Source organism: Aliidiomarina sanyensis (assembly GCF_003987175.1).
Taxonomy (GTDB): domain Bacteria; phylum Pseudomonadota; class Gammaproteobacteria; order Enterobacterales; family Alteromonadaceae; genus Aliidiomarina; species Aliidiomarina sanyensis.
Genome location: NZ_PIPM01000003.1, coordinates 1 through 57,671 on the forward strand (window position 1 = coordinate 1; position 57,671 = coordinate 57,671).

Genomic DNA, 57,671 nt, shown 5'->3' on the forward strand with positions numbered 1-57,671 from the left:
CTAATTTCAGGGCTTCTGCTTTAAATTCTTGTGTGTGGACTTTGCGTGTTTTATTTGCTTTCATGATTCACCTCGTTAAGTGATTTTACTCACTTAGCTCGGTGTCCAAAAGTACTGGTACGGATCAGGGAGCCATTTTTCAGGAATGCCGCGGCTGACTTTTTTCAAGACGGCTGCGAACAAGCCAGAATGCTCCGCGACACCGACCCCTAGCATCACGATCAAAATAACCCCAAGAACACCGCCACCAAAGCCAAGCCAATTCGCAAGCAGCGCGTTATCAAATAGCCAAACTACATTTTCACTGGCGAGCATGTTGCGTATTTCATGCTGAACTGGCTCTCCAGCAGCACCAAACGTCTCAAAGGAGAGCCCACCAATCAGGGCAGTTAGAATCAGAGTACCCGCTAAAAACCAAATAAAAAGAATAACCGGGTCAGGAATGCGTCGACCGACGCGTTCGACAAATGCAATAAAGCCAGTTTGGGATTCAGATGGAGTGGATGACACGATGTTTCCTTGCTTTCGAGGTAAAAAGACCTGTCTTACGGGACGCCATGAGGCATCCTAAAACAGGTCTTAGGAAATGTCATCCCTCGATGACCATTACGGATTTCAGGTGCCGAGAACCGAAAGGATAATGGTGACAAACAACATGCACGCAAGAACAACGCTGTAGATAAAGCTGGTGAGAAAGAACTTAAATAGGGTCAGCCCCCATGATTGACGATAAAACCGTTTTTGCGTTAGAAGCAACATGATCGGAATCCACCACCATGCCACGATGACAAGCCACTCCAGAGGCCAAATGAAAAGCTGCGGAATCGACCAGGTTAATATTTGATTTATCGCGAGAATAAACAGGAGGGAGAGTAAGATGAATCCATGCGTATGTAGCGCTAATACCATATGCTCAACGTAATATCGGCCAGAGAGAATGTAGAGCCCTTTGAGCAATAGCGCAAAAATTGGGAGCATCACGAGCATGAACTGGGGTGCAAGTGAAAAAAATCGTTCGATAAAGATTTTCGGGTGTTGCTGTAAAAACTGAAGCTTCGCATTGATTTCGGCATTCTGAGCTTCGTCAAGGAACCCGATTTGTATCTCTCCCGTCCCCGAGCTGTATCGGGGCAATGAATCATCCCATTGCTCCTCAAATATTTGCTGAACGGCGGGATCATTCGTACCTAAAAATTGCAGCCCAGAACCCAGGTTAGAGAAAACAATGAAGGCAATCAACGAAACAAAAATATAGAGCCGCAACGGCGGAACATAAGGCGCTCGTTTCCCTGCCACATATTGGTTCGAAAGAAAGGCTGGGCGTACCATCAGGGGGATCAAGGTTCGCCACAACCGGCCATCCCAATTCCCCATTTCGCCAAATAACTCAGTGATTAAACGAAAGACATTGCGAATATAATTTTTATCTTCCTGTCCGCAAACATGACAAAATGCGCCGAGTAAAGGCGTATGACAATTTGCGCAACACGATGTTTTTGGGCTCACCTCATCGACTGATTCGCTTTGAGGCTCCGAACGCGCGGGATCGTCCGGAGTAGTGGGTGTAATTAGGGCCATAAATGCGAAACCAGCTCCGAACAATGCGTCTCAAACTTGGCTTAACTCTATACCTTAATTTCAGTCCCGCAAATAAAATTTATGAATCGAGGTCATCTTGCCGCTTTTGTTCTTCTTTTCGAAACCACCAGATTAAATAGCCGGCAATCAATGCAATCACAGCAACCGGTATAAATACCAGCATTAAAATAGGACCGAATCCCATAATATCCCCCTTTATTATTTATTTTAGCTTGCCACAAACAAGGGGGAATGAAAACGATTGCCGAAGGTTCACGTTAGGACGCTTTACGTTTAAGCCATGTCTGTCTAAATACATCCGCAGGTAATGGCTTCCCGTACATAAAGCCCTGCACATACTGACAACCGAGTTCCTTGAGCATATCTGCTTGAGCTTGCGTTTCAACGCCTTCCGCTACAGCGGTGAGTTTTAAGTTCTTCGCCATCGCTAAGATGGTGCTGACCAGACTGGTATTATGTGCATCATCCGGGAGCTTGCTAACAAAGGAGCGGTCGATCTTCAACGTATTTACAGGAAAGCGGCTCAAGTAACTGAGTGATGAGTACCCAGTTCCAAAGTCGTCAATGGCAATGGATATCCCGCGATCTTGAAGCTTCTGAAGTAACCTCATGGCGCGCTCTGGCGAGCGCATCATGACGCTTTCCGTCACTTCTATGCCCAAATGGTGGCTCGGAATATCTTGGGTTGATTTGATAAAGTAATCGACAAGATAAGGACTATCAAGCTGCTGCGCGGACACATTAATCGCCAATACACCAGGAAATTCAAAACCTGCATCCAACCATTCTCTGAGTTGCTGCGTCGCCGTGCGTACAACCCAGTCTCCTAACTCACGAATAAGGCCGCGTTCTTCTGCAAGCGCAATAAACTCAACCGGACTGACAGCTCCCCATCGCTCGTCGGTCCAACGGCAAAGTGCTTCAGCCCCTTTCAACTCACCGGTTCGAATATCAAACTGAGGTTGGTAATAAAGACTCAATTTATCGCTTCGAATCGCTTGTGCGAGGCGCTCAATTTTTGATTGCTGTTGCTGCAGATGCTCTCCCATGGAGGCATCATAAATTCGACTTTTCGTTTCAACTCGTTTTGCGTGTTCGAGTGCGATGCTTGCATGTTGGAATAACGAGCCCGACGCTTTTGTATCCATAGGATATTGCGCCGCCCCAACATTCACCTCAACAAATCGTTCCAGCTTGCTATCAATTTTCACAGGATCATGAAACGCCGATTTTATCCGTTCAATCGCCAGTGCAAGATCAGCGCCACTCACGCGGGGCATAATAATGGCAAACTCATCACTTCCGAATCGGGCAAGGAACTCATGTTTTTCGCAGTATCTTTGGATACGGCGAGCCACCAAGCTAAGTAAAATATCACCCACATCATGCCCGTGCGTATCATTGATTTCCTTAAAGCGCCGGATATCTAACACCACCAGACTCACAGGCCATTGTTCCCGCATCGCTTCATAAAGCTCTCGTTCGAGGCGCTCCGTAAAGGCAGCTCGGTTCGGAAGGCCGGTTATCGTATCCGTGTAGGCAAGTTCTCGAATGCGTGCCATGGTGGCCTGTCGCTCGAGTTCCACGCCAATTTGAGCTCCTGAGATCCTCAGAACCTGGCGCGAAACGTCCTCAAAATCAAGAGGCTGACTATGCATCACGCCGATTAAGCCAAGCTTCTCGCCCGCTCGATTGAGTAGCGGGAATCCCATATACGCTTGAATCCCAAGATCTGCCAACATAGTATCTTCAGGAAAAAGTTCAGCGACACCATCCGCGTAGTAGCAAGTATCCAGCGCTCCGACGGTTTCACAAGGCGTGCCGTGCAATGGGTATTCGCTAATTTTCTTGTGCCCTTGGGGCGTGTAGAAGCTAACCGGCGTGGCAACGTGGCGATGAGGATGCATACGGGCGATCAGCACGTAATCGGCATTCAATAGATGTGAAAGACGTTGTGTAATCAGGTCAAAAAAAACGTCCTCGCCAACATGTGTAAAGCTGTCGGCAAGCTGTCTGAAAATATCTCCTGCATGCTTTGATAACGCATGATCGGCAAGACCAGAACTCATAGCAGGCTATTTTTCCTTATGTGACATACATCGAACACTATATCGTTCTATTAAAGTAGCAGTAATATACTATTTGGTAGATGAGGGTTTCCCCTCAATTTTGCTCTAAACAACCGAATTTCATCGGAAAATCATAACAACCAATCAATAGGAAGCCAGGAAAGCGTGCGGACTGCTGCTCGTTTAAAGCGCGTGGTATGCGGATCGACGTCGTGGCGTATAATTTCCCCTGCGTTTCTCTCAAGCCAATACAAGCGCCCTTGTGGGGATAATCTAAGCTCATATGCAAGGAGCGGCATGCGTTCAACAAAGGTTTGATCGATACGACGCGCGAGCTCTGGGCTCTCGATCACAAAGCCAAGTTCTGTGTTAAGGGCGACTGAGCGCGGATCAAAGTTAAATGAGCCGACAAAGATTCTTTCGCCATCCACCGCAAAGGTTTTTGCATGCAAACTCGCAGCACCACTGCCAAAGCGCGGCGGTGGTTCCTCCTCCGAGCCTCCATTATGCGAAATACGACGCATTTCAAAAATACGGATACCTGCCTCTAACAGCGGCTTCCGCCATTTCGCGTAGCCCGCGTGCACAATGGCAACATCAGTCGCTGCAAGTGAGTTGGTTAGGATGGTGATTTGTACCCCCTGCTCCGCCAGTGCAATGAGCGCATCGGTGCCCGCCCGCGTCGGCACAAAGTAGGGAGAAACAAGTTCAAAATAGCGCTCTGGATTACCAATCGCACGCTGCAATTGGTAGGAAATCAGCTGTGCGCCTTCCGCATCACCGAGCCCCTTGGAGGGGTCATCACTCACCATAATGGCATTGGCCCAAATAAATGGGAGTTCACCCGCCATCAATGCGCGCACGCGCGGCGTATTGGATACGGTTTGAAGGTACGCTGATACAGCTTCTTCCGCAGCCATCATTTCCGCGATGGGTTCTGGCGCATAGCGAGAGCTTTTCCGTGTGACATCCGCCACAAAGTCGAGCGGGAAAGCCGACCGGCTTGCCCAAAAATGGTCAAAATCTAAGGATACCTCTTGCACAACCGGCCCAATTGCCAAAACATCAAGGTCAGCAAAGAGTAAGTTCTCATCCGTACCAAAGTAGCCGTCGCCAATATTGCGCCCACCGACGATTGTTGCTTGATTATCCGCGGTGAACGATTTGTTGTGCATCCGCCGATTGGCGCGGTTGAAGTCTGTCACAAACCCCCAGACACGCGAATTCCGATGTACAAATGGGTTAAACAAGCGAACTTCAATATTCTCATGGGCGTGAAGATGATACAGCACCCCTTCAAGTGAGCGGGTATTCAAATCATCGAGCAACAGACGGACTCGCACGCCACGTTCTGCAGCTTCGTAGAGTGCAGATAGAAGTAAGCGCCCTGTTTTATCGTTCCGCCAAATATAATATTGAACATCCAGTGTTTGCTCGGCGTTCTGAGCAAGCACAAGGCGCGCAGCGAAAGCATCGAGCGCATCATCCAATGGGTAGATACCAGATTTGCCGGGATGGAGGTCCACTTTCGGAGCAAACGATTGACCGAGTTGCGTTTGGCGCGATTCAGCTAGCCCCAACGCCGACGATTGCGTGCGACCGTCAAGCTCAGGGAGCGAAGCGCAGCCAATTAAAACAAGGATGCTTAGGATTGCAACAAGTGCGAGGCGCCAAAATCTTCCCATCTTTATCTGATTCCCCTTCACCCTAAAAACTAGAGAGTTTCCGTACGTTATTCCGAGCGATGGCGAATTCTATCAGAGTTTATTACGCAATGCTGCTGAACTCTTGCTCCAGCACCGAGAGTAATTTCGGTCGACAAAGGTAAAATCCTTGTGCAAACCCACAGCGGTGCTCCCTCAAAAAGGTTAGATGCTCTTGCGTTTCCACCCCTTCTCCGACCGCATCGACCCCCAACTCATGCGCAAGTGCTAGCATCGCGCGGGCGATCGGCTCGTAAGGGTGACTCGGGCCACTCGCGTGCACAAAGGTCCGATCGATCTTAATAATATCGATTGGCAGGGTTTGTAAATAACGCAAACTCGAATAACCCGTTCCAAAATCATCGAGGGCAATCTTGAAACCTGCATCATGGAGCTCCTCAAGGGTCTGAACCGCATTGGAGAGCTCACTGACCAGAACATTCTCCGTCAGCTCAATCACAATACATTCGGGCAACACCTTGTATTGACGTGTCATCTCAAGCAATTCTTCAAAAAAGCCTTGGCGATTTAATTGGATAGGCGAAAGATTCAAGCCCACCCGCTCCATGCCCAGCGCTTTGAGTCGTGGGATGTCTCGGCATACCTGCTCCAAGACCCATCGGCCAACCGCGATGATCTGCCCGGTCGTTTCTGCCAAGGTAATAAATTCACCAGGCGGAATAATGCCACGGGTTGGATGACGCCACCGAATCAAAACCTCAGCCCCAACGACCTGACCATTTGTTCGGTATATGGGCTGATATTCCAAGAAAAACTCGTCGTTAGTTACGGCGGTATGGAGTTCATGGCGCATCATAACGTGGTGCTCTAACTTCTCATTGATTGCATCACTAAACCATTCGTAATTGTTATTCCCACGGCGCTTTGCTTTATACATAGCCATATCGGCTTGTTGAATAAGCACAGAGGGATTTTCTGTATCAGGCTGACTCAAACTTAGGCCGATACTTGCGGTCAGGGTTAAACGCCGCTCACCCACCGTAAAGGGCTCACTCACAGCCACGAGCAACCGCTCTGCAATTCGGTTCGCGTCGGCCTCGTTAACTGGACTCGCTAAGACAACAACAAACTCATCACCACCAAAGCGGGCCAGCGTATCGCCATCGCGAATCAATCTAACCAAACGAACGGCCACCTGCTGCAATAAGCTGTCACCTACATCATGCCCTAAGCTATCGTTGATCGGTTTGAAGCCATCTAAATCAAGAAACATGACCGCAAGACTCTCGTTGTGGCGTTGCGCCGATCGCCATGCCTGCGCCAGCCGATCTTCAAGCAACATCCGGTTCGGCAATCGGGTCAATACATCGTGGGTCGCATGCCAAGCCAACTCGTCTTCTTGCTGCTTGCGTTCCGTTACATCGTTCTGAATTCCAACAAAATGAGTCAGCTCGCCCGCGCTGTCCCGTACCGGTGCAATATACAAGTCATTCCAAAATAGGGTGCCATCTTTTCGATAGTTTTTGAGTGTTGTCTGAACATCTTTTTGCTTTATCAAGCGGTTTCGGATCTGTTCGATTGCGCGAGGATCCGTGTCGGCTCCTTGCAACATCGAACAATTCCTTCCCAACATCTCATCCTTCGCATAGCCCGTCATTTTCTCAAAGGCTGGATTCACATAGACAAGCGGCCAACCCGGGCGCTTGGCGTCCGCAATGACCACGCCATTCACACTTGCTTCAACACCGCGTTTGAGGGTACTCAGCTCGGTTTGTTCTCGCTCACGCGTAAGAATAAGCACCGTCAGCTCCCTCGCTTGCTCCAACAAACGAAGGTGATCAGAACGAGGCTTCGAGACGCGCTTAAAATACAACGCAAAGGTTCCAAGAATATCACCTTGCAGATCCATACATGGCTGCGACCAGCACGCCACAAGCCCGTACTGGTCTGCAAGCCCGAGGTATGACTGAAAACGCGCGTCCTGACGGAGGTCCGGCACAAAGACAGGTTGTTTATGAAAAGCGGCATCACCGCATGCCCCGTTTTTATCGGCAATCGGGAAGCCATGCAAATGCGCGAGAAAATCCTGCGGCAGGCCAATTGAAACAAAAGGGCTTAGCGTCTGCTTGTCCTGATCCGCAAGCATCACAGAACACATAGCGCCTGGAATTTGTGCCTCGATCAAGCGACAAATTTCGCGCAACTTAAGGGACACATCCACATTACTTAAGACGAGCCGCAATGCAGCTTGCTCGGCGAGAAGCAACTGTTGATAGCGTTTCACTTGCCGTATATAAAACCCAACGACGCCCAAAAGAACCAAGGCAACGAAGATTAGAATAATCTGCACGAGAATCCCTCAGTTTAAAACCGTCATCCATTTATCGGGTATCTCACAGGTATACGTCATAAACGGTATTTCTGCCCAACTTGATGCGGAATTAACCGTGAGCCTGAGCATCGTTGATTTTTCGGCTTTGCAACCATGTGCGAAGGAATTTCTCAACCTCGAGAATCACGAAGACCAGAACCCCAACTCCGATACACAACAGTCCGTGTTCAAAGCGCAGACCCTCGGTTGCAAACCATTGCTGCATAAATGGCGCGTAAGTGAAGATAAGCTGCAATACAAATACCAAGCTAACCGCATAAAAGATTGGACGCGTGCCTTTTATTCCTTCGCGCGAAAATGACTTCCGACGCAAGTAGCGGACACTAAATAAATACCAGACTTCCATCGCCACCAAGGTATTCACTGCCATGGTTCTCGCATAGCCGTCACTAAACCCTTGCTGGCTAGCCCACTGAAAGATTCCGAAAATTCCAATCGTGAAAAGCGCAGAAACCAAAGTAATCCGCCATAATAAGGCGCCCGAGAGGAGTGCTTCACGAGCGGGTCGAGGTGGCCGTTGCATGATATCGCGCTCCCCTCGCTCAAACGCGAGCGCGAGGGCAAGCACAATCGAACTCACCATGTTCACCCACAAGATCTGCAACGGAAGGATCGGAAGCGTCAAAGCAAAAATAAGCGCTAGCATAATCGCAAGCGACTCGCCGCCATTGACCGGAAGCAAGAAACTGATGGCTTTTTTTAAGTTGTCGTAGACCGTACGCCCTTCGCGAACTGCATGGACAATTGATGCAAAGTTATCATCCGTGAGTACCATTTCACTGGCTTCGCGCGCCGCGTCGGTCCCACTCTTGCCCATTGCGATGCCGATATTGGCCTGCTTCAAGGCCGGTGAATCATTTACGCCATCGCCCGTCATGGCAACAATATCGCCATGGGCTTGCAGCGCTTGCACGAGTCTCAGCTTGTGCTCAGGTGTGGTCCGCGCAAACACAGCTGTATCATGAACGCGCTCTATCAATTCGTCATCCGACATGCGTTCAAGATCAGCACCAGTCAGCACGTGATCTGCATGTGTGATTCCAAGTTGTGCAGCAATCGCAGAGGCAGTGAGTGCGTGATCTCCGGTAATCATCCGCACCGCAATTCCCGCTTCTTGACACTCTCGAACCGCCTGGATCGCCTCTGCACGTGGAGGGTCAATGAGACCCGTAATCCCTAAAAAGCGAAGTCCGCTTGCAAGCGTTTCGTGAGATAGAACGGTATCTTCGTTCACCTCACACATAGCAAAGCCCAGTACACGACGTCCCTCCTGTGCCTGTTTTGCAATTTGGTTATGCCAATAATCGGTGTCCGTTTCACAACGCTTCAAAAGCTGTTCAGGCGCCCCTTTCACGAACACATAAAAATGCTCCACGCCTTGTTCGTCTTGATACCCATGAAGCGTCGCCATGTATTTGTGGGAAGAATCAAATGGAAGCGTCTTTAGACGTGGCCATTCAGGCGTTAGCCGACGATTTGATCGTCCTGCGCGCTCCGCAAAAACAAGTAATGCCGCTTCCATCGGATCGCCGAGAACGATGCGGACACCATCGCGCTCTTTGAATGTTGAATCATTACAGAGCGCCGAAATACGGGTCATCCAAAGCAGTGCATCGTCATCGTTATGCCAATTTTCAATTGTTCCCTCGGATGCATATCCCTCGCCAGTCACCTCGTATGCTTGGTGTTCAGTTAAGGCACTGACCACCATCATTTCATTGCGCGTTAACGTGCCGGTTTTATCCGAGCAAATGGTCGATACCGCCCCGAGCGTCTCGACCGCTGGCAAGCGCCGAATGATAGCGTGTCGAGAAGCCATTGTGGTAACACCCAGCGCAAGTGCAACCGTAAGTATGGTGGGTAATCCCTCTGGAATCGCAGCAACAACCAGACTCACCACAGCCATAAATAAATAGGCGAGCTCATAACCACGAACCCACCCCAAGAAAAACAGCAGTGCGGCACATCCGAGAATTACATACGTCAGATATCGAGCGAAAATATTCATCTGCTTTATCAATGGCGTTTCCAGGGAGTCCACTCGCCCAAGCATTTGGTTAATTAAACCAAGTTCGGTGTGCCGCCCCGTCGCCGTGACAACCCCCACCCCCTGCCCATAGGTAATCAGGGTCCCGGCAAACGCCATAGTCCGTCGATCCGCAAGCGGAGCCTCTACGTCAACTGCATCCGTCTGCTTGCTAATTGGGACCGACTCGCCGGTAAGCGCCGCCTCCTGGCATTGCAACGATGAGGATTCAATAATTCGAACATCCGCGGGCACTTTCTGCCCCGCTTCAAGAATTAAGATATCGCCGGGGACGAGTTCTTGTGCATCAATCACCGTATGGTCACCGCCACGAACCACTCGCGCTTCAGAACTCAACATCGATTGAATTGCACTCAGCGCGCGCTCAGCTTTTCCTTCCTGAATAAAGCCGATGAGTACATTGACCAGAACAACAGCCAGAATGACTGCCATATCGAGCCATTCAGCCAGCATACCCGCCAAGATCGCCGCCACTAATAGCACGTAAATCAGGAGATTATGGAACTGACGAAGCAACCGCTTCCACCACGGGTTCGGCGCTGCCACTGGAAGCGTATTCAGTCCATACTGAATCCGTTGACGGGTAATCTGTTCCTCACTCAACCCATCGTGAGGTTTCACCGAATACTGTTGAAGTATCGCTTCGACTGGCTGACTGTGGGCCACATTCTGGTCGTGAAGATCCGGTTTCATCGCAACCTCAACTTCTTATAAATGCAAAATACTCATGTAATCTGGAATGTCGACATCGAAAGAAGTGTGTTCGCTGAGGAAATCTCGGAACGTTTCCAATGCCTCGGGTTCTCCATGAACAAGCTGAATGCGCGTGCCGTGCGCGAGATTCGACTCACCGAGCCATTGATGCAACTCAATGTAGTCCGCATGACCCGAGAGACCCTCAAGGTTCTTGATCTTCGCGCGAATCGGGATCCATTCTCCATGGAGCTTTATATGCTCGACACCCTGCAACATTTTTGCGCCGCGCGTTCCGCCGGCTTGATATCCAGCAAACAACACCGTCGATCGGTGGTCACTCAATCCGTGCTTAAAGTGATGGAGAATCCGTCCCCCGGTGGCCATACCACTCCCTGCAATAATAATGTGGGGGCCATTGATATTGGCGATTGCCTTTGACTCATCAACAGAGTGGGTATATTCCACCACCTGTTCAATCCGACGACATTCAGCTTCAGTCAATTTGTGGTATTCATGATGGGCCCGATAGATATCAGAGACCGAAATTGCCATCGGACTATCCAGAAATACAGGAATCCGCGGCACGGTTCCTGCATCCATCAGTTTTACAATCAGATGCTGCATGAGTTGTGCCCGACCGACAGCAAAACTGGGAATCATGAGCATTCCGCCGCTTTTCGCAGTTTCTTGAATAACTTCCGCCAGCTCCGCCTCGATATCCGACGCTTCATGTCGTCGGTCGCCATAGGTTGATTCAAGCAACAACACATCCACCGGAGCGATTGGCTTTGGCGCTTTCATCAGTGGGTCATCATATCGCCCTACATCACCGGAGAAGCCGATCCGCTTCCCCTCCGCTTCAAGAAAAACACAGGCGGCACCGAGAATATGCCCAACAGGTGACAACGTGATCTGAATATCGCCAATCTGAAACCTTTGCCCAAACTCAACACCACGAAACAACTTGCACGCCTTGGTCGCGATTTCAGCCGTGTAAAGCGGCTCGGGCTTCTCGTGTTTACTCAGCTTATGGCGTTCAAGATACTTGGCATCTTCTTCTTGAATCTTGCCACTGTCGGGCCAAAGAATTCTGCACAGGTCCGCAGTTGCATGATGAGCAAAGACAGGATTTCGGTAGCCATGCTTGTAGAGAACAGGAAGAAATCCTGAGTGATCAAGATGGGCATGGGTCAACACGACACCGTCGACATCTTGAATACCGAGCGGGAGTGGATGCCAATTTCGTTTGCGCAGCCATTTGTAGCCTTGAAACAAACCACAATCAACGAGAATTCGCGTGGTTTGCGTTTCGACTAAATACTTGGAGCCGGTGACGGTCTCCGTGCCACCTAAGAAAACAATTTTCATAGCCTCAATAATTCCTTTTCAATTGCCGCGTTATTAGCAATAAACCTAGCGTGCAAGTGCTCGGTCTGCCACTTGAACGCGGAGGAATCGGCAACTCAATGTCACGCCCACCTCGACATCAGCGTATCAAGTTATTTATCGGACAAGTTTGATGTGGAACAATCCAGCTTTGAAAGGGTGGCGCCGTGTAAGCGATACGCATCGGTGACCCTCGGCAGCATGGCGAGATCATGGGCCACCATCAATGAGGTACGGGAAGCGAGCCAATCAGAGAGCTTCCCTTTCAGTTTGTCGCGCAATACGGGATCAAGACCCGTAAAGGGCTCATCCAAGAAAACGACTGGGGAATCTTGTAAGAATAAACGGGCAAACTGAAGTCTTCTTGCCTCCCCCCCTGAGATATTTGCACCTTGGCTTTGTATCCTCGTGTGCAACCCACCTGCTCGATTTCGTGCCCATTCCGCGAGCTCAGCGAATTCAAGCGCCTCCCAGAGTTCATCATCACTCGCCTGAGGACGTGCGATTCGCAAGTTTTCAGCAAGCGTCCCCTGGAGAACCGTCGACTGCTGCTCGATGTAAGCGAGCCCCTGACGCCAGTCGTTAACCATGAATTTCGAGTCATCGAGCGCATGAAAGCGGCGTTGCACCTGACCTGATGTAACGTCCGAAAGGGCTGTTGCCATGCTGAGCAAACGACTTTTCCCGACGCCTGAGGTGCCAAGCACAGCAACCTGTTGGAATGGAAAAACACTGAAATTAAGGTCCGTCAAAATAAGCTTATTACGCTCTTTTAATGTCACCTGCTTGAAAGCAAGGACGGGGTCTGAAGGATTGGATTCACCGGTTGACACCGTTTGTTCGGAACCCTCCTCAGAGTCCTTACGGATCTCGTTCAGCCGCGTTGCAGATTGCAGAACATGACCAAAATGTTGCTGTTGCTCTGGGAGAGCTTGAAGCACTTCACTTAAGGCATAAATTGAGAAAAACAGCAGTGCGCCGATTGGCATTGAGAGCGTTTCTGCTCTGACCGCAAGGATAATATAAGCCAATCCGAGCCATACCCCACCTTGTGCAAAAAAGCTTGTACAGGCCTGCCAACGACGCAATGTGGCCAACCTTTTGTGATGCAGCACGATCAACCTATGTTGCACTGCAAGCATTTGATGACATGCATCGCTTTGGCTATGCGCGGCACAACGCTCGAGCATCCCCTCCACATAATCGAGCGCTTGCGCTCTAAAATACCGTTGAGCCGCTGCTTCTGCGGCACTCACGTTCATCGCACTCCGGCGCACTCCCCAAGTGGCGGCTAATAAGCTCAACAAAAGCATACCGATAATGAGCACAAGCCATAGTGTGCTATCCACTACAACCGCAACAACGCATGCGACAACAAAGGTGCTTAACCATGCAGAACGCCGTGGCGCACGCAGCCGCAAATACAGTGAATCCAGCTGACTCAAATCTGCGGTAAGTCGCTGGATCAGGTCGGCACTACGCAATTGCGTAAGATAACGATGAGGATGACTTACAATGCCTCGAAATAATGCCACCCGCCAATGCGTTTGCATGGCAAGTACTGCATTATGATGAACAACCCGTTCACCGTAGCGCCCAAGTGTTCGTGTCAGCGCCAGAGACCGAATAGCCGCCCCCGGCGTAAACACGTCAAACGCCACGATGACTCCAGCGCTTAGCAAGACGCCAGCCAAACCGGAGGCGAGAATAAACCATCCGGAAACAGCCAGAAGTCCAATGCCCGCAATAAGTGTGAGTGACAGCAGAAAAAAGCCCAGCAGAAACTGCGCCTGCTCTTGTTTGAGATCGCGCTGCCAAGGACCTAATATCGCATGCGCTGATTGCTCCTTAGACGGCGTTGTGCCCATGCGCATCCTCCGTGAAATGCATCTCCACTTCATGACCGCTGGGGCCACTTCCCGCGAAGGTGATCCGCTCAGTTGCGAGGCCATGTAAGTCTGCAATCCCAGTTTTGTGCGCAGCAATGACAAATGTTTGCCCCTTGCTCATGCGCTGTTGAATAAGTTGAAGCACTCGCTCGGCCGACTGTGTGTCTAGGGCCGCAAAAGGCTCATCAAGCACAATGGTGTAAGACATTGGTGCGAGTAAGCAACGTGCAATCGCGATACGCTTGGCTTCACCGCCGGATATATTTCTTCCCTGCTCGGACACCTCAATGTGTGCGAACCCATCAAGTCCAACGTTCTGGAGCATGGTGTCAATCTCATGCTCGCTTGCCGAAGGTTGATATAAGCGAAGATTATCCGCCACCGTGCCAGAAACGATCCAGGGCGTCTGGCGTTGCAGCGCGATGGGCACTTGAGAATTCAACGCAAATTGATGAAGCCACGTCGTTTTCCCACTTCCCGACGGTCCCTCCAGCAGAACAAACGAGCCGCTTGGCGGCGTTATGTCGCGCGAACTGCTGCCTGCGGCATCGTCTCGTTGACTTGAGGCGCTCTGTGCTGGCGCGTGCTCTTCTGCGAGCAACAGGGACGCACCGCCGAGCGCTGCCGCGCGATCATGATAAGCATGGGCAAATTGTCGCAAGGGCTGAAAAAACTCGGGAGCTAACATTAAAATCAAGATCCCCGAAAAAAGACTCAAGTCCGGCGCAGGTCCCCACGTAAGATAACCGAGTAAAGCAAAACCAATGTATATCGCAAGCGCAGCGATCGCGACAGCGGCAAAGAACTCGAGCACAGCAGAAGACAGAAATGCGACTCGGAGGGTCTTCATTTGCGTCTGCCGAAATGCATCAGACGCTTGGGCGATCTGACGGGTCGCTGCCTGTTCCTTGCGCAGGAGAAAAATCAAACTCAGGTTTCTCAATCGGTCGATAAATAGCGCTGAGAGATGCTGTAAACGCTCCATGTAGCGAGTGTTCAATCGTTCCGCACCCATCCCAACAAGCGCCATAAAAATGGGAATGAGCGGTGCGGCAAGCGCCAGAAAAATTGCAGCAACCCAGTCATGCAGGAGTACAATGACAAAAATCACGAAAGGCACGACGAACATTGCGGTGCGCAGAGGGAGATAGCGGGTGAAATAGTTGAGTAAAGCATCGACGGGCTCAAGAGCGACCTGCGCCGACTTAGCCGACAGGGCACGGGCTGAGCGCTCGCAACGCACTTGCCACGCATTAAACAGTCGCTCACGTGCTTTTTGAATCGTTTTCAGACTCGCCGATGTGTGGACTGCATCCGAGCGTTCTTGCGCAAGTAAACGGATCAGGAGCGCACAGCCGCCGACCACAAACACGGTCCAGCCCGACAGAATCTCCTCGCCGGGAACCGGGCTTTGTGCTAACCAACCGAGCAGCCAGGCAGCACTGACCAACTGGGCGATAAGCGCAAAACTGCCCAGTAATTGCCAAGCATTCCCTTGCCAACGAAGATGCCGTGCCGCGTGACCGATCGCCGCCAAATAGTGTTGCTCAGCGGCGTATCCGTTACGCTTCGCTTGATGTACAGGGCGTCGACTCATAGATTTACTCGTCTAATGATAGCCCGCCCCTGCTTTTACCTTGCCGCGAAAGACCCAGTATGTCCATGCGGTATACACCAACACGATGGGGATGACGAACAACAGACCAAGCAAGAGGAACAGCTGCGATTCATGTGCCGACGCTGCATCCCACAAGGTATAATTCGGCGGGACGACATAGGGAAACTTGCTCGCAATAAGCCCCAGATACGTGAAGATAAACATCCCCATGGTTGCCACAAACGGTGAACCATCGCGTCGCTGATGGAGTGACCGAACTAACCAGAGTGCACAGAGCAACGCAAGCAATGGGAATAGCCAAATATAACTGATACCCGCAAACCAGCGCTCCGCGACTGATGCCTGCACAAAAGGAGTCCATACGCTCACCAGTGCAAATACGACAAGGACAGCGATCAAGAGCCATGGCGTGATGCGGTACGCCCAAGCCTGAATATCACCCTCCGATTTCATAATCAGCCAGGTTGAACCGAGTAATGCATATCCAGCGATTAGTCCAAACCCAGTCATTACGGTAAAGGGGGTAAGCCAATCGAGAGCGCCCCCCACATACGAAAAGTCCTCAACTGCGAACCCCTGAATGTACGCACCTACCACAGCGCCCTGGGCAAAGGCCGCGACGGTCGAGCCTATTGCGAAAGACCAATTCCACAAATATTTGGAAGTTTTGGCTTTAAACCGAAATTCGAACGCCACGCCCCGAAAAATAAGTCCCGCGAGCATTAAGAACACACCAATGTATAGTGCTGGTAAAAATACGGCATACACCAAGGGAAATGCCGCAAGCAAACCAGCTCCACCAAGGATCAGCCAGGTCTCATTGCCATCCCAAACAGGTGCCACAGAATTCATCATGACGTCCCGCGCATCCTCTGATGGGGCAAACGGAAAGAGAATCCCCTGCCCCAAATCAAATCCATCCATCAGAACATACATGATGATCCCAAACGCAATGATGACTGCCCATATAATCGTCAAGTCAAATACTGGTTCCATTACGCTTTTCCTCCATCCGTTTGTTCCTCTTCCCAATCGGCATCTGCCGCAGACAGGGGACGTTTCGGCCGCTGATGGGATGACTCTTTGGCGACTTCAGCTTCCGAGGGCACGCCTTTTTGCATCACACGCAGAAGGTAATACACGCCTGCACTGAATACGAAAGCGTACACCACGATATATCCGACAAGTGTGAAGAGCGCCATGCCCCCAGTGAGCGAGGGAGTAAGCCCTTCGCTATGGGTCATCACGCCGTAAATCAGCCAGGGTGCACGGCCAACTTCAGTCACGAACCATCCAGCGAGAACGGCAATAAACGGCGTGATTGCCATCCACTTCAAGCCTACCAGGAACCAAGGGGTCGAGGCATACGCTTGTTTTCGCCGTAAAACGAGCCCCGTCACCGCAAAAAACAACATGAGTAAACCAATACCGACCATAATTCGAAATGCAAAGAAAACAATCGCGACCGGCGGCTGTAACTCGCGCGGGACTTCATTTAATCCTGGAACTTCACCATCAACATCTTTCGTCAACAACCAACTTGCCAAGCCCGGTACCGCAACTTCAAACCGATTCCGTTGATTGGCTTGGTCCGGGATAGCAAACAGGACCAAGGGTGCGTTGGTTTTGGTTTCCCACGCGCCTTCCATCGCGGCAACCTTCATGGGTTGATGCTCGAAGGTGTTCAATCCATGGCTGTGACCCACATAAATTTGCGCAGGTACCGCAAACAGAATGAGCCACAAGGACATCGAAAGTGCTTTGCGGTGAACGTCCCTATCTCTATTTCGCAAAATGAACCAAGCGCTGACACCACAGACAACAAACGCGCCGGTTAAGAACGAAGCGATCCCCATGTGGAAAAAGCGTGGCCATAAACTGGGATTAAAAATAGCCTCACTCCAGCTGGTCACAAAAACCAAACCATCACGAAACTCGACACCCGCCGGCGTATGCATCCAGCTGTTTGCAGAGAGAATCCAAAATGATGAAATCATGGTTCCTACTGCAACCATGACGGCAGAGAAGAAATGGACGCCCTGCGGGACTTTTCCACGACCGAACAGGAGAACACCGAGGAATGCGGCTTCAAGGAAGAATGCGGTCACGACTTCATAGCTGAGCACCGGTCCCAAGAAATTCGCAGCGCTGTAGGAAAAAATACTCCAGTTGGTCCCAAACTGGAATGCCATGACAATGCCAGAAACCACGCCCATCCCGAATACGACCGCAAACACTTGCACCCAGAATCGCGACAAGCGCCCCCACTTGGGGTCACCCGTTTTAAACGAGAGCCCTTCAAGAAGTGCGATAAATGCGGCAAGACCAATGGTAAAAACAGGAAATATGGCGTGAAATGAAACGACAAATGCAAATTGAATTCGCGACAATAACAGCGGATCGAACTCCATGGTAAGCTCCTTTTGTTAAGCACGCGCTAAGTACGGCTGATGCTTCCCTTACCATATACCAAAGTGTTACGTTCCTGTACAGTAGATCAAAATAGCGACGTGACAGGTTTTCTATGTATTCCTACGCATTTTCCACTTTTTTTGTTCACGGATTCTTGGATTCTGAGAGCGAAACCTTCTCGTATGTGGTGTACGACAAAACCACCCAAGACGCCGTCATTATCGATCCTGTTCTGGATTTTGATTACGCCTCAGGTCACACAAAGACCACAGGCGCGGATACAATCTTGGAATTTATTGCGAGCCATCATCTTCGTGTTCATCGTATTCTTGAGACCCACGCCCATGCAGATCATCTCTCGGCAGCACCGTACCTAAAACAAAAAACGGGTGCGCGGATTGGCATTGGTGAACATATTCGTGATGTTCAAGCAATTTTCAAAGACGTTTTCCATTTTGAGAAAGAATTTTTGCCGAACGGTACTCAATTCGACGACTTGTTTTCGGATCATGAAGAATTTACCGCGGGAAGCCTGAAGTTCCGGGTCATTCATACGCCTGGACATACACCTGCGGATATCGCCTACATCATCAACGAGGAGGCTGTCTTCGTAGGAGATACCCTTTTCATGCCAGATGTTGGGACCGCACGGTGTGACTTTCCTGGCGGGTCCAGCGCAACGCTATTTGACTCCATTCAAAAGTTACTCGCACTTCCAGCCGATATGCAGCTGTTTATTTGTCACGATTACCCACCGAAAGGACGTGAACACGAGTGCCAGACGACTGTTGAAGCCCAAGCGAATACGAATATCCATGTGGGAGGGAATGCCTCCAAAGCAGCATTTGTCGAAAAACGGGATGCGCGCGATGCGACTTTAGCCATGCCTAAATTGATCATTCCATCGGTACAAGTCAACGTGCGGGCCGGGTACTTCCCGCCCGCTGAAAGCAATGGGGTAACCTACTTAAAAATCCCTATTGATCATTTGCGTTAATTCACAACCGTAGAAAACACTTCGCTAAAAATAATAACTAGGAAAAATTATGTCATACACAATTGGCCCTTTTGCCTTCGCGACCGTCCACCTTATTTTCTTTGCGGCGTTACTGGTGATTTTTGGACTGGCTTGGATTCTTGGTCGTATCAAGGCCATCCGTGTCACTGATGCAGTTTTCAACGTCGTCGCGGCAGGGCTTTTGATCGCTCGGGCAAGTTTTGTTATTCGCTATTTTGAAATGTATGCCGCTGCGCCGTGGCAAATTCTGAACGTTCGGGATGGCGGGTTTGATTTGTGGGCAGGCGTGATTGCTGGCGCGCTCGTGGCGGGGTACGAGATTTTCAAGAACAGGCCATTGGCCAAGCCACTCCTAATCTCCTGTGTCGTCGGGGCCATTACCTGGGGAAGTCTCAATGGGCTGTACCAACATAAATATGGTCAAAAGCTATTTATTCCTGAAGTCCGTGTAACAACCCTCGATGATCACCCGGTTTTTTTGCATCGTGCGTACCGTGGACAACCGGTTGTCATGAATTTATGGGCCACGTGGTGCCCACCCTGCGTGCGTGAAATGCCGTTGCTCGAAGACGCGCAAACACGTTATCCCGGAGTGGCTATTGTCATCGTGAACCAAGGTGAGTCGGCAACCTTAGTGCGCGAGTTTATGGAAGAGCAAGGGCTTGAAATTGACCAAAATCTCCTCGATCGCAACAACGATTTGGGCAACACCATTGGCTCATTTGCGTTACCCACGACACTCTTTTTCGATAAACATGGCATGTTGATCGATACCCATGTTGGGGAGTTCTCCGCGGCTCGCCTGCACCAAGCAATTCAAGCCATCACGAGGGAATAAGTTAGACCGATGAAGGCAAGCCAGACCCTTTGTGCAGGAGGAGTTGCGTTGCCTCCTGCAGCCCGCTTAATGTGAGTGGAACCATCCGCCCGTTCATGATATCCCGTACCATCTGAATGGAGTGATAATAAGGCCAACGCACCATGGGTTGTGGATTCAACCATACTGCGTGCGAAAAGTGCTGAAGCAAACGCTGCAGCCAAACCTGCCCAGGTTCCTCATTCCAATGCTCCACACTACCGCCGGGGTAGGCTATTTCATAAGGCCCCATAGTTGCATCGCCAACAAAGATTAACTTGTAATCGCGGCTATAGGTGTTGATCAACTCGCGGATCGGGATCTGCTCTTGATAGCGACGCTGATTCGACTTCCAAACCCCTTCATACACGCAGTTGTGAAAGTAGTAATATTCCAAATGCTTGAACTCTGCGCGGACGGCATCAAACAATTGTTGGCACTCGTAGATGTAGTCATCCATCGACCCACCAACATCAAATAAAATCAGTACTTTTACCGCATTGTGGCGTTCGGGCTGATAGCGCAAATCCAACAAACCACCCTGTTGGCCGGTGGCGCGAATGGTTTCCGGCAAATCGAGCTCTGTCGCTGCCCCTGTTCGTGCGAAGCGACGGAGCTTTCTCAAAGCAATCTTCAGGCTCCGGTTATTGAGTTCCTCATCGGTGTCGAGATCGCGAAACTCGCGTTTATCCCATACCTTAACGGCACGCCGTGCGTTACTGCCCTCCTGCCCTACACGAATCCCTTCCGGATGAAACCCATAGGCACCAAAGGGTGACGTGCCGCCGGTACCGATCCATTTGTTGCCGCCCGCATGGCGCTTTTGCTGTTCTTGCAGTCGCTCACGGAACGCCTTGAGAAGTTCTTCGAGACCACCAAGGCTTTGCAGCTTCGCTTTCTCTTCCTCCGTTAATTGACGTTGGAGAGAATTTATCAGCCATTCTTGCGGAATCTGCTGCGCGAGATCCACCGCGTGAACCCCTTCAAAGTAAGCCGCAAAAGCGCGATCAAAGCGGTCATACTGGCTTTCGTCCTTCACCAACGTCAGACGCGCAAGATAATAGAATGCCTCGATATCCCCAAACACGACCTGCTTCTCAAGTGCATCGAGCAAATCGAGTAACTCGGTGATGCTGGTTTTCAACCCTTCTTGTCGGAGTTGTGCAAAGAACTGGATGAGCATTTAACGTCCCTGCCGGCGGGCCATAAACGCAAGCTTTTCTACTAGGGTGACATCCTGCTCATTTTTGAGCAACGCCCCGAATAATGGCATCAGGCCACCTTGCTCGTGCGCTGCTTTGAGCGTTTCCGGCGAAATATCCTCGGCGAGCAAAAGCTTCAACCAATCTAGAAGCTCTGATGTTGATGGTTTTTTCTTCAGATTGGGTGCCTCACGCAATTCGAAAAAGATCTCGAGGGCGACACTGAGTAAGCGCTGTTGAATCTGGGGAAAGTGGACTTGCACAATTGCCGCTAAGGTCGCCTCATCTGGAAACCGGATGTAATGAAAGAAGCAGCGCCGCAAAAAAGCATCTGGAAGCTCCTTTTCATTATTCGACGTGATAATCACAATAGGCCGATGCACAGCTTTGATCTGCTCTCCAGTCTCATATACAGCAAATTCCATCTGGTCGAGCTCATGCAAAAGATCATTCGGAAATTCAATGTCCGCTTTATCGATTTCATCGATCAGCAACACGGGCCGCTTTTCTGCAGTAAACGCCTGCCACAATTTTCCGGGCTTAATGTAGTTGCGAATATCATGGACTTTCTCACTACCTAGCTGACTGTCGCGCAACCGTGAGACTGCATCATACTCATAGAGTCCCTGCTGGGCTTTGGTGGTTGATTTAATGTGCCAACGGAGCAATTCGGTATTTAGGCTCTGAGCGAGCTCTTCAGCAAGACGCGTTTTGCCGGTTCCCGGCTCGCCCTTGATGAGGAGCGGTTTCTCGAGGGTGACGGCAGCATTGACCGCCAGCGCAAGCTCACTGGAAACAATATAGGACTCGGTGCTTTGAAAATCAGACCCGCCGTTGCGCATGAAAACTCCTCGGAATAATGGGAAAAGAAGGAAATAAGAAGGGGCCATGATAGCAAAATCATGGCCCCTTCCTAAATGCTTTGGAGAAAATCGTGCGTTACTTTTTCCCGACGAATAGTCCACCGATACCGACAATGACCAAGACCGCACCAATAATTAAAAACCACATCGCATTGTCCGTTGGTTGGCCGGTAAATACTTCACTGACCTCGGACGCTACCGATTGTTTTTCTTGCCAACCGAAGTACAACACAATTGCGCCAGCAACCAAGATAGCTAGGGATACAAACTTATTCATTGTTGTTCTCTCCTTGTAGTTGTCGTCATGACAGTTTTAAGCCTAGCTAAAGTTAACTAGAATTCCAGTAACGAAAAGATCTTTATTTTTCATTTACATAGCGAAGCGTTCTGTGGCTTACCACATGGTTTACCATGATTGCACTGCATCACGAATGCCACCGGATTCGATCAATTCCGCCAGTTCATCCGCCATCCGATACCCCGCATCGGTAGCGTCTTGCCAAAATTTTTGCCGTGTCGCCACGTCCAAATTGGCGAAGTCATGCCGATCCGGAATTTTCTTATACGGTAACGCTTCAATAAACGCCTGAGTAGGCATCAAGGTGACGACATTCGGCCATTGTGCTCCTGAAACACGCCGTTTCAGATTTTTGTCAAACCACCCGGGAATGACTTCTCGCTGAAAATGCGGGTACAGCACAAGACCTTTTTGATCGCTAAAGGGCAAGTCAAAATGATAGTCCGTTACCCCGCCATCGCGGTAGACTCCCGGCGGCGCGCCGGGAATATCACGAACCCCAGACAGAACCATCGGAATGGAGCCGGTGGCTAACAAGGCAAGTCGGAAGTTTTCTTTCGTCAATGTGACATGCTGCGTGGGCAAATCTATCCAGTCTTTTCCAAGCGGAGTTGCCGCTTTCGGATGATGAAACACCACGCGGTCAAAGCTATGACGGAGTGTCTTACGGGAAACAATATTCAACAGAGCAGCAGCCGCTAAACTAACCCCTTGCAGCAGGCGGTTCTCGGAAGCGCCTACCCCACGGCTGCGGACCACAATCATGTGATGCAAAAACTTGTCTTGTGACAAAATTTCATCGATCGCTTCATCTGTCACGTATTCATTCAACAACTCGATCGCTTTATCCGTGATCTCTCGGACATCCGGTTTTTCTGAATACACAGTGCCCCGATAGAGCCGCGAGAATAGCGCACTCGCCTCGGTTGCATCGCTTCGGCCAAGGCTTGCGAAGCGCCAAGCACCCGCGGAGGTACCAAGAAGATGCAGTGGCTCTTCTTTGTCCTGAAAAAAATCACCAAACAGATAATGATCGAGCCCCTGTAAAATAAACCATTTAGGGCCGCCGGATGCTCCGAGCAATAGGCTCACATCGCTAGCTTTTAAGCCGTGTTCTTGAATATGTGTTCGAGCCGTTGCGCCGGCTTTGATGTCGATCCATTTTGTCATTTCAAGACAATCCTTTCGTTGGGTACGCAGAGCAGTCAGCGCAAGGTATCAACACCGTTTTCGCTCTGCAATCATGCCAAGGCCAATCATGATACCAAGAATTAGAACCCCCAAGTAGCGCGAAGACACTTGCGCGAGCTGAAAATGCAGAAACGGTGCCAACCAGTTGAGCAGTAGCCCATAACCAAATGCACACAACAGAACAAACACGGTCGTGCGCACCACAAAGTGATAGGTTTGTACCTGATTTCGCACAATCCGGTTGATGTCACCGCCCCAAATGACCAGAACAGTCGCTGAAATCATCATAGATACATAAAACAGATGACCGCGTATCCAACTACCAAAGGAAATCAAAATATCGTCCAGAATCGGAATCATAAAAATATCTCTTCTTAAATTTGAAGTTCACGCTCGGAATGGGAAGTTGTCCCAACAAACATCGAAGGGGCTGCAACCACTGCAGTGCAATGGTATGCTGTTACCCATGTTTTCAAAAGCCTAAAAACGCCATGAAATTTATCAGTTTTAACATCAATGGAATTCGCGCACGCCTGCATCAACTGCAAGCCTTGATTGACAAACACCAACCGGACGTTATCGGACTGCAAGAGACCAAAGTCCATGATGACGCCTTCCCTCTGGCGGACGTCGAGGCCATGGGCTATCAGGTTTATTACTTCGGACAAAAGGGCCACTATGGTGTTGCCTTATTGACCAAACTCCCAACCGACGAGGTAACCTATGGTTGGCCGGGTGACGATCACGATGCGCAACGCCGGATGATTATGGCGACGGTAACAAGTCCGGAAGGTGAACGAATCCGTGTGATGAATGGATACTTCCCACAAGGCGAATCCCGTGATCATCCGATCAAGTTTCCAGCGAAAGAGAAGTTCTATCAAGACCTCATGCACTACTTGAATACCGAGCTGAGTCCAGACGATCCAGTGATCTTGATGGGCGATATGAACATTTCCAGCACGGATCATGATATTGGCATTGGCGAGGACAATCGTAAGCGATGGTTGCGCACCGGTAAATGCAGTTTCTTACCGGAAGAACGTGAGTGGATGCAGCGTCTGTTGGATTGGGGATTCACCGATACCTTCCGAGAGCAAAACCCGGATGTGACTGACCAATTTAGTTGGTTTGACTACCGCTCACGGGGCTTTGACGATAACCGCGGACTTCGAATTGACTTGGTTCTCGCAACGCCAACCCTCGCCCAGCGGTGCGTTGATACTGGGATTGACTATGAGCTTCGCGGTATTGATAAACCCTCAGACCATGCCCCGATTTGGAGTACTTTTTCGCCAAAATAAGCACGCGAATGAAGCAACCGTACGAACGTATTGTCGAGAAAAAGGGAGCCGCTGCTGGCTCCCTTTTTTCATATTTACGATCATTATTGCTCTTCTGGTGGAAGCACCGCGAGCGCCTTGCGCAAAACCCGAGCAAGATCGATATAACAGGGTCCTTTGCGATGTCCCGGTAACCGGATATCCTCACCGGAATTATTCAATTTTTCTTTTAGCTCAAAATACCAATGTTTGAGCGGCGGAGGCAACATTGTGTAAGCACGCTTACCAAGCCAATAGTAGCCCTGCAAGGGGAGCACCAAAAGAAAGAGACTCGCGGCGACTATCTGAATCAAATAATCGGAGCCGAGGTATTGAAACTGCACAAAGAAATTAACTACTGCCGCGGCGGGGAGTAATTTTAGAGCCCAACGTGTGGCAGGAATAATTTGTGCCTCGGGCAGGTTGCCTACAATGGCGTGATTTGGCCAAGTTTTCATGTACTCGCGCCCATGCCGCAAAATTTTCCACATAAATTACCTCTTCATTCATTCACTCAGTGTCGCACAATCAAGCAAAAAAGATCAAAGATTAGGCAACTGCGCAATTCTCGAACACTCCACTTTAAATTTACATATCAATAACTTAATGACTTCACATCAGCTAATCAACAAGGTTATCCACAGAAAAAGTGGATACCTTTGAATAACTTCTCCGACTTTCGTTTTTTCTGATTTTGTGGCACTGTTTGCCCATCCTTTCCTTGATTGTATAAGGGCTCCACCCTATGAGCGCGGTGATGTTTGGTATCAAAAATTGTGACACGGTGAAGAAAGCACGCAAATGGCTTGACGCACAAGGTGTCGACTATGAATTTATCGATTTAAAAGCAGCGCCTCTCGCTGCGAGTACGCTTGAACATTGGATCCAAGCGGTCGGAACCGACACGCTGATCAACAAGCGTGGAACGACATGGCGCAAGCTCCCGGATGAAGACAAAGGCGAATTGACGCTGCCGCGCACCATTCACTTGTTACAAAGCCATCCAACAATAATCAAACGCCCAGTTCTCGTGAAAGAAGGTGATATCCTTGTGGGCTTCAACGAAGCGATTTGGCAGGGCTTTTTTGCATGAGCCAACACGACCATCCTACCCTCGCCCTTGCGCGCGACTTAATTGCACGGCCCTCAGTTACACCTGAAGATGCAGGCTGTCAAACACTCATGGCAGAGCGCTTGAAAGCGCTCGGCTTTGAGATTGAATCTTTAGTCTTTGAAGATACCACCAATATGTGGGCGCGGCGCAATCAATCTGGCCCGGTCTTTTGTTTCGCTGGCCACACCGATGTCGTGCCCCCCGGCGACCTTACAGATTGGGATACGGATCCCTTCATCCCAACAGACATTGACGGCGTTCTATACGGGCGTGGTGCCGCCGATATGAAAGGCTCCCTGGCCGCGATGATTGTTGCGACCGAGCGGTTTGTCACGGCTTATCCAGACCATGCGGGCAGCATCGCTTTTTTGATTACCAGTGATGAAGAAGGCCCGTTTATCAATGGAACCGTGCGGGTGATCGAAACCCTTGAGGCCCGCAACGAAAAGATTACGTGGTGCGTTGTTGGAGAGCCATCATCAACGGCCTACTGCGGCGATGTGGTAAAATACGGTCGACGAGGCAGCCTAACCGGATTTTTAACGGTTGAAGGTGTTCAAGGTCACGTCGCTTATCCGCATCTCGCGCGGAATCCTGTACACTTGGCCGCGCCGGCACTTGCTGAGCTTGCTGCCGAAACCTGGGACCACGGAAATGCAGCATTTCCACCGACCAGTTTTCAAATTGTAGATATTAAAGCAGGCACCGGGGCGACCAATGTGGTGCCCGGTCGCATGCGCGTGACCTTTAACTTACGCTTTAGCACAGAGTCTACAGCTGAAGGTTTGCAACAGCGCATTATCGACATTCTTGACCGCCATGAGCTGACGTACGGGCTTGATTGGATTGTGAATGGTCAGCCATTTCTAACAGAACAAGGTCCCTTGGTTGAAGCGACTAAATACGCAGTGCGAGATGTTATTGGAAAGACACCTGAGCTATCGACAGCTGGTGGAACTTCCGATGGACGCTTTATTGCACCGACAGGCGCACAGGTTTTAGAACTTGGTCCGGTGAACGCCAGTATTCATAAGGTCAATGAACACGTGTCGCATTCCGATTTGATTCACTTAACGGATATGTACGAGCGGATCTTAATTCGCATGCTCGTTGCACCGTCTGTGGCGGCAACAAATGGCGCATAAATCTGAATCCCGTATTCCACACCTTGCTCGTACGCAACTCTGTGGTATTGAGGCAGACCATTGTATTTCATTGTCAGACGCCCAATCCCGCGATGTGAAACTGCAACCTATGGTGGTTGATGCGTTTCAACAAATGGAAAAGGCGGCCGCGCAAGATGGGCTTTCCTTGGCCGTTGCCAGCGGGTTTCGGGATTTTTCCCGACAAGAAGGAATATGGAATCGTAAGGTGACATCTCGGTTCGCCGAGGAAAGCGATCTATCGCCCCGAGCTCGCTTAGACTCGATCTTGCGCTGGTCTGCGCTACCCGGTCTCTCGCGCCATCATTGGGGGACCGATTTGGATGTGTACGATCCGGTGAGCTTAGGCAACGACAAGCTGTTATTAGAGCCCTGGGAATATCGCCCTGGCGGTCATCAAGCGAAGCTTTTCACTTGGCTTGAACGCCATGCACATCTTTTTGGTTTTTATCGGCCATACCAAAATGAGCACGGACAAGGGGTGGCGCCTGAGCCATGGCATTGGTCCTTTGCGCCATTGGCCGTGAGATATCAAGAAGCGCTTTTAGCAGATGACGCGTTACCTTCATTTCTGCAGACGGAATACCAGCGGCGGAATCTTGCCGGCCACACACTGATTACCGCGGAACTTGGGGCACTTATTCAACGCTATATTGGGGAAGTTTCCCCACCATCGAATGCGGCGCTGAGCTACGTTCAGAACATCACGACACATCAAGGAACAAAGTTATGAGCTGGGGTGCTGCTATTATCATCATTCTCGCGGTTGGAATCATCTGGAGTAACGTGGTGTTACTCAAAAAAACCGCCCATATGAAGATGCCTGATCTGTTAAAGAAACAGCAACAAGATGAAAAAACGGAAGAACAAGAAAAACAAGAAGATTCCAAGCCATCAAAGAACGAGCCACCGAATTCGAAACCTTAAGCGAAAAAAGCCAACATAAAGTTGGCTTTCAACTGAACGAACCGTATTTTACATAGGGACGCCTAAGCGTCTCGCCACTTCTTCATAGGCTTCAACCACACCGCCCAATCCCTGACGAAAACGATCTTTATCGAGCTTGGTGCGCGTTTCTTTGTCCCACAAGCGACAACCATCTGGGCTAAACTCGTCACCCAAAATGATTTCCCCTTGGAAAAGACCAAACTCAAGTTTGTAATCCACCAACAACATACCGGCTTGATCAAACAGCGGCTTCAACACATCATTCACCGCAAACGTGAGTCGCTTCATTTCCGCGAGTTGCTCAGCAGTTGCCCAACCAAATGTGATGGCATGAGATTCGTTCACCATTGGGTCATGCAAGGCATCATTCTTCAGAAATAACTCAAAAGTTGGCGGAACCAGCGACTGCCCTTCTTCGACACCTAATCGGCGCACCAATGAGCCAGCGGCGAAATTACGAACAACACACTCGACAGGAATCATATCGAGTTTTTTGACCAAACAAGCATTATCAGAGATGAGCTTTTCCATCTGTGTCGGAATCCCGGCAGCAGCGAGCTTTTCCATAATGAAGTGGTTAAATTTGTTGTTTACCATTCCTTTGCGTGCGAGCTGCTCAATCCGCTCGCCATCAAAGGCCGAAGTATCATCGCGAAACTCCAAAACTAGGTAGTTCGGATCGTCTGTTGTGAAAACAGTCTTTGCTTTGCCGCGGTACAACTCGTTACGTTTTTCCATTGCCGTCATGGGGTCCTAGCGTGAGTGCGAGGTGCAGAACATACTGACACCTCGCTTAGTGAACGATGTTAGTTATCTGAATCGCGAAACGCGTTCTGCATAGCAGGCAACCAGGATTCAAGGCGCTCGCGGCTGATCGGCTCATTATTGATCGTCGGAACGATCGATGCCACACCGTCTACTGAATCGACTGAGAATGTCACATCGGTTCCACGCGGTATATCCAATGGCCCTTGCTCTCCGCGGCTAAAGATTCTGCGAATCCATCCACGCCGACCACCCGGTTGATACTCGGTGTAGTACATTCCTTCCGACTGGTTCAAGTCATCAATCTCAAAGCCAAGTTCACGCAAGACGCCAGGAAACACCACCCATGCTGTGTTGAAATCTGCATCGAATTGGAAAGCTGCCTGTCCATCGCTTGTTGTTCCAACGACGATGTCAATCGCTTCTTGCGCACTTGCAACACGTCCTTGCATATACCGCTGATTCAGATTGGAGCTGATTGTATTCAACAAATCGACTTCGAGATCGCGACGGATTTGTGCCGGCATCTCGTTCGAGGGAACGACTGAACCATCGACAATCCAGCGAATGTCAGCAACCTCAACTGCAAGGGTTGCGCTACGGCGGTGGGCAGGGACGGTCATATCAATCACGTACGACTGTTCCGACTCCACGATAACCCGACTGCCACGAATACGGTTAAAGAACCCGCGACGAGGAACTCGGTATTGCTCGATTCGAAAACGATCCGTGACGATACGACGCTCGGTCTCACTCTCAATCGCGGTCGCACCCAGTCCTTCAAGACTGCGTTCAACTTCAGCCCACACCCAACCGGGGAGATTAGCAACACCTTCAACGCTATCAAAAGAAATTGCCGAAGCTTGGCTTGCATCATCCACACGACTGCCCGGCGCCAACGTCAACACTTGGCGAGGTGAGCGGATATTGATAAAGCGACCTTTTGGAGCTCCGTCCATACCTGGCGTTTTTTCTGGAATGGCAAACTGTGAACGTTGTGGACGTTCCTCAAGGCCTTCAGGAATGATCAATGCAGAGCGTTCTTCGATCTCGAGATATTCAAAACTCCCCTCTGCGACTTCCATGCGTGATGTACAACCGCTTGCCAATGCAACGCCAAGTACCAAAATTCCAAACCTAGCTAACTTCATCCGAACTCCGATCTTTTAATTGTCCTGCTTCTATGAGTGCCTGTTCGATAACTTTTTGGCTCGCAAGTTCCGGAAGCGTCAAAGGTAATCGATAATTCGCTTGAATCCAGCCCAACCGCGCCATTGCCCACTTCACTGGAATGGGGTTTGCTTCGATAAACAGCGCTTCATGTAGTGGTCTTAGTCTTGCATCCAAGGCTTCCGCTTCAGATCGCTCGCCCCGGGTGGCAGCATCAACCATTCGTTTCATCGTTTGGGGCATTAAATTTGCGGTCACACTGATCACGCCATGACCACCCGCCAGCATAAAGTCTTTTGCTGTTGGGTCATCACCACTGAGCAACAAAAAGTCATTGCCACAAAGCTTTTGAAGTTCAGCAACACGCGTCACATCACCGGTAGCTTCTTTGATACCTACGATATTCTTAAACTGGGCAAGTTCTGCAACGATTTCAGGCGTGATGTCGCAACAGGTACGGCCGGGAACGTTATACAAAAATTGAGGGACATCGCTCGCCTCACTTACGTGGCGATAGTGCTCAATGATTCCGCGATGACTTGGTTTATTGTAGTAAGGCGTGACATTCAAAAACCCATCGACGCCCAATACGGCGATCCGCTCGGTCAGCTGCACTGCCTCTTGCGTCGAGTTCGAGCCATTTCCCGCCACCACTTTGATGCGCCCTGCGGCAACTTCGACAGTCGCGCGAACCACATCGACGTGCTCGTCATGGCTTAACGTAGGCGACTCCCCTGTCGTACCGACGGAGACAATGGCATCAGTTCCGTACTGAATATGAAACTCAACGAGTTCTGCGAGGAGTTTGTAATCGATATTGCCGTTGCTGGTAAACGGGGTGACGAGCGCCACCATACTGCCGGTCAGCATAGATTCTCCCTCTAAAAATGAGGGCTCAATCTTACGCGCGCAGCGCCCAATTGACAAGTGCCGCCCCCTTTAGTTTCTCTGACGAAAGCGCTATTCTGGAGAGTAAGAATTACAGTGACCGCACGCGCTGTAACTTTCAGCGGTTATTCTGGATTTCAGCGGTTCGTTTTTGCAACGTTCCGACTTGAGTTGATTAGTTTTACCTTCGTTCGTTTCAACACATTGTCTTTTGATATTGTAAGGAGCCTTCATGAAAACGCTTGCTGTCGGTGATTCCGCCCCGATGTTTACTTTGCCCGACCAAGAAGGAAATCCCGTCTCTCTACAGTCGCTTCTGAAATCGGCTCGTGTACTTGTCTATTTCTACCCCAAGGCCATGACCCCCGGATGCACAGTTCAAGCGCAAAACTTGCGCGACTATCGGGATGCTTTGGCTGAAAAAGGCGTGACTGTGGTGGGAATTAGTCCAGACGCCCCGAAACGTCTGGCGAAATTCACAGAGCGTGACTCGCTGAACTTTACATTACTAGCCGATGAGGACCATAAAGTGGCTGACAGCTTTGGTGTATGGGGCCCTAAGAAGTTCATGGGTAGAGAATATGACGGCATTCACAGAATCAGCTTTTTGATCAACAAAGATGGAAAAATCGGCCAGGTCTTCGATAAATTTAAAACGAAAGACCATCACGAAGTCGTCCTCGCTTCACTCGACTAATTTACGCACCGATGCAAAAAGCTCCCTGACCCGGGAGCTTTTTTGTACTTTCAATGGACAGGGGGTTACGACGTAAAAGGTGGTGGGTCCTCATTGGGGTCTTTATGGGATGAAAGTGCGGTAATGACCGCTTTGACCAGACTGGCGAGAGGGATTGCAAAGAAGACTCCCCAGAACCCCCAAATCGCCCCGAAAATTAATACTGCAGCGATAATATATACAGGATGCAAGCTCACTGCCTCGGAGAACAAAATAGGCACAAGCACGTTGCCATCGAGAGCTTGAATAATGAGGTAGGCCATGATCAGCCAGAACAAGGTTGCACTCATTCCGAATTGGAACAATCCCACCAAAGCAACGGGAATTGTCACCACTGCCGCGCCGATATAGGGAACAAGTACAGAGAACCCGACTAAGGTTGCCAGAAGCGCAGCGTATCGCAGGTCGAACAGTGCAAAAACCACATAAGTGACCACACCAACAATTACAATTTCCGCTGCTTTCCCACGAATATAGTTCATAATTTGCAGGTTCATCTCACTGCCAACTTGACTGATCAAACGACGTTGTTCAGGCAGGATACGATTGAAGTGGTCAAGCAGAAGCACCTTGTCTTTTAACATGAAAAAGACCAGCAGAGGCACGATGATTAGGTATACGAGCAAGACCGCAACAAGCACGATGGTGCTCAATGAACGTTCCAGAATTCCCTGTCCAAATTGCAGTAATCGGTCATTCACTTTGTCGGTAAACATCTGAACTTGGCTCGCATCAATGAAGGCAGGAGCAATATCTTCCACACGCTCCATCAGCTCGCGCCAAGCCTGGGCAATGAGTGGCAATTCCGCGAGGAGTGCAACACTTTGTTGCCAGATAACCGGCACAAGAAACATCACCAACGCAAGGGCCAGGGCAATAAAGAGGGCAAAAACTAACAAGACCGAGTAGATCCGTTTGAAACCCATCCGCTCGAGTCGCCCCACGGGCCACTCCAATAAATAGGCCAATGCAATCGCCACAAGAATCGGGGCGAGAATCGAACCGAAGAAAACGATAAGTCCAAATCCAATAATTAACAGTAAAGTCAATGTAATGGCGTTGGGGTCAGAAAATCGGCGTTGGAACCAGTCGCGAATGTATCCCAGCATATTCAGTACAGCTCCTTGGCGAGCAGCAGATGGCGCCTGTCAGCGAAATGTGCCGTTTAGGTCATCTTTCTATTCTATCAGGGGCTCAAACATTACACCAAGATCACGAAGCTCGACAACCGATTCGGAAGTTCTTAGACTCGTGGATAAATCCACTGAACGCACTGAACCGGGATGCACTTGTAAGGTCATATGAAAAAGCGCCTACCCTTCTAAGTGTAGGAGATCTCAGCGCGCTCAGTCTGAATTTGGAGTATTCAATTTATGCACAGTCCATTCCGTGCTTTTCTTGTCGTCGTAAGCACGGCTTTGCTTGTTTTTTACATCAGCCTGACGAGCGCCGCCAACGCGCAATCCCGGACCGACGTTCCAACCATAGGCACCGCCGGCGGCGCATTTATGTCGATCGAACGTGAACGGTTGTTAGGTGAGCATTTTGCGCGGGAAATTCGCGGTGCCGCCCCAGTCATCGAGGACCCGGTTCTGCGCGAATATTTGGAAGGAATCGGCAATAATCTTGTTCGGCATACCGATAACGTCCGCTATCCTTTTAATTTTTTCTGGATCCGTGACGACAGTATCAACGCGTTTGCTTTCTTAGGTGGACAGATTGGCATGCACTCGGGGCTCTTGCTCGAAACCCGCGACGAATCAGAACTGGCATCTGTACTCAGCCACGAAATTGCTCACGTCACTCAGCGCCACATTGCTCGGAATATGGAACGCCTGACCGCTGCTGCGCCTTTAACCTTGGCACAAATCATTGGCGGGGTGATTATTGGTATCGCAAATCCAACTCTTGGCATGGCGGTGATGACTTCCAGTGTCGCTGGCGCGCAGCAACGCCAAATCAACTACACCCGTCAATTTGAGCTCGAAGCTGATCGTATCGGCATGCAAGCCCTTGCACGCGCGGGCTACGATCCAGAAGGAGCACCTCGTTTCTTTGGACGGTTGCAAGCGCGCTATCGCTACGCATCAACACTCCCACAATTTTTGATTACCCACCCGCTGCCTGAATCACGAATTGCCGATACCCAAAGTCGCGCTCGGGCGCTAGGTCCACGCGATCTTCCTCCGAGCTTGGATTATCATCTGGCGAAAGCGCGGGTCATGGTGCGCTTTAGCAATCGAAGTGCACAAGGCGTGTTGACGCAAGTGGACCAAGAGCTGCGACATGAAATTCACCCGATTCGACGTGCCGGATTGCTCTATGCCCGAGCACTCGCTTTGCATTCACTTGAGCGATACGACGAAGCCGATTCGATCATCCTTGCTTTGCGCGCAGAGCATCCGTTAAACCTGTTCTTTCTTGATACGCAAACCGACATTTGGATTGCTCAAAAACGCTTTGAAGAAGTCATCGAGATGCTGACCATCGAATACAGCAGACGGCCAAACAACCAAGTTGTGACCTTGAACTTGGTCTACGCGGCGAACCATGCTGGTGAGTATGGCCTCGCCAGACGAGCAGCCCAAGAGTATTTGCTCCATCGCCGGCACGATGTCGTCGCTTGGCAACTCCTTCATGAAGCGCAACAAAAGTCCGCGAATGCCGTGGGGCAACATGAGGCCATGGCAGAAATTTTTGTCCTTCGGGCTAATTTTGAAGGTGCAATTGAAGAGCTCAACATGGCTCACTCCAAGACCGCGGATGGTGATTTATTGAACCGGCAACGCTTACAGGCCCGTATTCAACAAGTCCGAGCCCTCGAACGAGAACGTGAGCGAGTTTTTGACTTTTAATTCAAAGTCCGTAAAGTTGCACGCCATCATCTATCCAGCGATGTAGAGGAAACGAGCATGGAAACATTTACTATTTACCATAACCCGCGATGCTCCAAGAGCCGAGAGACGCTCAAGTTACTCCAATCCAATGGGGTGGAACCACGGGTGGTTGAATACTTAAAAACGCCCTTACTACCTACTGAATTACTTGATTTGGCAGACATGGTCGGAGTGGATCTGGTTCATTTGCTGCGCAAAAAAGAAGATCTTTATCAGCGCGCAGATTTTGCTTCGGTCGAGGATGACCGTCACGCCCTCGCGAAGAAGCTGAGCGATAACATCAAAGTGCTTGAACGCCCTATTGTGGTCAATGAGAGCACCAAGGTAGCTCGCGTCGGTCGTCCCCCTGAAAATATCTTGGAGATTCTGTGAGCGCACCGTTTTATCAAACTGCAGCGTTTTATCGCAAGCTAACCCTCGCCTGCTACCCGACGCTGCTCGTTTTTGTTGTCCTCTGGCACGGTATCCTTGAGCCAAACGAGTTTCTGCCCATGTGGCTCACGTTAACCCTTTGGGGAGTCCCACTCCTGTTTCCATTGCGAGGGATACTAAAAGGCGACCCGTATACCCATGCCTGGGCCAATTTCATTCTTATTTTCTATTTCATGCATGGCTTCACGACCCTTTACACCCATCCAGAGGAACGTTTGTACGCAGTCATTGAGCTGCTCTTAACCACCGGAGCCTTCATTGGGGCGACCTATTACGCCCGCTATCGGGGCCGTGAGCTCGGATTAAAGCTGAAACGGAAAAAAGATGAAGATGCTGAATACGACGCAAAGATGCAGGCGTACATCAGTAATGCGGGCAAGATGCCTGAAAGCAAACAAACGGACGACAAATCCTGACGGGCTTAAAGAGCGAGGATTTCTTTCACAAAAGGCAGCGTCAACCGGCGCTGCTTTTCAATTGAAGCGCTATCAAGTCGATCGAGGGCGTTCATCAGCTCATGCAAATCACGTGGCATCCGCTGAACCATAAACTCAGCAACGCCCTCGCTCAACTCCAATCCGCGCACCTGAGCGTGTTGCCGTAAAATTTTCACTTTATCCGAATCAGTGGGCGCCCCCAGTCGAAAGGGCGTCGCCCATTGCAAGCGCGACCGTAAATCTTCGAAGGCCATGGGCAGTGAGGCCGCTGTTCCTTGTGCACTCAGCACGAGAAACCCTGATCGGCGATCCTGCACACGATTAAACAATGCAAACAGGGCTTCGGCCCATTTCGGGTCAAGCGATACCGAGTCCACATCATCCAGAGCAATCAGGTCATAATGTTCCAGACCTTGTAGGATATCTATCGCGGAAGTTCCGACAAAATCTCTTAAAGGCAGATAGATGCTGGTGCGGCCCCGCTCTGCACAGCGTTCACAGAGCGCACATAACAGATGGGTTTTGCCGCGCCCACGCTCCCCGAAAATAGCGGTGTATTGGAGCGTCGACTGCACGTTTTCTTGGCTTAATCGTTCGAGGTGGGCAATCAATTGGGATTGGCGCTCCCCCAGGTTACCAGCACCAATCACAAAGTTATCGAAGCGAGCGTGATCGGGTAACTGCACGGGCAAAGCCAGTTGAGCACCAGCCAACACATTTGAATCCATTAACGTACCCAACGAAACTCCAATGCAACCTCTTGCTCCGCTGCGTCCGCCTCAAGGTTCAGATCAGTCCGTTCGATACGGCGTTCAAATTCAAGGGCTTGGGATAACCAACGCGCACCACCATTGAGCTGTACCGCAAAATCAGCCGTACCTTGCTGATAACGCCGTAGCTGCACGCGGTACACTTGCCCTTGTTGTTGCAATAGTTGCTCGGCTTGGAGCACTTGCGATAGCTGATTAACCCCCCGAAAGCGCACGATAATGTCGGCGTTCCCGTCTTCACTTTCACCAATGAATACCTGTGCAATGCGGTCCACAACCTGATTCACAAAACGCTCTGCGACCTCCGCCTCCGACTCCGCTTCGATCACTTCAACAAATCGCAGGTCGCCAATATTGATGCGTGCCTCGAGGACATATAGATTCGACTGCTCGTCAGCGTCGTTCGAGAAAGCCGAACCAGCGGACTCGCCACTTAACAGGACTGTGGTATCACCATCCGGCTCCATTTGAAAAAGACGCGCACTGATAACGCCCTCAACCGGATACCGTGCAGATGCTGCTGCAATCTCCTGTTCAAACCGTCCCCATACATCACGCGGCGTGATGGCCATTTGATCTTGCAAATCGAGGAGTGGCATCAGGATCTGAATCCCCCGACGACGTGTTTCCCGTTGAAAGGCCTTTATGAAATCACGTTCCTCGGTCCGCCCAACCAGACGAACACCGCGCGTCGGATCATCCTCTGCAAGCCACAAAAGTAGCTGAGGCCGTTGTCCAGTCCAAAGTGGGAACCCGGCTCTTTGCAAAAGTTGTCGGATACGGGTTTCATCAAAACTCGCAATCAACGTGAGTCCCTCATCCGAGCTTTGGTATCCAAATTGCAGCAAGTAATCATTCACATTCCGTAACTCACTGCGCACCTGTGCATTTTCAAGAACGGCGGGGTTTCCTGTAACGCGTACCAAAACATCAGAGAAAATTCGCGGCAACACTTGCTGCCGTTCATTTCGTGATTGCCCTTCCACCTGAATTTCTCCAGCTAGCATTTGGGCAAACCCTTGATTTGCATGGGCGGAGGAAGCCATCCCAACCATGACAATAAAGCACAGCGCAGCGATCCACGCTTGCACAGTCGCAACCGAGCGCGATGCGCCCTGACCGGTCTGAATGAGTTGAGCTGTCGTTTGTTTCAAGTCGAGTTCCTATGTTGCGACCGCTTTTTGTTCGGTCTACTTGCCATGCAGATCGCCTATCTCTTACAGCAAATTGCCGCATACTGAGCGAATCATAAACACCCCTTTCGTTCCGAGCAAGTGACAACCTGTGGATAAGGCTGGGGAATTCTGGCGAAAACTGGAGTGCGATGATAAAGTATCGGTAAATCATCATCGTACTCGCCTGTGCCGCTCATTATTAAGCAAAAATCTCGGCACGCTAACCGCGCAGGACCAACGCCATGCTCAGACAACAGGTACGTGCTGTCAGTTCACTCCTCTCCACCATGACGCTTATCGGGCTATGTGTCGGTATGACGAGCACGCTCCTGAGTTTACGTGGAACCATCGAAGGCTTCTCGACCTTTACGATCGGTTTAATTATGTCCGCTTACTTTATCGGATTCTTGTTTGGAACAACGCGTGCTCCCAAAGATATCCGTCGAGTCGGTTATATCCGCGCTTTCGGTGGACTCGCTGCACTTGCATCAGTAGCTGTGTTAGTGCAGTCCATCTGGATCGATCCGGTCGTATGGTTTGTCATGCGTTTCATCAGCGGATTCGCGCTTTCAGCAATGTTCGTTATTGCTGAAAGTTGGCTCAATACCATGGCAGATAACCGCAACCGCGGTGCCCTGTTATCGGTCTATCTCGTGCTCATTTACGGGGGATTAATTGTCGGTCAACTGATTCTTGGCCTTGCCGATCCAACCGGCTTTGTGCCATTTGCAATTATCGCTTTGCTGATCAATCTGTCACTCATTCCGATTTTAGCGAGCGTCACGGTCGAACCGACCACGCATTCTCCGAAGAAAGTTCCTTTGCGGCTTCTGATTGAGCAAGCACCGCTCGGACTTTTTGCGGCATTCCTGGCGCAGGGCTGTTACGCCATGTTTTATGGTGTTGGACCTGTGTATGCCACCACGATTGGCCTCACGGTGGGACAAGTGACGATTTTCATGGCCGCATTCATCTTTGGTGGCCTTCTTGCACAGACGCCCGTCGGATTTTTATCTGATCGATATGACCGACGCCTCGTTCTCGCTGGCGTCACATTCACAGGAGCCATTGTTGCGATAGGACTCTCCCAACTCGCGACTGATAATCCGCTCTGGCTCTACATTGGAATGGGCCTGCTCGGCGGGTGTTTGTTGCCCATTTACTCGCTCGCTATGGCTCACACCAACGATTATCTAGAGAAAGATCAAATGATTGGAGCGACTGGCGCAATTATCAAAGTAGGTGGCGTCGGTGCCATCGTCGGTGCTCCGCTTGGGGCTGCGTTGATGCAATTTGCTGCGCTCAATATGTTTTTCATTCTCATGGCTGTGTTTGCGCTCATGATTGCGGCGTACTCCGTGTATCGTGTTACACAGCGAGCCAAGGCACCAGACCAAGTCCATTCGCCACTCACAAATCTTGCTCCAGCTCAGGTATCTGAAGAACTATTAGCCTCCTTGGTAGAAGAAGCAAATGAAGATTTTGAAGAGCCCGAAGGTTCGATTCCGGTAAAACCGGGTTCCAATGCTCCGGTTTGACCTAGGTCATTCATAGTCCTACAACGAAAATGCCCGCGATCAACGCGGGCATTTTTATCGGTAAAACCAACCATCAAAACCGTCGTTCAAAGCCAAGTTTGCAAAAGAATCTGTGCCGCTTGTTGAATCTGACGCAAATGCGCTTCACTACGCAGACTCTCCGCATAAATTTTATACACGGGCTCGGTACCGGAAGGACGCACTGCAAACCATCCGTTTTCGGTACACACCTTGACCCCTCCAAAGCCTGCGCCATTGCCTGGCGCTTTCACCATTACCGCAGTAACCGACTCACCTGCGAGCTCACTCACATGGGGTGGGTTGCTGACAAGCTCCGCGAAGGCATCCATTTGTTCAGGTGTGGCCTGACAGTCCAAACGGGCATAGCTCGCCTGACCGTAACGGGCTTCAAGTTCGTGATAATAGGCGCTTGGTGATTTCCCAGTGACCGCCAGAATTTCAAGGGCCAGCAAGCCCATGACAATCCCGTCTTTGTCAGTCGACCATACATGGCCAGTTCGGTCGATAAAAGTCGCTCCAGCACTCTCCTCACCCGCAAACCCAAGGCGCCCTTCAAGGAGCCCTTGGGAAAACCACTTGAAGCCAACCGGCACTTCCACAAGGGTCCGTTCAAGTCCGGCCACGACCCGATCAATCATGGCGCTGGACACGAGCGTTTTTCCTATTGCAACATCAGGCTCCCAAGCCCGGTGCCGCCCAAGGTAATCAATTGCCACGGCAAGAAAATGATTTGGATTCATCAGACCGTCGGGCGTAACGATACCGTGACGATCAAAATCAGGGTCATTGCCAATACCCACTGCGAAATCATCTTTCAAACGCAAGAGTCCGGCCATGGCATCCGCTGAAGAACAATCCATGCGGATTGTTCCGTCCTTGTCTAATGGCATAAAACCGAACGTTGGATCCACATGATCGTTCATGATCGTCAGATCGAGTCCGTACTCGGCCTGAATGGCATGCCAGTAAGCGATCCCCGCCCCACCCATCGCGTCAATTCCAACCTTTAAATTGGCCCGTTGGATTGCCTCCATATCAATAACCCGAGGCAAATCCGTCACATAAGCGGTAACCCAATCCATTTTTTTCAATCGGCGGGATTTCTTGGCTTGTGCAAACGACACAACATTGACGCCAAGCAACTCGCTCGAAAGGATTGCATTGGCATATTTTTCAATCGTCTTTGTTACATTGCTGTCGGCCGGTCCACCATGAGGCGGATTGTATTTGAAGCCACCATCTTGTGGTGGATTGTGCGAAGGGGTAATCACAACACCATCAGCAAGACCATCTTTCCGGCCCTGATTGTAACGTAAGATCGCGTGGCTGATGACTGGTGTTGGCGTGTATCCCAGGTCGCTTTGAATGTGCACCTCGATTCCATTACCAATAAACACCTCAAGTGCCGTAATGTAAGCAGCTTCAGACAGCGCATGGGTATCTTTGCCGAGCATCAAGGGCCCCGTGATGCCTTGTTCTTCGCGGTACGCCACAATGGCCTGACTGATCGCTAAGATATGCGCCTCATTAAACGATAACTTGAGTGCACTCCCCCGATGTCCTGATGTTCCAAAGCTGACTTGCTGAGGAACTTTGCCCGGGTTCGGTTCATTAACATAATAGGCCGCCATAAGTGATGGCACATGAATGAGCTCATCGACTTGTGCTGGCTGTCCTGCACGCGGGTGTTTTGTCATGACAATAGATCCCTTATTCGTTCAGCGTCCTCAGCAGAGTAACCAAGCTCACGCGCTACGTCCGTTAAAATTGATTTTTTCTTCGTCGTGTTGTTATTCGTGACAACCCAGTAAGGAGAATCCGGAATTTGCTTCGGATTCGTGCTGTTCCCCGTCGCACTTAATTCAGCTTCCGACGCTGAGAAGTAAAGGCGGTTTCGACCCCGAATATCCAACACCCGAACAAAGTCCTCCGCATGGCATCTCTGAAGTTGCGAAAGGATGTGCAAAAATCGACCGACCACTCCTTTCTGGGACGCCAAATCCGCTGGGCTCACGACATCAAAAATAGTGCGTGTTCCGATCGATGACATTGGCTGGCTCGGCGCCTTTACTTCCCGTGAGGCACTCTGGGATTCCGGCGCTGCGCCGACAGCGGGGAGGTGTAAGAGGCGTCGCAGAATGGTCGAAGCCGACTCGCCAATATGTTGAGTATGTGATGCAATGAAGGTGTATAGCTCGTCATCAATTTCTATTTTTTTCATGAACGTACTGCTCGAAGATCGGATGCTGTAAACTAGTACGCATAGTATACCCGAGGCCACCCGTATTTGCACCGACTCGACAGACCTGAAAAAGCAGTGTGCACGGGAGCCCATGCAAACAATCATAGGAGTGTTTCCGACCCATGAAGTTGAATTATGAAACGGCTGGGCAAAAAACCAATCCAGCCATTATTTTGGTGCATGGATTGTTCGGCGATTTAGATAATTTGAAAAGTATTTCGCGAGAACTACAAAGTGACTACTTTGTGGTGAATCTGGATTTGCGAAACCACGGACAATCACCGTGGACCGACTCCATGACATTTTCCGAAATGGCGGATGACCTCGGAGCGCTGATGGACACACTCGAGCTGGAAAAGGCCCACTTCCTTGGCCATTCGCTCGGCGGTAAAGTGGTCATGGAGTTTTCCCTCGCCTACCCAAAACGTTGCATCAGCCTTGTGGTAGCAGATATCGCGCCGGTCGCCTACGACGCGCGGCACACGCACATTATTGACGCGCTCGAGCAGGTCGATTTAAGTAAAATAAAGAGCCGACAAGATGCAGATAAGCAGCTTGCTGCTCATATCTCAGAACCGGGGGTACGGGCTTTTCTGCTGAAAAATCTGCGGAAAAATGCAGCGGGTGAATGGGAATGGCGCATGAATCTTGCGGGGCTCCGTCATTGTTATGGGGATTTAATTGGAGCGCCCACTCGGAACGGCCGTTTTGTGGGACCTGTGCTATTTATTCGTGGCGGAAAATCTGACTATGTGACGGAAGCGCATCGCGATGCAATAGCAGAACGGTTTCCAAAAGCGCAAGCCAAGACGATTGCCGACACGGGACATTGGCTCCATGCCGAAAAACCCAGTGTGTTTAACGGGATTGTGACACGTTTTCTGGATGAAATCGGGTCGGAATAAAGCAGCTATCCTGTTGCTAGATACTCCACAAAAGGCCCGTTTTGTGCTAGAATCCGCGCGCAAATGCCGTTGAGGAGTCCGTTATGTTGTCGGAACACTACGAGCTCATTGAGAGCTTGATGACGAATTTCGCCATCGCCATTCTGTTTTTGCTGATTGGGTTGGCCATTCAAGACGTGTTGAAAAAAGGCAATGTTCCACCGATTGGACGCTTCGCAGTGTGGCTCGTTCTCTTTTTGGGTATGGTCGGCTTTCTTGCAAAAGGAATTATTCAGTTCTTTATTGAACGAAGTCTCGGGTGAGCTTCGTATCAACCTCTGAACTGAGCAAACAACGATGGCAAAAGAATCAGCAGACAAAGTAACTCCCGATCTATTCCAAACGGAAAAGCGACCTGGGAGACCACGGACGAACCCGCTTCCTCGCGAGCAGCAGCTGCGTCTCAACAAGCGCCGCCAATTGCAACGAGACAAAGCAAAGGGGTTGCGTCGTGTTGAGTTAAAGCTCACACAAGACATGTATGACACCTTAACCGACCATGCCGAAGCACAAGGGATCAGTCGAGGTGCTCTGATCGAACAGTTATTGAAAGCAGCGTTAAAAACCGAATAAGCACCACCTATTTGGCATCACTGAATTGATTTATCGAATTGAAATGACTTATTTAAATCTAGGAATCACGTAACTATGGCAACCGTTGGCTTATTTTTTGGCAGTGACACCGGCAACACCGAAGCTGTTGCGCAGATGATTCAAAAAGAGCTTGGCAAACAGTTGATTGACGTGAAGGATATTGCGAAATCGACCAAAGAAGAAATCGCAGACTTTGACTTGTTAATGTTTGGAATCCCCACGTGGTATTACGGTGAAGCTCAGTGTGATTGGGACGATTTTTTCCCTGAACTTGAAGAAATTGATTTCGAAGGCAAGATCGTCGCAATTTTTGGCTGTGGCGATCAAGAAGACTATGCAGAGTACTTTCTTGATGCCATGGGGATGATCCGTGACATCGTCGAAGCACGGGGTGGGATTATCATCGGGCACTGGCCAACGGCCGGCTATCACTTCGAAGCGTCCAAGGGGCTGGTTGATTCAGAGCACTTTGTCGGACTCGGAATCGACGAAGATCGCCAGCCTGAACTAACCAAAGACCGTGTCAAAGCATGGTGTGCTCAATTGCGCGAAGAAATGGGGCTCGACGCACTCGTTTAGTCTCATAAAAATGACCACCCATACGACCTCGAAAGCCCCATGCACATTGTATTGGGGCTTTTTTGATCCATTTCGCAACAGTTCAACTAGCAAGTAGTCAATGCTGTTTCATTCCATGAAGGGATGTGGCTATAATCGGATACCAACGAAAAACCGGAGAACACGATGACGTCGCCTGATGCCCAGTTGAAAAAAGCGGGACTCAAAGTCACTTCACCGCGGATAAAGATTTTAGAGGTGATTAAAAATCCCGAGCACCAGCACATTAGTGCGGAAGAGGTATATAAAATCCTTCTTGAGCAAGGAGACGAAGTCGGTCTCGCAACGGTATATCGGGTCCTCAATCAATTCGACGATGCAGGTATCGTGACGCGGCATCACTTTGAGGGGGGCCGTTCGGTGTTCGAGCTGAGTGCGAAATCCCACCATGACCACCTCGTGTGCTTGACCTGTGGGCGTGTTATTGAATTTGAAGACGATACCATTGAACGTCGTCAGCTGGCCGTTGCAGAGAATCACGGTTTGAAGCTTACCAATCACAGTTTGTATCTATACGGTGAATGTCGCAAAGCGGACACGTGCGAATATAACCGGGAAGATGCCGACCACCACCGAATCGAGATTTAATATGGAATGGATGATCTACGGCGCCAATGGTTACACGGGCGAGCTCATGGCACGCTATGCAGTCGAACAAGGCATGCGGCCCGTGCTTGCAGGACGGAATGGAAAAGCGGTTGAAGCGCTTGCCACAGAATTGAAACTGCCCTTTCGCATTTTTTCCCTCGAACAGGTCGACTCGGTGGCTGCTGAATTAAATGATATGCAGTTGGTTGTCCATTGCGCAGGACCGTTCGAACTTACCGCGGAACCGATGATGCAAGCATGCTTAAAGAGTAAAACGCATTATCTTGATATCACCGGTGAGCTCGATATCTTTGAACGCGCTGCAGCGCTTAATGCAAAAGCGGAAGAAGCCGGCATCGTGCTATGCCCTGGCGTCGGGTTTGACGTCATTCCCACTGACTGTGTCGCTGCCAAGCTCAAAGAGCAATTGCCCGATGCAACCCATTTAAAGCTCGGGTTTGACTCCCGCTCTCGTATGAGCCGTGGTACGGCAAAAACCAGTGTTCGACGCATCGGACACGGTGGCGCCATCCGCCGTGATGGAAAAATCGTTCATGTTCCGTTGGCCTATAAAGCTGAAAAAATTGATTTTGGTGGTGGTGAGAAGCTTGCCATGACTATTCCGTGGGGCGATGTCTCGACGGCCTATCACAGCACCGGAATTCACAATATAGAAGTCTACATTCCTGCGTCACCCAAGCTCGTGAAGCGGATGCGTCAAATGAATTGGTTTCGCTGGTTATTCCGTGCCGAATTCATGAAACGTTGGCTGATGAAGAAAGTTGACCAACAACCTGCAGGCCCCAAAGACAATGAGCGCGAACAGCACGTGACTTGGGTATGGGGAGAAGCGCGTAATGCACAGGGTGAAACCGTTGTTCTTCGTGAGAAAGTGCTCAACGGCTACACACTCACCGCACAAGGGGGCGTGACCATGGCCCAGTATCTCTTGAACCACACGGTGAATGGTGGCTTTAAAACACCTTCCGCTTTGTACGGTTCTCACCTTGTGGATAAGTTCAGAGTCGCCTAATAGCCGATCAAAAAAGCCCGCGTTATGCGCGGGCTCTCTCGAGATCTTCAGGCGTGTCGATTCCCGCCGGTGGCTCGATGATAGCCTCGGCAACATGGATCCGTTCCCCGTGCCACAAAACCCGCAGCTGCTCGAGTGATTCAATTTGCTCCAATGGGCTCGGTTCCCATTCAGCATAACGCTCGACAAACCCAGCTCGATACGCATAAATACCGATATGACGACGATACATCCGTTCAACAAGATTAACGTGATCTCGGTTTGCAGTGAAACGTTCACGATCCCATGGAATGGCGGCTCGGCTGAAATATAAGGCATAATGAGACGCATCCGTGACAACCTTCACCACATTCGGATTAAACAACTCATCCGAGCTTTTAAGCGCGACGGATAAAGTCGCCATAGGCGCCGTTCGTTGCGCACCGAGATTCTCCGCAACTTGGCAGATAATCTCGGGTGGAATAAAAGGCTCATCACCCTGCACATTGACAACAATTTGATCATCCGCCAAAGCAAGTTGATCAATAACTTCGGCCAGACGCTCTGTTCCTGACTCATGGGTATCGGCGGTCATCATCGCGCGACCTCCAAACGAGGTCACAACGTCAATAATACGTTGATCATCAGTCGCCACAATCACTTCGGCCGCACCGCTTTTTACTGCGCGCTCATAGACGTGCTGAATCATTGGCTTGCCATGAATATCCGCAAGCGGCTTGCCCGGAAGTCGAGACGATTGGTAACGTGCGGGAATGACCACCGTGAAACTCATGATTTTATTTGCTCCAATTCCTCTTTCGACACCTCGCGCGCTGCACTTGCAAGTAGCGCCGGAATACCCTCTTTCACCGGGTAGGCCAATTGCTCTCCACGGCATATCAACTCAGACTTATCGCCATTCCAGACCAGCTTCCCTTTGCAGGATGGACAGGCCAGAATTGCTAACATATTCGCGGGCAACGTCATCGCACACCTCACTGATTCTTTTGTTGCACACAGGCGGACACCGCCTGTAAAAACTGTTCACAAAACCCTTCTGGGAATTGTGCTGAAACTTTTAAAAAATACCAGTGAGGACGTGCAAAAGATCGGCATTTCACAGCGTCTTTCTCGGTCATCAAGATCGGTACTTCGTTGCTGACGTCATAAAAATCGGTCGGGGCATATGCATAGTGATCTGGGTAGACGCGGGTTTCGCGTAAGTCAATACCATGCTGCATCACGAGATTAAAGAAACGCTCAGGATTACCGATCCCGGCAATCGCAAGTGCACTCTCACCATCTGGCACTTCGATCTCAGCTCCATCACTGACACGGCGCCATCCCATCGGTGCTAATGCCATTGGAACCGCCTGTTCTGGCCGTTTTAGTTTGAGCCCCTCAATGGTTTGCGATTGACCACCATTGATAATGACCCAATTTGTCTTACGCAACCTGCGGCGACTTTCCCGCAATGGTCCAACCGGCAGCCGCCATCCATTTCCGAGACCGCGTTCGCCATCCACAACGGCAATTTCGATATCCCGCGCTAATGCGTAGTGCTGCAGCCCATCGTCGGCCAAAATGATGTCTACTTCGCCGCTTTCTGCAAGAAGTTGAGCCGCTAAACCACGTTTCGGAGCAACCGCCACTGGAACACCGCTCAACTCAAAGAGCATCTTGGGTTCATCGCCGACAGCAGCAGGTTCTGAGGTTGCTGTGACGCGTTGCGGGAAAGGCCCGCTTCCACCGTAACCTCGGCTGATAATACCCGGACGATAACCGGCCTGTTTGAGCAGCTCAACCAAACCAAGCACCGTTGGAGTTTTCCCGGTTCCGCCCACGGTGACGTTCCCGACGATGATCACGGGAATGCTTAATCGCGTTTGGCGCTTGAGACGCAGCCAATAAAGCGTTCTTCTGAATGCCGCAAGAAAGGTAAAGAGTCCACTCAGAGGTGCCAGTGGCCACAACGGCAGAACCAATCGCGGTTGATACCACCAACGCACGATTCGGGATGCTTGCTTTCGTGGGGTAATCACCCGCCCATTTTTCTTCTTTTTAGAGTTTGACTTCACGAGCCTTCACTACCGAACTGCATATGGTACAACTGAGCGTAAGCGCCCCCTTTCTCGAGCAAATCACTGTGTGTGCCTCGCTCAACAACTTTGCCATGATCCATCACAAGGATCTCGTCCGCCGCCTCAATTGTGGAGAGCCGGTGCGCAATCACCAGTGACGTGCGATTCTGCTGCAAATTGTCCAGCGCTTTTTGAATATGACGCTCGGATTCCGTATCCAACGCAGAAGTGGCCTCGTCCAAAATCAAAATCGGCGCATCACGCAGCAAAGCCCGGGCTATCGCAATACGCTGTCGCTGACCACCGGAGAGCATCACACCGTTTTCACCCACAATGGTTTCCAGACCTTCCGGCATCTTCGCGACGAACTCATCCGCATAGGCGAGCTTGAGTGCACGCTCGATATCTTCACGGCTCACCTGACTATTTGCGCCATAGGCGATATTATTCGCGATCGTGTCATTAAATAGCGTCACACTCTGGGATACGACGGCAAACTGGCGACGCAATGACTTCAACTCGTAGTCGCGGATATCCACACCATCCAGCTTAATTGTCCCACTCTCATGCTCATAAAAGCGGGTCAAGAGACTCGATATGGTTGACTTTCCAGACCCAGAACGCCCGACAAGCGCTAAGGTCTTTCCGGTTGGAATGGTAAAACTTACATCATCCAAAGCCGGTGATTTCTTTTTGTTATAGCGGAACGTAACGTGCTCAACAGCCACGTCACCTCGTACACGATCGACCCGAACGGTTCCTGTATCTTTCTCTTGCTCTTCATCTAAAACTGCAAAAATGCTGGCTGCTGCGGCCAAACCTCGTTGGAAGTCAGCATTGACATTAGTCAGCTGCTTTAAGGGGCGCAACAGCATAATCATACAGGTCAGCAAGGTCGTAAATGCCCCTGGACTCAGCTGCTCAAGCATGGTTGGAAAACTTGCAATAAACAACACCGCTGCCAAACTCAACGAAGCGATGAACTGAATGACCGAGGTACTGATCGTGCGGATGTTGACCAGTTTCATATTCTGTTGACGGGTTTGATTATTAATTTTTCCAAACCGCTCAGACTCTTGTTTCTGGCCCTCAAACATCACGACGACTTGGTGTCCATTAATCATTTGCTCGGACGATGTTGTGACATTCCCCATGGCCGTCTGAATTTTGGAACTCACTTCACGAAACTTACGTGAGACCACCGCCACAATCTTACCAATCGCCGGCCCAATCAAAAGGAATACTAAGCTGAGCTGCCAGCTGTGATAAATCATCAAGCCTAACAGACCCACCACAAACGCCCCTTCACGGATCATGGTCAAAATGGCTCGGCTATTCGCTTCTGCAAGCTGCTGCGTATCGTAGGTGATTTTTGAAATCAGGTCGCCAGTCGAAACCTTGTCGTGATAAGACACAGGAAGGCGCATCAAATGCTCAAATAATTCCTGTCGCATGGTCGTGACGATATGGAAGCCGACGTAACTCAAAAAATAAGTCGAGATGAAATTAAAGAAGCCGCGCAAAATAAAAATGAGCGGGACGAAGATCGCGCCATAAATCAAGATCGTTGGATTATTTGCCCCGAGACCATCATCGATCAATGTTTCGATGTGATAAAAGAAGAAGGTATCCACACCCGCATACCCCAACATGCCGATAATCGCGATGACAAACGCGAGGCGGTAGGGTTTTAGGTACTTCACGAGACGACGAAAGTGCGATTTCCGAGTGTGCTGAGAATCCATTGGAGTCCATTTTTTTGTAGTATCGTCACCATTGTAACCGTAACTGAATTCCCTTGACCAGAGATTGCGGAATCGACTGAGTCAGTTTTCATTCTCGCCTGACTAATCTTTCGTCACTTGTTGGAGATACCAAACCGGCCTTATTTCCTCTCGAAAACGCCGAACCCGCCATCGTTCTCCCGGCTCACGACCTGGTCTGAACACGAGAGAGATCTGTCCAGAGTCTGCCGTATTCAACATCGGAATATTTCGTTTAGTATAGCGTGCCTTCACATCAGCATGTGGCATCGACCATTGATTTAAGAAACCTGTCCCAACGAGCGCAAACTGTGGTCGCACTCGATCAAGAAACGCGCCCTGACTTGAAGTTTGTGATCCATGATGAGGGACCTGCAAAATTCCAGCAGAGAAAGCATCCGGATATCGCCCCACCATGCGCAACTCCGTCATGCGTTGAATATCACCGGTCAATAAGACGCGTTCCCCCTGATAGGTTAATAACAGCACGCAACTATCATTGTTGACGCCAAAAGACGGTCCGGGCATGGGTGCTAAGGCGCGAATCAGAACCCCCTGCCAGCGCCAAACCTGCCCCCACTCGCACGGCCATCGCCGATCGATACCCGGCTCTATTTCTGCAGGTTGCAGCCGAGTCTCCAATGTTTGTATTGCTGGATAGGCCGAGCGAATCGCACCCGCCCCGCCCGCATGGTCAAGATGCGGATGAGAAATCACCATCCAGTCGGGGATTAACTGGTGATAGCGTAAAAAAGGTAAAACTACGCGCTCACCAGCATCAAACCCGTCCGCAAAAGCCGGTCCTGTATCATAAATCAATGCGCGCCTTCCGCGTTGAATCACCATCGCATTGCCCTGTCCCACATCCAACATATGTACAGCGAACTCATGCGCCCCTTGCGGGCGCAGCAAGGGCATGAGAACAATGCAAGACATCACAGCAACCGCACTGCGCGGCAACCATGCAATCGGCAAGTAGCGGAGGATGATCCACAGGACCGGGATAAGCCCCCAACGGTGATCGTGAGTCGACCACCAGCCCAAGGGAATCTGCTCAAGGCGCACAAGGCAGTAAAATACTGCGTGCAGTGCAATATCACTGACTTGCAGAAACATATCGCCAACCTCAGTCCAAGGCGAAAATAAAAAGGGAATAGCCAATAAACATGCCGGGAGAATAATGATGGTGAACACTGGAAGAACGAGTAGATTAGCCACGGGGGCAATCCAAGGAATGCCGCTGAAATACATCACCGACAACGGGATAAGTAGAAGCGTCAGCATCCACTCAAGTCGCCATAGTGTGCCTAACTTCCCGCGCAGACTGCGCACATGGTGTGCCGGGGTGGGATCACGCCATTGCCATATAAAAATGGCTCCGACGGCCAGAACGGACAACCAAAATCCCGCATCCAACCATGCGAGTGGATCAAGAATCAAAACACACAACACACAACGTAAGAGAATCCGCATGGGAATGGCACGTCGTGCAACAACGCGCGCAACGACAAACCCAGATATCAGTAGCAGCGCGCGGAGCGTGCTGACTGCGAACCCAGCAAGACTTGCGTAAAAAACGGCAACACTTAAAGCCAGCAGCAAGGCAACCGTTTCATGCGCGGGCTGACGGCCACTCCGCTGGCCCTTCCTGAGCCAAGGAAGCAGCAAAGGAAGCAAGCCCCGTGGAAGCCAAGCGACCATCCGAAAAAACCACCATGCAGCGCCAAACACCAAGGTTAAATGCAAGCCTGAAATCGCCATGACATGAGCCACCCCTGTGTGTTGTAGGGTTTGCCATTGGTTCGCGGTCATTCCGTGTCGATTGCCATTCATCAATGCCGTCATGATCGCGGTGTAATGAAGGCCCTTTGGATGGTCGATGTGAGCAGCTCGACTCCCAACGGCTTCACCCACCTGACTTCGGAACGGCGGGCCGGCACCGCCTGTGATGCGCAGATTAACTGAGTCGCCGTTATCGTCAACAACAGACAAAATACTTCCCGTGACACGAACGCCATCTCGCAATAAACGAATTTGTGTCGGTCGCGTCCCCTCATTTGCCAAACTTGTTGCTGGCCGTGCGCGGACCACGAACTGCCATGTCTCTCCTTCCATTGGATTTGCTTCGGGGTCAGGGGAAAACCAAGATAAACGAATGCGCGGCATGGCAGCCTGCGTATTCAAACGAGCGCGGGAAGGAAGCGCCCAATCCTCGTTGGCATCAATGACACGCCCTTCAATTCGCAGTCGGGAAATCGGGATCGCGTCATGAAACACGACGGGTCGGTCAATTACCACGGTGATAGTGGACGGTGCTCGCCAGAGCGCGTCAGGAAGTTTCCATCCGAGCGCATATTGGGCATTGAAAAGCGACCACGAAATACCGCACAATAGCGCGCAGATCAGACCGGCGAGACGCGCAAAGTGCAGATTATTTTTGCGCAAACGCTTGAAAAAAGCGCTGCTCAACCCGAGAACTAAAAGAAGCGGGGCCCAGAAAGGCCAAGCAATATGAAGCCAAGGACTGAGTAAAATCCCTGCAATCGCACCACAGACCAGCAGGTCGAATGAAATTGATTGTTTCACAATGTGCGTCCATGCTTTAAGTGAAATCAGTCAAGCCACGAATGGCACATGTGGATAGTAAGCAAACGACTACAACCGTGAGAAGAACCTTATATTCTCTCTGAGCTGCAACGGGTCGCAACACAGACTAACGTCAGGACAAAAGCGAGCACATGCCAAGAAAGTTTTTAAAACGGTATATGCCAGACGTACATAAACTCAACGAGTATGGCGTTCTCAAGCCGTTTGGCAAACTTGCGCACGACCCCAACCTATGGCACTTGAACCGACGCAGTGCTGCAGGCGCGTTTGCCGTGGGGATTTTCTTTGCATTTATGCCAATGCCATTCCAAATGGTCGCAGCCGCAGCGGTCGCAATTTTGGTGCGCGTCAATCTTCCACTATCGGTCGCACTGGTGTGGATTAGTAACCCTATCACCATGCCACCCATGCTCTATGGCTCCTATCGAGTCGGAGCCTTTCTCTTAAATCAACCCAGTGAGCCCTTTCTCTTCGAGCTGTCACTGGCTTGGTTTCAGGCAAGCCTGTCCTCCATCGTGCCAGCATTACTGCTCGGCTGTTTAGTGCTCGGCACCCTTGCTGGCTCAATCAGCTATATTGCTGTGCGAAAAGTGTGGCGACAAGCCGTTCAGAGCGCCTGGGATGAACGCATACGGCTACGACGCGAGCGACTGCGCAAACTCAAAGCCCAGTTCCAACAACAGCCACGAACGTTGCACGACGATTAAGCACTTAGCGGCCCCGTAAGCCTTGGACTGGTGCCAACTGTGCGGCACGCCATGCAGGATAGAGCGTTGCTAGGACACTGGTCAGAAGCGCGACGCCAAACACCAACCCTACATCACGCAGCAACAACGTCGATGGAATGTGGCTAATGAAGTACAACTCTTCGGGGAGAATTCGCAACTGCAGGTAGGTGTCCATTCCCTTGAGGAGTGCGGGTAAATAGATTGCAAGCCCGCTCCCGATTACGCAACCAATAACTGCACCCACGATGCCGTTCAAGCTCCCTTGCCAAATAAAGGTCTGCATCACCAATGATCGACTGGCCCCCATGGTTCGAAGAATAGCAATACTTGCCTGTTTCTCTTGAACCACCATCACAAGCGTAGAAACAATATTGAATGAGGCTACCGCAAGCACTAAGACTAAAACCAGATACATAATTGTACGCACGAGCTGAATATCACGGTACAAGTGGCCTTCCGTTCGAGTCCACTCATGAATGTAAGCAAACTCAGTGACTTCTCGAGCGACTTCTGCGGCAATGCGGGGTGCGTCATACACGTTATAAAGTGCAAGTCGTACTGCACTCGCTTCTCCTTCCAAACGCGCCGCTTCCCGACCTGCGGCTAAATGAATATAGCCCTGTTGATAATCCAGTTCACCACCCATCTGAAAAATCCCGGCAACACGAGTAACGAGCCGGCGAGGTGAACGCAAGCTACCGCTATTCTGCAATTGAGGAATCATCAGAACGAGCTCGTCACCTACCCCCACATTGAGCAGATCCGCCATGCCACGTCCTAGCAAAATTCCGTCGGCGGTTGACTCAAATCGGGACCAATCTGCATCGCTCACATAACGACGTAATCCCGAAACGCGGATTTCCCGCGCTGGATCAATTGCACGAATTTCCAGCCCCCGAAAACGACCCGGCTGCTGAACCATGGCGCTTAACACAATAACCGGTGCGGCAGCTCGCACCCCCGGATGTGCCTCAGCGATCGCAGCAACTTGTTGCCAGTCATTTAGGCTTCCACGGACGGCTTGATATTCAACGTGCGGCAAGAGGGAGAGGAAATCGTCTTCAAGTGCCTTCTGAAAGCCATTCATGATCGACAGGAGAACGATTAAGATGGCGCACCCGAGCCCAATTCCCACTGTTGAGGACCCAGAGATGAAACTGAGATAACGCGTGCGCTCTCGACTCCGGCGAAACCTGCGCGCAAGTGTGAATGCCAAGCTCATTCACTTGTCTCCACAAATCGTCCATGGTCGAGATGCAATTGCTCGGGCAATTTATCGGCAAGGGTGGTATCGTGAGTGACCACAATGAAAGCCGTATTTAGATCGCGATTCAACTCCGTCATCAAATCATAAATAACTTCCGCAGTATCCTCATCGAGATTCCCAGTCGGCTCATCTGCCAGGACCAGCGCTGGACGATTCACTAACGCGCGCGCTATGGCGACGCGCTGCCTTTCGCCTCCCGACAGTTTCGCTGGCGCATGGTCTAAACGATGTCCCAAACCAACGCGATCAAGCAGTACACGTGCCTGTTCTTGGGCTTCTCGCTGCCCTTTCCCGGCAATCAAAAGTGGCATCGCCACATTCTCAAGTGCGGTAAACTCGCCGAGGAGATGATGAAACTGATAGATAAAGCCAAGCGACTGGTTTCGCCACCGAGCTACTTGATTGCTCGAGAGTTTCGCAGGATTCACTCCGGCCACCTGAACGTCGCCTGAATCAGGCGTATCAAGGCCTCCGAGAATATGAAGAAAGGTGCTTTTGCCGGAACCTGAGGCACCGACAATCGCGACCATTCCACCCGGTGCGAGATCAAACCGGACCTGTTCAAGCACCGTGACACGCTGCTCGCCATCTGCGTATCCCTTACATAGATTCCGAACTTCAACTAACTTACTCATAACGTAAAATCTCGGCTGGTTGAATATGAGCGGCACGCCACGCAGGATACAAGGTCGCAATCAGAGTTAACCCAAGCGCTGCGAATAGAATACCTCCAATTTGAGCCCACTCAATGGCGTAGGGCATCGTTTGACCCTGCATAAAAATATCAATTCCGAATATCAGTAGAATATCGTTAAGACTCCAGGTCAGAAAAACCCCCAGAATCGTTCCTAGCACCGTTCCCATAACGCCGCTATACATGCCTTGCATCACCAAGGTCTGGTACACATGCTTTCGAGCCAATCCAAGGGTTTGCAATACCGCAATGTCAGCGCGTTTGTCTTGAATTAACATAACCAACGCAGAGACTGCGTTAAATGCCGCAACAATGACGATAAGACCCAGCATGATCATCATCATTCCCTTCTCCATGCGCACTGCCGCAAAAAGTTGTCCATAACGTTCTTGCCAATCCGTAAACTGATAACGGATCGCGCCATTCGAACGACTCTGCTGGCGCGATAAGTTTTCTTGGACCGTTCGCGCCAAGAATGCATCATCTAGCCATAACCGCAAACCCGTCACGTGCCCCTCAGGATAACGAAGTAATCGTGCGAGGTCGTCACCATGGAAGAAAGCCAGTTGTCGATCAATATCTGCGCCCACTTCGAAAATTCCCGCAACGGTAAATTGACGCTGCGCAGGCATGATCCCGACAGGGGTATGTTGCTGCCCCCCTGCGGCAGTCACACGAATTCGATCACCAAGCTGTACATCGAGATGCATGGCCAGCGAGCGACCTATCACGACGCGATAGTGACCCGCTTGAAGATCATCAATTCTTCCCACAAGCATGTTTTGTTCAATCACGCTTCGTGGCGGTTCGTGCTGGGGATAGATTCCCTGCAACATGACCGCTTGGAGTTGGCCGTCCCCCTGCACTAAGCCCTCTGACTGGACAAATGGACTTTGATGATAGACCGCCGCCGGCCAACTGAAGTCGTCATCAATCGCTCGCCAATCCGCAATCGTGCGCTCGCCGTCCGCACTGATGATGACTTGCGGAACCACCCCAAGGATCCGATGCTTCAATTCCCGTTCAAATCCGTTCATTACGGACATCACGACAATCAGAGCCATCACACCCAACATTATTCCAGCCATCACGAAGCGACTAATAAAGCGAGTAAAAGCAGACCGTTCCCGTGAGCGGCTATAGCGCAGCGCGAGGTATAGCGAGATTGGTGGCGAGAATTTGGGCACGCAGCGAATTTCCGTTTGCGAATGTGGAACAGCAAGGATAATCAGAACCGTGCGTCGGTACAACCTGCCCGAACCGAAAGGTTTCCTGTATAATCACTGCTTTGCTGTTTCCGACCGAGATTAATTGAGTTTTTCATGAGTCAGATTTCCCTATTGCATCCGAAGTATCCCGCACAAGGCCAAACCCAGACCTCTGAAATGACCTGGCGTCACTTAGTTGGAAGTAGCACGGCACTGGCCATTGCAGAACTCCTCAAACAACGCCGAGGTATGCTACTTCTGGTCACCGCTGATGCGCCAAGTGCCTATCGCTTCGAACACGAGTTGAGCTTTTTTGCCCCCGAATACCGCGGGGACATTCAAGTATTACCCGATTGGGAAACCTTACCCTACGACAATTTTTCACCGCATCAGGATATTATTTCGGATCGTATTCGAGTCCTCGCACGATTGCCACAGACTCCACACGGGATACTGATCGTTGCTGCCAATACACTGCTCCACCGGGTGGCTCCCCCCGCTTATGTTGCCGGTCACAGCTTGGTCCTGAAAAAAGGTCAACACCATCGGCTCGAAGACCTGCGCGCGCAGCTCGATACGGCTGGATATCGTCACGTGCATCAGGTGATGGAGCATGGGGAGTATTCACTGCGCGGCTCAATTCTTGATGTCTTTCCTATGGGAACCAATGAACCACTTCGTATCGACTTCTTCGATGATGAGATTGACAGTATTCGTGCATTTGATGTCGATACTCAACTCTCAAGCGCACCGATGGATGCGATCTCGCTGTTGCCAGCCCGTGAATTTCCGACAACACCGGCCGGTGTTGAACTGTTCCGGCGCCAATTTCGCAGCCAGTTTGAAGCACTGACAGCGAAGGAATCCGTCTATCAGCAAGTTTCGCAAGGATTGATGCCTGCAGGAATCGAGTATTATCTTCCACTCTTCTTTGAAGGTGTGGCAACGCTCTTTGATTATCTTCCCAAAGATACGTTGCTCCTCACCTATGGCGATATCCAGCAACAGGTAAAAAAGCTTTGGCTCGATCTATCATTCCGCTACGAGGATCGACGCTGGGACCGGCAAAAGCCCATTTTGCCCCCACACGAGCTCTATTTGAAAGAAGACGAGGTCTTTAGCGCATTTAAGCAATATCCGCGCATTCGCCTCGGTGCGATCGACGGGCAACGCTCTCCGGGGCCGGTCGATTTTAAAACTCGCCCGTTACCGGATATAACGGTTGATGCGCGCCAAAAGGACCCGCTGGCCGCTCTGCGTGAACATGCTCATAAAGCACAGCAAAAGGGCCAACGCATCGTATTCTGTGTCGAGAGCGCTGGGCGGCGGGAGAGTCTGCTGCAATTACTCGGGAAAGCAGCCATTCACCCGGTGGAAGTTACCAACTTCACTGAAGCACTCAGTTCCGAAGCGCCGCAAACGATTTTGATTAGCCCCATTGAGCATTCATTTTATGCGGACTTAGACGACCTACCGGGACTTTGGGTCATTACCGAAACAGAACTGCTCGGAAATCGCGCACCGCAACGGCGTAGCCAAGATAAACGATCCGCAGCCAACGTCGATGCACTCGTTAAGAATCTTGCCGAGCTTTCCATCGGTCAGCTGGTGGTGCATATCGACCATGGAATTGGGCGATACCAAGGCCTTACCACCTTAGAGGCGGGAGGGCTTGAGACCGAGTTTCTGACCCTCGAGTATGATGGAAACACGAAGTTATTCGTTCCGGTCGCTTCGTTACACCTGATCAGCCGCTACAGTGGCGGCGATCAAGAAAAAGTCGCATTGAGTAAACTAGGAAACGATAGTTGGGAGAAAGCGCGCCGCAAAGCCGCTGAGAAAGTCCGCGACATCGCCGCAGAACTACTTGAAATCTACGCGCAGCGGGAAGCCAAACCTGGATACGCGTTCAGCATCAGCGAAGAAGATCAGCTTCGATTTGCTGCAGGATTTCCGTTTACAGAAACCGACGACCAGCAAGACGCAATTGCTGCCGTGCTGAACGATATGCAAGCCCCCCGCGCAATGGACCGACTCGTGTGCGGCGATGTCGGCTTTGGGAAAACCGAGGTTGCCATGCGCGCTGCGTTCACCGCGGTGAATGACGGAAAACAGGTAGCGGTCCTCGTTCCAACGACGCTATTAGCTCAACAGCATTTTGATAATTTCCGCGACCGATTTGCCGACTGGCCAGTCCGGATTGAATTACTCTCGCGTTTTCGCACAGGCAAGCAGACCACCCAAACCCTAGCTGACCTGCAGCATGGCAAAGTCGATATTGTGATTGGTACCCATAAGCTATTACAAAACGATATTGTCTTTCATGACCTTGGATTATTGATTGTCGACGAAGAACATCGCTTTGGTGTGCGGCAAAAGGAACAAATTAAGCGTCTGCGAGCCGATGTCGATATTCTGACGCTGACCGCCACACCCATTCCACGAACCTTGAATATGGCGATGAACAATATTCGCGATCTTTCGATCATCGCCACACCGCCGGCCCGACGTCTCGCGGTCAAAACATTCGTCCGTGAATTTGATAAAGCGACGGTACGCGAAGCCGTATTGCGCGAAATACTGCGCGGTGGCCAAGTATATTTTCTCCACAATAATGTTGAGACGATCGAAAAAACAGCGCGCGAACTGGGTGAGCTTATCCCGGAAGCACGGATTCAAACCGCGCATGGTCAGATGGGTGAGCGCGAGCTTGAACGGATTATGGCCGACTTCTATCACCAACGATTCA

54 protein-coding genes (1 of these 54 running past the window's edge) are annotated in these 57,671 nt (G+C 50.6%); 20 read left to right on the top strand and 34 right to left on the bottom strand.

Annotated features, from left to right (window positions below):
- Positions 1 to 93: 93 nt before the first annotated feature.
- From CWE11_RS03790 to CWE11_RS03840, 12 genes are all read right to left on the bottom strand, one after another.
- The gene (locus CWE11_RS03790) at positions 94 to 510 is read right to left on the bottom strand and encodes an AbgT family transporter (RefSeq protein ID WP_241971719.1); all 417 of its coding nucleotides are present in this window, start codon (positions 508 to 510) and stop codon (positions 94 to 96) included.
- Between the two features lie 105 nt (positions 511 to 615).
- Positions 616 to 1,578, bottom strand: coding sequence for a DUF3667 domain-containing protein (locus CWE11_RS03795; protein WP_126776287.1), 963 nt, complete (start codon positions 1,576 to 1,578; stop codon positions 616 to 618).
- Positions 1,579 to 1,657: 79 nt separating this feature from the next.
- Positions 1,658 to 1,783, bottom strand: a complete 126-nt coding sequence (locus CWE11_RS12205) for a hypothetical protein (RefSeq protein WP_275540955.1) — start codon at positions 1,781 to 1,783, stop codon at positions 1,658 to 1,660.
- A 73-nt stretch (positions 1,784 to 1,856) separates the two neighbouring features.
- Positions 1,857 to 3,668: a putative bifunctional diguanylate cyclase/phosphodiesterase gene (locus tag CWE11_RS03800; RefSeq protein WP_126776288.1), complete on the bottom strand. Its 1,812-nt coding sequence runs from the start codon at positions 3,666 to 3,668 to the stop codon at positions 1,857 to 1,859.
- A 131-nt stretch (positions 3,669 to 3,799) separates the two neighbouring features.
- Entirely contained in the window at positions 3,800 to 5,353 is a 1,554-nt protein-coding gene (locus tag CWE11_RS03805) for a phospholipase D family protein (RefSeq protein ID WP_126776289.1), read from the bottom strand.
- Between the two features lie 82 nt (positions 5,354 to 5,435).
- Positions 5,436 to 7,682 carry a putative bifunctional diguanylate cyclase/phosphodiesterase gene (locus tag CWE11_RS03810; protein WP_126776290.1) on the bottom strand — a complete coding sequence of 749 codons (2,247 nt, stop codon included), beginning with the start codon at positions 7,680 to 7,682 and terminating at the stop codon, positions 5,436 to 5,438.
- Between the two features lie 91 nt (positions 7,683 to 7,773).
- On the bottom strand, positions 7,774 to 10,464 hold the full coding sequence (locus CWE11_RS03815; RefSeq protein WP_126776291.1) for a cation-translocating P-type ATPase: 2,691 nt from the start codon (positions 10,462 to 10,464) through the stop codon (positions 7,774 to 7,776).
- A 15-nt stretch (positions 10,465 to 10,479) separates the two neighbouring features.
- Complete coding sequence (locus CWE11_RS03820; protein ID WP_126776292.1) at positions 10,480 to 11,835, bottom strand: MBL fold metallo-hydrolase RNA specificity domain-containing protein; 1,356 nt, start codon at positions 11,833 to 11,835, stop codon at positions 10,480 to 10,482.
- A gap of 131 nt (positions 11,836 to 11,966) precedes the next feature.
- Positions 11,967 to 13,721, bottom strand: a complete 1,755-nt coding sequence (locus CWE11_RS03825) for an amino acid ABC transporter ATP-binding/permease protein (RefSeq protein ID WP_198675589.1) — start codon at positions 13,719 to 13,721, stop codon at positions 11,967 to 11,969.
- Positions 13,702 to 15,339, bottom strand: a complete 1,638-nt coding sequence (locus tag CWE11_RS03830; protein WP_126776294.1) for an ABC transporter transmembrane domain-containing protein — start codon at positions 15,337 to 15,339, stop codon at positions 13,702 to 13,704. Before CWE11_RS03830 ends, CWE11_RS03825 begins: the two co-directional genes overlap by 20 nt.
- Before the next feature lie 12 nt (positions 15,340 to 15,351).
- The gene (cydB, locus tag CWE11_RS03835) at positions 15,352 to 16,356 is read right to left on the bottom strand and encodes a cytochrome d ubiquinol oxidase subunit II (protein ID WP_126776295.1); all 1,005 of its coding nucleotides are present in this window, start codon (positions 16,354 to 16,356) and stop codon (positions 15,352 to 15,354) included.
- On the bottom strand, positions 16,356 to 17,771 hold the full coding sequence (locus CWE11_RS03840; RefSeq protein WP_126776296.1) for a cytochrome ubiquinol oxidase subunit I: 1,416 nt from the start codon (positions 17,769 to 17,771) through the stop codon (positions 16,356 to 16,358). The genes cydB and CWE11_RS03840 overlap by 1 nt, the downstream gene beginning before the upstream one ends.
- A gap of 113 nt (positions 17,772 to 17,884) precedes the next feature.
- Here CWE11_RS03840 and CWE11_RS03845 point away from each other — a divergent pair, with 113 nt between their 5' ends.
- Together CWE11_RS03845 and CWE11_RS03850 are read left to right on the top strand one after the other, a co-directional pair.
- Entirely contained in the window at positions 17,885 to 18,769 is an 885-nt protein-coding gene (locus CWE11_RS03845; RefSeq protein ID WP_126776297.1) for an MBL fold metallo-hydrolase, read from the top strand.
- Positions 18,770 to 18,818: 49 nt separating this feature from the next.
- On the top strand, positions 18,819 to 19,628 hold the full coding sequence (locus CWE11_RS03850; RefSeq protein WP_126776298.1) for a TlpA disulfide reductase family protein: 810 nt from the start codon (positions 18,819 to 18,821) through the stop codon (positions 19,626 to 19,628).
- A gap of 1 nt (position 19,629) precedes the next feature.
- Here CWE11_RS03850 and CWE11_RS03855 read toward each other — a convergent pair whose 3' ends face one another.
- From CWE11_RS03855 to CWE11_RS03875, 5 genes are all read right to left on the bottom strand, one after another.
- Positions 19,630 to 20,829, bottom strand: a complete 1,200-nt coding sequence (locus tag CWE11_RS03855; protein WP_126776299.1) for a vWA domain-containing protein — start codon at positions 20,827 to 20,829, stop codon at positions 19,630 to 19,632.
- Positions 20,830 to 21,690, bottom strand: coding sequence for an AAA family ATPase (locus CWE11_RS03860; protein ID WP_126776300.1), 861 nt, complete (start codon positions 21,688 to 21,690; stop codon positions 20,830 to 20,832).
- 97 nt (positions 21,691 to 21,787) lie between these two features.
- Positions 21,788 to 21,988: a DUF3185 family protein gene (locus CWE11_RS03865; RefSeq protein WP_126776301.1), complete on the bottom strand. Its 201-nt coding sequence runs from the start codon at positions 21,986 to 21,988 to the stop codon at positions 21,788 to 21,790.
- Positions 21,989 to 22,117: 129 nt separating this feature from the next.
- Positions 22,118 to 23,179, bottom strand: coding sequence for an alpha/beta hydrolase (locus tag CWE11_RS03870; protein ID WP_126776302.1), 1,062 nt, complete (start codon positions 23,177 to 23,179; stop codon positions 22,118 to 22,120).
- Between the two features lie 48 nt (positions 23,180 to 23,227).
- Complete coding sequence (locus tag CWE11_RS03875; protein ID WP_241971720.1) at positions 23,228 to 23,560, bottom strand: DUF3392 domain-containing protein; 333 nt, start codon at positions 23,558 to 23,560, stop codon at positions 23,228 to 23,230.
- 131 nt (positions 23,561 to 23,691) lie between these two features.
- Here CWE11_RS03875 and xthA point away from each other — a divergent pair, with 131 nt between their 5' ends.
- The gene (gene xthA, locus CWE11_RS03880) at positions 23,692 to 24,504 is read left to right on the top strand and encodes an exodeoxyribonuclease III (protein WP_126776303.1); all 813 of its coding nucleotides are present in this window, start codon (positions 23,692 to 23,694) and stop codon (positions 24,502 to 24,504) included.
- An 83-nt stretch (positions 24,505 to 24,587) separates the two neighbouring features.
- Here xthA and yfbV read toward each other — a convergent pair whose 3' ends face one another.
- Positions 24,588 to 25,013, bottom strand: a complete 426-nt coding sequence (yfbV, locus tag CWE11_RS03885) for a terminus macrodomain insulation protein YfbV (protein WP_126776304.1) — start codon at positions 25,011 to 25,013, stop codon at positions 24,588 to 24,590.
- 254 nt (positions 25,014 to 25,267) lie between these two features.
- On the opposite strand from yfbV, the gene CWE11_RS03890 reads away from it, so the two are divergent.
- The 4 genes from CWE11_RS03890 to CWE11_RS03905 are packed head-to-tail and all read left to right on the top strand — an operon-like array spanning position 25,268 to position 27,726.
- The gene (locus tag CWE11_RS03890) at positions 25,268 to 25,615 is read left to right on the top strand and encodes an arsenate reductase (protein ID WP_126776305.1); all 348 of its coding nucleotides are present in this window, start codon (positions 25,268 to 25,270) and stop codon (positions 25,613 to 25,615) included.
- Complete coding sequence (gene dapE / locus CWE11_RS03895; protein WP_126776306.1) at positions 25,612 to 26,781, top strand: succinyl-diaminopimelate desuccinylase; 1,170 nt, start codon at positions 25,612 to 25,614, stop codon at positions 26,779 to 26,781. Before CWE11_RS03890 ends, dapE begins: the two co-directional genes overlap by 4 nt.
- Complete coding sequence (locus tag CWE11_RS03900; RefSeq protein WP_126776307.1) at positions 26,771 to 27,532, top strand: M15 family metallopeptidase; 762 nt, start codon at positions 26,771 to 26,773, stop codon at positions 27,530 to 27,532. Before dapE ends, CWE11_RS03900 begins: the two co-directional genes overlap by 11 nt.
- The gene (locus CWE11_RS03905) at positions 27,529 to 27,726 is read left to right on the top strand and encodes a DUF2897 family protein (RefSeq protein WP_126776308.1); all 198 of its coding nucleotides are present in this window, start codon (positions 27,529 to 27,531) and stop codon (positions 27,724 to 27,726) included. The genes CWE11_RS03900 and CWE11_RS03905 overlap by 4 nt, the downstream gene beginning before the upstream one ends.
- A 48-nt stretch (positions 27,727 to 27,774) precedes the next feature.
- On the opposite strand, the gene purC is transcribed toward CWE11_RS03905, so the two are convergent.
- From purC to dapA, 3 genes are all read right to left on the bottom strand, one after another.
- A complete protein-coding gene (purC, locus tag CWE11_RS03910; RefSeq protein ID WP_126776309.1) occupies positions 27,775 to 28,485 on the bottom strand; it encodes a phosphoribosylaminoimidazolesuccinocarboxamide synthase in 711 nt (236 codons plus the stop codon).
- 68 nt (positions 28,486 to 28,553) lie between these two features.
- Positions 28,554 to 29,663, bottom strand: coding sequence for an outer membrane protein assembly factor BamC (gene bamC, locus CWE11_RS03915; protein ID WP_126776310.1), 1,110 nt, complete (start codon positions 29,661 to 29,663; stop codon positions 28,554 to 28,556).
- Positions 29,650 to 30,552: a 4-hydroxy-tetrahydrodipicolinate synthase gene (gene dapA / locus CWE11_RS03920; RefSeq protein ID WP_126776311.1), complete on the bottom strand. Its 903-nt coding sequence runs from the start codon at positions 30,550 to 30,552 to the stop codon at positions 29,650 to 29,652. Before dapA ends, bamC begins: the two co-directional genes overlap by 14 nt.
- A gap of 250 nt (positions 30,553 to 30,802) precedes the next feature.
- Here dapA and bcp point away from each other — a divergent pair, with 250 nt between their 5' ends.
- Entirely contained in the window at positions 30,803 to 31,267 is a 465-nt protein-coding gene (gene bcp, locus CWE11_RS03925) for a thioredoxin-dependent thiol peroxidase (RefSeq protein WP_126776312.1), read from the top strand.
- A 65-nt stretch (positions 31,268 to 31,332) separates the two neighbouring features.
- Here the strand turns inward: bcp and CWE11_RS03930 are convergent, their stop codons facing one another.
- Positions 31,333 to 32,415, bottom strand: coding sequence for an AI-2E family transporter (locus tag CWE11_RS03930; RefSeq protein ID WP_126776313.1), 1,083 nt, complete (start codon positions 32,413 to 32,415; stop codon positions 31,333 to 31,335).
- A 264-nt stretch (positions 32,416 to 32,679) separates the two neighbouring features.
- On the opposite strand from CWE11_RS03930, the gene CWE11_RS03935 reads away from it, so the two are divergent.
- The 3 genes from CWE11_RS03935 to CWE11_RS03945 are packed head-to-tail and all read left to right on the top strand — an operon-like array spanning position 32,680 to position 35,051.
- A complete protein-coding gene (locus CWE11_RS03935) occupies positions 32,680 to 34,161 on the top strand; it encodes a M48 family metalloprotease (RefSeq protein ID WP_126776314.1) in 1,482 nt (493 codons plus the stop codon).
- Between the two features lie 57 nt (positions 34,162 to 34,218).
- Positions 34,219 to 34,575 (top strand): arsenate reductase (glutaredoxin), encoded by a 357-nt coding sequence (arsC, locus tag CWE11_RS03940; protein ID WP_126776315.1) that lies wholly within the window; start codon positions 34,219 to 34,221, stop codon positions 34,573 to 34,575.
- Entirely contained in the window at positions 34,572 to 35,051 is a 480-nt protein-coding gene (locus tag CWE11_RS03945) for a DUF2069 domain-containing protein (RefSeq protein ID WP_126776316.1), read from the top strand. The genes arsC and CWE11_RS03945 overlap by 4 nt, the downstream gene beginning before the upstream one ends.
- Before the next feature lie 5 nt (positions 35,052 to 35,056).
- Here the strand turns inward: CWE11_RS03945 and hda are convergent, their stop codons facing one another.
- Together hda and CWE11_RS03955 are read right to left on the bottom strand one after the other, a co-directional pair.
- Positions 35,057 to 35,800 (bottom strand): DnaA regulatory inactivator Hda, encoded by a 744-nt coding sequence (hda, locus tag CWE11_RS03950; protein WP_126776317.1) that lies wholly within the window; start codon positions 35,798 to 35,800, stop codon positions 35,057 to 35,059.
- On the bottom strand, positions 35,800 to 36,996 hold the full coding sequence (locus tag CWE11_RS03955) for a DUF2066 domain-containing protein (protein WP_126776318.1): 1,197 nt from the start codon (positions 36,994 to 36,996) through the stop codon (positions 35,800 to 35,802). The genes hda and CWE11_RS03955 overlap by 1 nt, the downstream gene beginning before the upstream one ends.
- A 263-nt stretch (positions 36,997 to 37,259) precedes the next feature.
- Here CWE11_RS03955 and CWE11_RS03960 point away from each other — a divergent pair, with 263 nt between their 5' ends.
- Positions 37,260 to 38,555, top strand: a complete 1,296-nt coding sequence (locus CWE11_RS03960; RefSeq protein ID WP_126776319.1) for an MFS transporter — start codon at positions 37,260 to 37,262, stop codon at positions 38,553 to 38,555.
- Positions 38,556 to 38,641: 86 nt separating this feature from the next.
- On the opposite strand, the gene pgm is transcribed toward CWE11_RS03960, so the two are convergent.
- Positions 38,642 to 40,273, bottom strand: coding sequence for a phosphoglucomutase (alpha-D-glucose-1,6-bisphosphate-dependent) (pgm, locus tag CWE11_RS03965; protein ID WP_126776320.1), 1,632 nt, complete (start codon positions 40,271 to 40,273; stop codon positions 38,642 to 38,644).
- Complete coding sequence (seqA, locus tag CWE11_RS03970) at positions 40,270 to 40,797, bottom strand: replication initiation negative regulator SeqA (protein WP_126776321.1); 528 nt, start codon at positions 40,795 to 40,797, stop codon at positions 40,270 to 40,272. The genes pgm and seqA overlap by 4 nt, the downstream gene beginning before the upstream one ends.
- 143 nt (positions 40,798 to 40,940) lie before the next feature.
- Here seqA and CWE11_RS03975 point away from each other — a divergent pair, with 143 nt between their 5' ends.
- The 6 genes from CWE11_RS03975 (at position 40,941) to CWE11_RS04000 (ending at position 44,595) form a co-directional block, all read left to right on the top strand.
- Entirely contained in the window at positions 40,941 to 41,723 is a 783-nt protein-coding gene (locus CWE11_RS03975) for an alpha/beta fold hydrolase (protein WP_126776322.1), read from the top strand.
- A gap of 83 nt (positions 41,724 to 41,806) precedes the next feature.
- Positions 41,807 to 42,025, top strand: a complete 219-nt coding sequence (locus CWE11_RS03980; RefSeq protein ID WP_126776323.1) for a DUF2788 domain-containing protein — start codon at positions 41,807 to 41,809, stop codon at positions 42,023 to 42,025.
- A 34-nt stretch (positions 42,026 to 42,059) separates the two neighbouring features.
- Positions 42,060 to 42,335, top strand: coding sequence for a LexA regulated protein (gene ybfE, locus CWE11_RS03985; RefSeq protein WP_126776324.1), 276 nt, complete (start codon positions 42,060 to 42,062; stop codon positions 42,333 to 42,335).
- 75 nt (positions 42,336 to 42,410) lie between these two features.
- Positions 42,411 to 42,935, top strand: coding sequence for a flavodoxin FldA (fldA, locus tag CWE11_RS03990; protein WP_126776325.1), 525 nt, complete (start codon positions 42,411 to 42,413; stop codon positions 42,933 to 42,935).
- Positions 42,936 to 43,100: 165 nt separating this feature from the next.
- A complete protein-coding gene (gene fur / locus CWE11_RS03995; RefSeq protein ID WP_126776326.1) occupies positions 43,101 to 43,562 on the top strand; it encodes a ferric iron uptake transcriptional regulator in 462 nt (153 codons plus the stop codon).
- A 1-nt stretch (position 43,563) separates the two neighbouring features.
- Entirely contained in the window at positions 43,564 to 44,595 is a 1,032-nt protein-coding gene (locus tag CWE11_RS04000; RefSeq protein WP_126776327.1) for a saccharopine dehydrogenase family protein, read from the top strand.
- Between the two features lie 22 nt (positions 44,596 to 44,617).
- On the opposite strand, the gene kdsB is transcribed toward CWE11_RS04000, so the two are convergent.
- The 5 genes from kdsB to CWE11_RS04025 form a co-directional block, all read right to left on the bottom strand.
- On the bottom strand, positions 44,618 to 45,367 hold the full coding sequence (gene kdsB, locus CWE11_RS04005; RefSeq protein ID WP_126776328.1) for a 3-deoxy-manno-octulosonate cytidylyltransferase: 750 nt from the start codon (positions 45,365 to 45,367) through the stop codon (positions 44,618 to 44,620).
- On the bottom strand, positions 45,364 to 45,561 hold the full coding sequence (locus tag CWE11_RS04010) for a Trm112 family protein (protein ID WP_126776329.1): 198 nt from the start codon (positions 45,559 to 45,561) through the stop codon (positions 45,364 to 45,366). Before CWE11_RS04010 ends, kdsB begins: the two co-directional genes overlap by 4 nt.
- An 8-nt stretch (positions 45,562 to 45,569) precedes the next feature.
- On the bottom strand, positions 45,570 to 46,652 hold the full coding sequence (gene lpxK / locus CWE11_RS04015; RefSeq protein WP_126776330.1) for a tetraacyldisaccharide 4'-kinase: 1,083 nt from the start codon (positions 46,650 to 46,652) through the stop codon (positions 45,570 to 45,572).
- A complete protein-coding gene (msbA, locus tag CWE11_RS04020; protein ID WP_126776331.1) occupies positions 46,649 to 48,400 on the bottom strand; it encodes a lipid A export permease/ATP-binding protein MsbA in 1,752 nt (583 codons plus the stop codon). The genes lpxK and msbA overlap by 4 nt, the downstream gene beginning before the upstream one ends.
- A 102-nt stretch (positions 48,401 to 48,502) precedes the next feature.
- Positions 48,503 to 51,004 (bottom strand): DNA internalization-related competence protein ComEC/Rec2, encoded by a 2,502-nt coding sequence (locus tag CWE11_RS04025; protein WP_126776332.1) that lies wholly within the window; start codon positions 51,002 to 51,004, stop codon positions 48,503 to 48,505.
- Between the two features lie 152 nt (positions 51,005 to 51,156).
- On the opposite strand from CWE11_RS04025, the gene CWE11_RS04030 reads away from it, so the two are divergent.
- Entirely contained in the window at positions 51,157 to 51,732 is a 576-nt protein-coding gene (locus tag CWE11_RS04030) for a DUF2062 domain-containing protein (protein WP_126776333.1), read from the top strand.
- Between the two features lie 4 nt (positions 51,733 to 51,736).
- On the opposite strand, the gene CWE11_RS04035 is transcribed toward CWE11_RS04030, so the two are convergent.
- From CWE11_RS04035 to CWE11_RS04045, 3 genes are read right to left on the bottom strand one after another with little or no spacing between them, the layout of a single operon-like run.
- Positions 51,737 to 52,975, bottom strand: coding sequence for a lipoprotein-releasing ABC transporter permease subunit (locus CWE11_RS04035; RefSeq protein ID WP_126776334.1), 1,239 nt, complete (start codon positions 52,973 to 52,975; stop codon positions 51,737 to 51,739).
- The gene (gene lolD / locus CWE11_RS04040) at positions 52,972 to 53,655 is read right to left on the bottom strand and encodes a lipoprotein-releasing ABC transporter ATP-binding protein LolD (protein WP_126776335.1); all 684 of its coding nucleotides are present in this window, start codon (positions 53,653 to 53,655) and stop codon (positions 52,972 to 52,974) included. The genes CWE11_RS04035 and lolD overlap by 4 nt, the downstream gene beginning before the upstream one ends.
- The gene (locus CWE11_RS04045; RefSeq protein WP_126776336.1) at positions 53,648 to 54,901 is read right to left on the bottom strand and encodes a lipoprotein-releasing ABC transporter permease subunit; all 1,254 of its coding nucleotides are present in this window, start codon (positions 54,899 to 54,901) and stop codon (positions 53,648 to 53,650) included. Before CWE11_RS04045 ends, lolD begins: the two co-directional genes overlap by 8 nt.
- Positions 54,902 to 55,036: 135 nt before the next feature.
- On the opposite strand from CWE11_RS04045, the gene mfd reads away from it, so the two are divergent.
- On the top strand, positions 55,037 to 57,671 hold the 5' portion of the coding sequence (mfd, locus tag CWE11_RS04050; RefSeq protein WP_126776337.1) for a transcription-repair coupling factor. The gene runs 845 nt beyond the window's last position; the window shows 2,635 of its 3,480 coding nt (coding positions 1-2,635); it begins with the start codon at positions 55,037 to 55,039; the stop codon falls past the right edge of the window.

Excerpts from the sequence above, each read along its gene's own strand:
- CWE11_RS03860 (WP_126776300.1), bottom strand. The coding sequence starts at position 21,690 with ATGCGCAACGGCGGGTCTGATTTTCAAAGCACCGAGTCCTATATTGTT.
- CWE11_RS03905 (WP_126776308.1), top strand. The coding sequence starts at position 27,529 with ATGAGCTGGGGTGCTGCTATTATCATCATTCTCGCGGTTGGAATCATC.
- arsC (WP_126776315.1), top strand. The coding sequence starts at position 34,219 with ATGGAAACATTTACTATTTACCATAACCCGCGATGCTCCAAGAGCCGA.
- CWE11_RS03800 (WP_126776288.1), bottom strand. The coding sequence starts at position 3,668 with ATGAGTTCTGGTCTTGCCGATCATGCGTTATCAAAGCATGCAGGAGAT.
- CWE11_RS03820 (WP_126776292.1), bottom strand. The coding sequence starts at position 11,835 with ATGAAAATTGTTTTCTTAGGTGGCACGGAGACCGTCACCGGCTCCAAG.
- CWE11_RS04010 (WP_126776329.1), bottom strand. The coding sequence starts at position 45,561 with ATGACGTTGCCCGCGAATATGTTAGCAATTCTGGCCTGTCCATCCTGC.
- CWE11_RS03815 (WP_126776291.1), bottom strand. The coding sequence starts at position 10,464 with ATGAAACCGGATCTTCACGACCAGAATGTGGCCCACAGTCAGCCAGTC.
- CWE11_RS04035 (WP_126776334.1), bottom strand. The coding sequence starts at position 52,975 with ATGAGCTTGGCATTCACACTTGCGCGCAGGTTTCGCCGGAGTCGAGAG.
- kdsB (WP_126776328.1), bottom strand. The coding sequence starts at position 45,367 with ATGAGTTTCACGGTGGTCATTCCCGCACGTTACCAATCGTCTCGACTT.
- pgm (WP_126776320.1), bottom strand. The coding sequence starts at position 40,273 with ATGACAAAACACCCGCGTGCAGGACAGCCAGCACAAGTCGATGAGCTC.
- xthA (WP_126776303.1), top strand. The coding sequence starts at position 23,692 with ATGAAATTTATCAGTTTTAACATCAATGGAATTCGCGCACGCCTGCAT.
- CWE11_RS03840 (WP_126776296.1), bottom strand. The coding sequence starts at position 17,771 with ATGGAGTTCGATCCGCTGTTATTGTCGCGAATTCAATTTGCATTTGTC.
- CWE11_RS04000 (WP_126776327.1), top strand. The coding sequence starts at position 43,564 with ATGGAATGGATGATCTACGGCGCCAATGGTTACACGGGCGAGCTCATG.
- CWE11_RS03795 (WP_126776287.1), bottom strand. The coding sequence starts at position 1,578 with ATGGCCCTAATTACACCCACTACTCCGGACGATCCCGCGCGTTCGGAG.
- CWE11_RS03870 (WP_126776302.1), bottom strand. The coding sequence starts at position 23,179 with ATGACAAAATGGATCGACATCAAAGCCGGCGCAACGGCTCGAACACAT.
- CWE11_RS03900 (WP_126776307.1), top strand. The coding sequence starts at position 26,771 with ATGGCGCATAAATCTGAATCCCGTATTCCACACCTTGCTCGTACGCAA.
- bamC (WP_126776310.1), bottom strand. The coding sequence starts at position 29,663 with ATGAAGTTAGCTAGGTTTGGAATTTTGGTACTTGGCGTTGCATTGGCA.
- CWE11_RS03875 (WP_241971720.1), bottom strand. The coding sequence starts at position 23,560 with ATGATTCCGATTCTGGACGATATTTTGATTTCCTTTGGTAGTTGGATA.
- CWE11_RS03975 (WP_126776322.1), top strand. The coding sequence starts at position 40,941 with ATGAAGTTGAATTATGAAACGGCTGGGCAAAAAACCAATCCAGCCATT.
- CWE11_RS03930 (WP_126776313.1), bottom strand. The coding sequence starts at position 32,415 with ATGCTGGGATACATTCGCGACTGGTTCCAACGCCGATTTTCTGACCCC.
- purC (WP_126776309.1), bottom strand. The coding sequence starts at position 28,485 with ATGGAAAAACGTAACGAGTTGTACCGCGGCAAAGCAAAGACTGTTTTC.
- CWE11_RS03845 (WP_126776297.1), top strand. The coding sequence starts at position 17,885 with ATGTATTCCTACGCATTTTCCACTTTTTTTGTTCACGGATTCTTGGAT.
- cydB (WP_126776295.1), bottom strand. The coding sequence starts at position 16,356 with ATGGAACCAGTATTTGACTTGACGATTATATGGGCAGTCATCATTGCG.
- fur (WP_126776326.1), top strand. The coding sequence starts at position 43,101 with ATGACGTCGCCTGATGCCCAGTTGAAAAAAGCGGGACTCAAAGTCACT.
- dapA (WP_126776311.1), bottom strand. The coding sequence starts at position 30,552 with ATGCTGACCGGCAGTATGGTGGCGCTCGTCACCCCGTTTACCAGCAAC.
- CWE11_RS03830 (WP_126776294.1), bottom strand. The coding sequence starts at position 15,339 with ATGAGTCGACGCCCTGTACATCAAGCGAAGCGTAACGGATACGCCGCT.
- hda (WP_126776317.1), bottom strand. The coding sequence starts at position 35,800 with ATGGATTCAAATGTGTTGGCTGGTGCTCAACTGGCTTTGCCCGTGCAG.
- dapE (WP_126776306.1), top strand. The coding sequence starts at position 25,612 with ATGAGCCAACACGACCATCCTACCCTCGCCCTTGCGCGCGACTTAATT.
- fldA (WP_126776325.1), top strand. The coding sequence starts at position 42,411 with ATGGCAACCGTTGGCTTATTTTTTGGCAGTGACACCGGCAACACCGAA.
- bcp (WP_126776312.1), top strand. The coding sequence starts at position 30,803 with ATGAAAACGCTTGCTGTCGGTGATTCCGCCCCGATGTTTACTTTGCCC.
- lolD (WP_126776335.1), bottom strand. The coding sequence starts at position 53,655 with ATGAGTAAGTTAGTTGAAGTTCGGAATCTATGTAAGGGATACGCAGAT.
- CWE11_RS03935 (WP_126776314.1), top strand. The coding sequence starts at position 32,680 with ATGCACAGTCCATTCCGTGCTTTTCTTGTCGTCGTAAGCACGGCTTTG.
- CWE11_RS12205 (WP_275540955.1), bottom strand. The coding sequence starts at position 1,783 with ATGGGATTCGGTCCTATTTTAATGCTGGTATTTATACCGGTTGCTGTG.
- CWE11_RS03865 (WP_126776301.1), bottom strand. The coding sequence starts at position 21,988 with ATGAATAAGTTTGTATCCCTAGCTATCTTGGTTGCTGGCGCAATTGTG.
- CWE11_RS03855 (WP_126776299.1), bottom strand. The coding sequence starts at position 20,829 with ATGCTCATCCAGTTCTTTGCACAACTCCGACAAGAAGGGTTGAAAACC.
- CWE11_RS03850 (WP_126776298.1), top strand. The coding sequence starts at position 18,819 with ATGTCATACACAATTGGCCCTTTTGCCTTCGCGACCGTCCACCTTATT.
- CWE11_RS03960 (WP_126776319.1), top strand. The coding sequence starts at position 37,260 with ATGCTCAGACAACAGGTACGTGCTGTCAGTTCACTCCTCTCCACCATG.
- seqA (WP_126776321.1), bottom strand. The coding sequence starts at position 40,797 with ATGAAAAAAATAGAAATTGATGACGAGCTATACACCTTCATTGCATCA.
- CWE11_RS03825 (WP_198675589.1), bottom strand. The coding sequence starts at position 13,721 with ATGGGCACAACGCCGTCTAAGGAGCAATCAGCGCATGCGATATTAGGT.
- CWE11_RS04030 (WP_126776333.1), top strand. The coding sequence starts at position 51,157 with ATGCCAAGAAAGTTTTTAAAACGGTATATGCCAGACGTACATAAACTC.
- ybfE (WP_126776324.1), top strand. The coding sequence starts at position 42,060 with ATGGCAAAAGAATCAGCAGACAAAGTAACTCCCGATCTATTCCAAACG.
- CWE11_RS03890 (WP_126776305.1), top strand. The coding sequence starts at position 25,268 with ATGAGCGCGGTGATGTTTGGTATCAAAAATTGTGACACGGTGAAGAAA.
- CWE11_RS03805 (WP_126776289.1), bottom strand. The coding sequence starts at position 5,353 with ATGGGAAGATTTTGGCGCCTCGCACTTGTTGCAATCCTAAGCATCCTT.
- CWE11_RS03980 (WP_126776323.1), top strand. The coding sequence starts at position 41,807 with ATGTTGTCGGAACACTACGAGCTCATTGAGAGCTTGATGACGAATTTC.
- msbA (WP_126776331.1), bottom strand. The coding sequence starts at position 48,400 with ATGGATTCTCAGCACACTCGGAAATCGCACTTTCGTCGTCTCGTGAAG.
- yfbV (WP_126776304.1), bottom strand. The coding sequence starts at position 25,013 with ATGTGGAAAATTTTGCGGCATGGGCGCGAGTACATGAAAACTTGGCCA.